Below are 57064 nucleotides of genomic sequence, written 5' to 3'. Positions count from 1 at the left end.
AGCTCAGCGGGCCGATATGGGCATCCGGGGGCAGGCGCCCGCCGCTGGGGTCGGGCAGGAAGGCGCCGAACACCGCGTGATAGCCGAGGGTGCCCAGCGCCAGGGCGGCGAGCAGGCCGAGCAGGCCGTCCGGTATGCGGCGTTCGACGAAGTCGCGGGTGACGCAGAAGAAACAGAAGCGCGAACGCTGCAGCAGCAGGCCGAACAGCGTGCCGCTGGCCAGCGAGTAGCTGAAGGCGCGACCTTCGTTGCTGCCGTCGGCCAGCTGCCAGATGAAGGCGAGCAGGGCGATGGTGAGCAGGCCGGACGTAGCGATGGACAGCGTTGCGCGAGGAGTGGCGATACTGGCGGTCATAGGTTGTCCTTGCTGACCGTAATGACGAAAGCGGCCCCGGTGTTTAGGCCGGGGCCGTGTTGTGCGTGACTGACGTTTGTTTTGTAGGAGCGGCTGCGGCCGCGAAACTCGCGGATAAATCCGCTCCTACAGGAGGCATCAGCCTTCATAGCGATGGATCGGTGAGGCGTGATCCACCCTACGCCTGGATCGGTTCAAGACCTTACTTGCCGCCCCAGACGGTGCCCGCCACGTTCACCACCGGCACGCCTACGGCATTGCCGTATTCGGTCCAGGAGCCGTCGTAGTTGCGCACGTCGTAGCCGAGGATTTTCTTCAGGGCGAACCAGGTGTGGCTGGAGCGCTCGCCGATGCGGCAGTAGGTGATGATCGGCTTGCTGCCATCGATACCTACTGCGCTGTAGACCTTCTTCAGCTCTTCAGCCGACTTGAAGGTGCCGTCAGCAGCGACCGCCTGGCCCCAGGGCACGTTCACCGCGCCGGGCACGTGGCCGGCGCGCACGGCCAGCTCCTGCACGCCCTGCGGGGCGAAGACCTTGCCGTTGTATTCGTCCGGCGAGCGGATATCCACCAGTTGCACGTCGCTGCGCTTCTCCGCGGCGGCCAACACGTCTGGCAGGAAGGCGCGCAGATCCTTGTTGGCGGCCTGCACCGTGACGTTGCCAGCCTTCGGCGTGCTGGCGCGGCTGTCCAAAGTACGGCCTTCAGCTTCCCACTTGGCGCGACCGCCATCGAGCAGCTTGACGTTATCCACGCCGTACACGTCGAACACCCAGGCGCCCCAGGCGGCGAACCAGTTGTTGTTGTCGCCGTAGAGAATGGTGGTGCTGTCGTCGTTCACCCCGGCCTTGCGCAGCAGTTGCTGGAAGGCTTCCTGGCTGGCGATGTCGCGGCGTACCGGGTCGACCAGGTCGCTGTGCCAGGCGAAGTTCACCGCGCCGGGGATATGCCCGCGCTCGTAGACGCCGGGCACCACGCTCACTTCGATGATGCGTACCTTGGGATCTTTCAGGTTCTTTTCCAGCCAGTCGGTACTGACCAGATAGTCGCTGGCGGCCTGCGCCGTCAGCGTGTGCAGCAGGGTGGCGGCGGCCAGCAGGCCGGCGCCGAACAGGGTCTTGATAGTCATTGTCGACGACCTCTCTAAGGTTGGCAGATTTCAGGCTAGTCAGCCTTTATCGAAGCGAGATACCGCTTTTTTCTATGCATATTCCCGGTTGAACGCACCTCCCTCAGCCGTACAGCGACGGCTGCGGCCCCTGGCCGCTGAGCAGCCAGTGACCGAGGTCGCGCACCTTGTAGTCGATGGGGTCGTGCAGGCTGTGCACCCGCACGTTGCGCCAGAAGCGGTCGAAGCCGTAACGCGAGCTGGTGGCGCGGGCGCCCATGGCTTCGAAGATCTGGCTGGTGATCTCCAGTGCCGCGCGTACCGCCACCACCTTGGCCTCGCTGATGGCTAGCGCCACCTCGGCACGTTCGGCGGCGGTCAGCGCCGGTTTTTCCCAGGAGCTCTGCAGGCGCTGGGCGGCGTGCTCGGCTAGGGGCAGGGCGCTGCGGTAGCGCAGCCACAGTTCGCCGTAGCGTTGCTGGATAAACGGATCGTCACTGGCATTGGCCACGCCTGATGCCGGCCAGGCGCGGCTGTGCTCGCGGGTGTAGCGCAGCGCTGCATCCAGCGCGCCCTGGGCATTGCCCAGGTAGAGCTGGGTGAGGATCAGCTGTGACAGGCAGGCGCGCAGGGTGGTACGCGGGCTGGGGCCGACCGGGCCGAGCAGCTCGCTGGCGTCGACGAAGACCTGCTCGAACTGCACCGTGCCGCTGTCGGTCTGGCGCTGGCCGAAGCCGTCCCAGTCGCTGTTCACCGCCAACCCCTCGCGCTGGCTGGGCAGGACGATGAACACGCGATCCTCTGGGCTCTTGCCGCGCGGTGCGCTGATCACCAGCGCATCGGCGCCGAGCGCGCCGGAGCAGAACGACTTGCTGCCATTGAGCTCGTAATGCTCCTCACGCGGGCTGAGCTTTAGGCCGGTGTCGCGGCCATTGGTGGCGTTGCCCCAGAACCAGCGCTCCTGCACCGTACGCGTCAACCAGTGACGCTGCTGATCGGGGTTGCCGAATAGCACGATGGTCGCCACCTGCAGGTGCTGGAAGGCGAACAGGTGGGCCAGCGAGCTGTCCACCGCCGCCAGGTAGCGCACGATGCGGTAGATCTCCGGCCAGGCCACGCCCTGGCCGCCGTACTGCTGCGGCACGGCCAGGGTCAGCAGGCCGCTTTCACGAATCAACTCGCGTTCGGCCTGGGCGCTGCCGCCAGCACGATCACGCTCCACCGCGCTGGCCGCCAGGCGCCGGGCCAGGCGTTCGACCTTGGCCGTGCGGCTGCCGAAGTCCACGGGGAACAGGTGCGCGGCGAACAACGGTTCGTCGCGCAGGCTGGGATGCAGGCGGGCCTCGGCGCTCATTGCGGGCTCCAGATGCTCACTTCACGGGCATCCACTGAGGTCGGCAGCAGGCTGGCGCCGTAGAAGGCATCGGCGATCTTCTGCTGCTCGGCGAGGCTGTCTGGCTGTACCAGACGCACCTGGTAGCTGCGTTTGGCGTTGGCTTTCTCGACGATGGCCGGGTCGAGGTTGCCCCACAGCGGGCCGAGGATTTCAGCCGCCTGGCGCGGGTTGGCGCGCAGCCAGTCACCGGTCTTCACCAGCTCGGCGAACACGGTCTGCAGCACCTGCGGGTGGCTCTTGGCGAACTTGGCGCTGGTCAGGTAGTAGCGCTGGTAGTCGGCCAGGCCCTTGCCGTCGGCGAGGATGCGCGTCGGCAACTGCTGCTGCGCGCCGCTGAGGAAGGGCTCCCAGGTGACCCAGGCGTCCACTTTGCGGTTCTCGAAGGCGGCGCGGCCATCGGCCGGGGTCAGGTAGGCGGGTTCGATGTCGCTGAACTTCAGGCCAGCCTTGTTCAGCGCGGCGATCAGCAGGTAGTGCACGCCGGCTGCCTTGGTCACGGCGACCTTCTTGCCCTTGAGGTCGGCCAGGGTTTTGATCGGCGAATCCTCGCGCACGATGATCGCCTGCGCGCTGGGGGAGGGTGCTTCCTGGGCAAAATAGGCGAGGTCGGCACCGGCGGCCTGGGCGAATACCGGCACGGTGTCGGCGACATCGGCAGAGAGATCGATATTGCCGACGTTGAGCGCTTCCAGCAGCGGCTGACCGTTGGGGAATTCGTGCCAGCTGATGGTGATGTCCTGGTCGGCCAGTGCCTTCTCCAGGGTGCCCTGGCTCTTCAGCAGGCTGATCAGCGTGGAGGATTTCTGGTAGCCGATGCGCAGTTGCTCGGCAGCCTCGGTGAGCGGAGCGACGAGCAGACCGATGGCCAGCGAGGCGGCGATCAGTGTGCTGCGTTTGGAATGAGTGTTGGACATGGCGGCTCTCGATACGAACACGTGCCGGCCATGGGATTGCGGCGGATCACGCGTACTTCAGTGTTTAGAAAAAGAAGTCCGGTGATCCGGTGAAGAGAAGCTAGTCGATATAAAAAGCAGTTGTTAAATAATTTTTAGGAATTAGCTAAGGCCAGTTTGTCAGGCGCGGCGGGGGCTCTGTGCGGGCTGGCGAAGCAAGCCGTCAGAAGTGGCTCGCAGGATTCGCGGATGAATCGGCTCCTACGGACCGAATTGCATCGGGATCAGGCTTATATTCTTTTTAGTTACTACAAAGTGAAAAATAATTCTTTTTAGGGATTAGTGTGTATTCCGTAGATTAGCCACCAGCCGACAGCGGACCACCGCATCGGGCCCGAATCAGGGGCTCTTAGAACCTGTTCACGGTCTCGCGAGCTAGAGTCAGGCAAGGCGAAATCAGGCGAAAAAGCGCAGTTTACGAGCTGTAAATGAGCATTTTGAGCCTGGTTTCAACGCAGCATGGCCGACGCGCAGCAGATCGTGACCAGGTTCGTATGCCAATCCGCCGAGACCAGCGCCATGTCCGCTGTCCTGCCGAGCCCCTGTGCAGTGCCAACCCCAGAACAGCACACAAAGCACTTGGAGCATCGAGCATGAAAAAATCCACCCTGGCCTTGGCCGTCACGCTGGCCGCCATCGCCAACCAGGCCACCGCCGCCGGTTTCATCGAAGACAGCAAGGCCAGCATCGGCCTGCGCAATTTCTATTACGACCTGAACAACAAGAACACCGCCAACAACAACGGCGAGGCGCAAGAGTGGGGTCAGGGTTTCATCTTCAACTACAGCTCCGGTTTCACCCAGGGCACCGTCGGTTTCGGCCTCGACGCCATCGGCCTGCTTGGCGTGAAGCTGGACTCCGGCGGCACCGCAAGCAAGGCCGGCCGTGATCGCACCCCAGGCCAGCTGTTCCCGCTCGACAGCGACGGCAGCGCCGTGGACGACTACAGCAAGGCCGGCGTGACCGCCAAGGTGCGCCTGTCCAAGACCGAGGCGCGCCTCGGCACCCTGCTGCCGAAGCTGCCGGTGGTGACCTTCAACGACGGCCGCCTGCTGCCGCAGACCTTCGAGGGCGGGCAGATCACCTCCAACGAGATCGACGGCCTGACCCTGACCGCCGGCCAGTTGGAAAGCACCAAGACTCGTAGCTCCACCGACGACATCTCTCTGCGTATCGCCGGCGCCACCGGTGACGCCGACACCAACAAGTTCTACTTCGCCGGTGGTGACTACAAGCTGACCAAGGACCTGACGCTGCAGTACTACTACGGCAACCTTGAAGACTTCTACAAACAGCACTTCCTCGGCCTGGTGCACAACTGGGCGATCGGCCCGGGTTCGCTTAAGACCGATCTGCGCTACTTCGACAGTGGCTCCGACGGCAAGAACGGCAGCGCCTCCGGCCGTGCCGATGGCTACCGCAGCGCCGGCTACTGGCGTGCTGGCGACAGCAGCACCGGCGAGGTCGACAACCAGACCTGGAGCGCGCTGTTCACCTACACCCTGGGCAGCCACTTCGCCAGCCTGGGCTACCAGCAGGTCGAAGGCGACAGCGCCTTCCCCTTCCTCAACCAGGGCGGCGGCAGCTCGTCCTACCTGATCACCGACCGCCAGATCGGCAAGTTCCAGAACGCCGGCGAGCGCACCTGGCTGGCCGAGTACGGCTATGACTTCACCAAACTCGGCGTCCCGGGCCTGAAGGCCAGCGTCGCTTACCTCAAGGGTGACAACGTCGACTCCGCCAACGGTGACCTGAAAGAGTGGGAGCGCGACTTCCGCCTCGACTACACCCTGCAGGACGGCCCGCTGAAAGGCCTCGGCGTGTCCTGGCGCAACGCGACCCAGCGCGGCAACGTCACCACCGACGCCGACGAAAACCGCCTGATCCTGAGTTACACCCTGACCCTGCTGTAACCCAAGTTGTGACATCTCCTGACCGGCCCGCCAACGGGCCGGAAGGCCATATATCCACGAGGAGATGACCATGAAGAAGAATGCCTTGCGTGTTGGCCTGGCGGCGCTGTTCGCCGCCTGGTTGCCAGCCGCCGTACATGCCGCACCACCGAAAGAAGTCCGCCTGGACTACGCCTACTACGCCCCCACCAGCCTGGTGCTCAAGCAGCAGGGCTTGTTGGAAAAAGCCCTCGCGCCGCAGGGCATCGCCGTCAAATGGACATTCAGCCAGGGCAGCAACCGCTCGCTGGAATACCTCAACGGAGGTAGCACCGATTTCGCCTCCACTGCCGGCCTGGCCGCCGTGCTCAGCCGCGCCAACGGCGCGCCGATCAACACCGTCTACGTCGCCAGCCGCCCGGAGTGGACAGCGCTGGTGGTGCCCAAGGACTCGCCCGTCCAGTCGCTGGCCGACCTCAAGGGTAAAAAGGTCGCCGCCACCAAGGGCACCGACCCTTTCCTGTTCCTCCTGCAAAGCCTGCAGAAGGCCGGGCTGGACAAGAACGACGTGGAGATCGTCCACCTGCAACACCCGGACGGTCGCGTCGCCCTGGAGCGCGGCGACGTGCAGGCCTGGGCCGGGCTCGACCCGCTGATGGCGGCCAGCGAGCTGCAGGCTGGTTCGCGCCTGCTGTACCGCAATCGTGACTTCAACAGCTACAGCGTGCTCAGCGTCACCGAAAAGTTCGCCAAGGAGCAGCCCGAGCTGATCAAGCAGGTGATCGCCGCTTATGAGCAGGCGCGCCAGTGGGCCATCGCCAACCCCGATGCCCTGGCCCAGTTGCTCGCCGACGAAGCCAAACTGCCGCTGGAAGTGGCCAAGCTGCAACTGTCGCGCACCGACTTCAGCAACCCGCAGCCGGGCGCCGAACACATCAAGGCGCTGAAAGCCTCTGCACCCATCCTGCTCGACGAGCAACTGGTGCGTCCGGGCACCGACGTCGCTCAGGTGGTCGACCAACTGATCCAGCCGCAACTGGCCGCTCAGGTGATCGGCAGCAACGTGGCCAAGGCGGGGAACTGACCGATGGGCGCGCTCAACCTCGTCATCGGTCGCTGGGCCGAACGGCTTCCAGGCTGGCGGCCGGCACTGACCGACCTGCGTGGTTGGGTGGTGCCCCTGCTGATTCTGGCTCTGCTGGAAGCCCTGGTGCGCAGCGGCGTATTGCCCGCGCACCAGATGCCTGCGCCGAGCCAGGTGGCGCAAACCCTATACCTGCTGGCGCAGAGTGGCGAGCTGTGGCGGCATCTGAACGCCAGCCTGCTGCGCGTCGGCGCCGGTTTTGCCATCGGCGCCGCGCTGGCCATCGTCATCGGCACCTGGGTGGGCCTCAGTCGTCGCGCTGAGGCCTATCTGGAGCCGACCTTCCAGGCGCTGCGGGCCATCCCGAGCCTGGCCTGGGTGCCGCTGCTGCTGCTCTGGTTGGGCATCGACGAAACGCCGAAAATCGTGCTGATCGCCCTCGGCGCCTTCTTCCCGGTGTACCTGGCGCTGCTCGCCGGCATCCGCAACATCGACCGCAAGCTGGTGGAGGTGGGCCAGCTCTACGGCCTGTCGCCGATGGCGCTGGTGCGCCGCATTCTGCTGCCGGCTGCGCTGCCGAGCCTGTTCACCGGCTTGCGCGGGGCGCTCAGCCTGAGCTGGATGTTCCTCGTCGCCGCCGAACTGATCGCCGCCACCCGTGGCCTCGGCTACCTGCTCAGCGACGGTCGGGAAACCTCGCGGCCGGATCTGGTGATCGCCGCGATCCTGCTGCTGGCGCTGTTCGGCAAACTCAGCGACAGCCTGCTCAAGGCCTGGGAAACCCGCGCCCTGCGCTGGCGCGACAGTTACCAGGGTGGGGAGGGCGAAGCATGAGTGCGCTGCTGAAACTGCAGAATATCCACAAGGCCTTCGCTGACGTGCGCGTGCTCGAAGACGTCAGCCTGAGCCTGGCCGCCGGCGAAGTAGTGAGCCTGCTCGGCCCCTCCGGCTGCGGCAAGAGCACCCTGCTGCGCATCGCCGCCGGGCTGGATCAGGACTATCAGGGCGGGCTGGAACTCAACCCGCTGCTCAACTTCGGGCGTGGCAGCGGCATCGGCGTGGTGTTCCAGGAACCCCGGCTGATGCCCTGGCTCAGCGTGGCGCAGAACGTCGGCTTCGCCGATGGCTGGGTGGCGGATGATAAATGGGTGGAACAATTGCTCCGCGACGTCGGCTTGCACGGGCGTGGCGAGGCGTTGCCCAAACACCTATCCGGCGGTCAGGCACAACGCGTGGCCATTGCCCGTGCGCTGTACGGCAAACCGCAGGTGCTGCTGCTGGATGAGCCCTTCAGCGCGGTGGACGCCTTCACCCGCATGAAGCTGCAGGATCTGGTGGTGGAGCTGGCTGCCCGCTACGAAATCGCCGTGCTGCTGGTCACCCATGACCTCGACGAAGCCTTTTATCTAAGCGACCGCGTGCTGATCCTCGGCGGCACGCCAAGCCGCCTGCAACGCGAACTGGCCGTGCCCCTGGCCCGCCCCCGCGACCGCCGCTCGGCCGAACTGGCCTACCTGCGCGGCGAGGCCCTGACCGAGCTGTACCAGTCGCACGTGCTGTAAACGAACTCTTCAAGGTGGAGTACTTTTTCGGGCCGTAAGGCCCGATTTTTTTGCCCGCGCCGCACGCGCAGGCTTTTGTAGCCCGGATGAAATCCGGGGGCTTTATCAGGGCGAGGCTCAGAGGTTATGGCGGGTATGAAACCGAACGTGTCATTCGGCTGAAGGCGCTCTACCCAGGCTACATGCTGACGTAGGGCGGCCTCGCTCGCGAAGCGAGCAGCCCGCCAGGCCGTGCTGAGATTAGATCCTGCGCCCGACACATCATCGGCGTACTGCTTCCGAACGGCCGGCGTCCCGGTACGCCCTACGCGCTGACGTGTTGATTTCGCCCTGCCGGGCGAGTCACTTTTGTCTTGGCAAAAGTAACCAAAACCGCCCGCCCCGCCATCCGGCCCCGGCTTCGCCGGGGTTCGTTCGCTCCATCGTCGCTCCAGAGGCCCGCTGCGAAGGGCCATCCCTGGCCCATCGCAGCTCTCGCGGCATCCATGCCGCTCAACCTCTTCCGCGACGATTCCGCTCACCCTCCTGAAGGGGCTACTCGCGCGCATGATGCATCGGCGTTCTTATCCTAGGGTGCGCCATGCGCACCGAATTTTTTATGCTCTGTTGGTTGCAAGTGCAGTAAATAAATCTGTCCTCTTTGGGGCACTGCCTGGACTCCTTGCTATTAGGAGCTAAAGTATCTGCAATGCTTTAAATAACCCCCTATGAACAACGACCCTTTCATTATAATTTAATCTTGCTTCTCTGTTTTGATAGCGAAAAACATAACGTCCTCCGCGAGGGCTGTTTCCGATGACGCTGAATAGGAAAAGAATTTGTAGAACAAATTTTACGTTTCGCTCTTGGATGAATCCTTGTTCTACACGCTGTTGATATGCCTGCTCGAATTCCGGGATGGAAAAATTCCATTTTCTTAACTGTGAAATTGTGTCAAAGGTGTTGGAGATGTCAGGTAAGATAGCAAATAATTCATCAGTTAATTCTTGTCTCAAGTAGTTTGAGAAAGCTTTGTCGACGTATCTCACAACGGTTGGTCCAATCTGGACGTTTGATTCTATTGCATGCTGTGCGCAATTTTGGAGGTAAAGGACAAAGTCTCGTGGGCGTATTAAAGTACTTCGACAGATGAATTCAAAAGTGGATATCTTGCTTTTTTGTCTGTTCGATCCTACGCCAATTCGGCGCGCTCCAAATACTCGACCCCAAGCTGCATCAAATGGGAGAATGTTCTTGCAGTCTTGGTCAATTGCCCTTGATATACGAAAAGCAATGAGGCGTTTGATTTTTTCTACATCCCAGTTTAGGTCGACCCTGAAATCTCCCCATTTGTTTTTGTCAGAGTCCTTTACTAGGTCGTATATGTCGTCACGCAGGAACACAATCGGCAGGATTTTGGCGCCTCCTCCACCAAAAATACTCCTAATGTCTTGGACTGCTTTGAAAAGACTTGTTATTAATGCTGTGTATTGTTCGAACTGTTCTTCTGCAACAATGTCTCTGTAGTCTTCATCAAGTTCGTCAAAGAGGATGTAGTATTTGCTTTCGCTAACATGATTTAGCAATAGATCTTCTAGGTAGTCTACGTTCTTTATCCAGTTGGTTGGCTCGTGAGTGTCTTCGCTTCTGGTTATCTTTAATGATAATCCAAAAAGCGAAAAGCCAAAGTCTTTGCTTACCCAGCGCCCTATCCTACGGCTCAGTGGTGCCTTGTCATCATATATTTTAGATAGCTGCTCCCTGATTTCTAAATCAACGGAATTGTCTTTTAGCATCAGTCTGCAAATTGAGCTGTATATTAGGTATTTCCAGATGGTAATAAATTGATTTGGTTTGGTGTATTTTGCATTTTTATGGTCGTATAGCTCATTGAATGGGAAGTTTTTAAAGCTGAGCTTTTCAGAAAATACATCATGGCTCGATAACGCACTAAAGTGCTCGCATATGGCTGTTTTTCCTGAACCCTTTCTGCCGATTACGAAACATTTTTCTCCTTGGGAGATTTGATCTACTTCCCTGACATGCCAAAAATATCGAGTGTTGTCTTCGCTTTTTGCTTCCCTTTTCCAGCGAGATATTTCAGAAAGTAATGCGTTGTTGGCTGCGTCTGTGTCTAATTCTTCTATTTCTTCGGATTCTAAGGTTTCATCAGTTATTTGCTCTGAGTCTTGGAGTTGCTCATGGCTGTTGTTGTATGGAACTCTTGATGAGCCGTTATCTTTCAGTGGGGGGTAGTGAGGAGGCGCTATTAATTTCGCATTGACTGCTTGTCTTTTCTTTTCGCTGGTATCTATTTCGAACTCTACTTGGCATCCAGCGCTGAGCTCCAAAGGATTTGTAGCGTGAGTGATATGTAAAAATATATCTGAAGAGTCGTCAGGTATTTTAATGAACCCGTACGCTTTTTTGTTTAGCCAACCTTTAAAAATTCCTTGAGTGCTCATTTGGGCTTTCCTGTATGTTTGCGTAAAGGTTCTTTGAAAACGAGGTGGTTACGGTTTTATGGTGGCGCTTTCTAGAAAGTGCTTCAAGTTTTAGTAATAACTAACTGTCAACAATAATTATTTTGCGATCCCAGGAACTGTGTCTGCCTGAAGGGAAAGACCTGCGGCCTGAGAATTTCCGAGTTGTGATACTTAGGTTAGTGATCCGATCTAATTCAAATCGACGCCATTCGGGCAGTGGGCCTCCGGATCTGCTGGAACCACCTATTTGGTAACCAAGCAATTGGAGAGAGCCCCCGTTTACACCTAGTATATGAGGCTCCACATGGCGAGAGTGCCCGCCGTAGTTAAAAGTCACTACAGATTTTTCACGGATGGCACGTTCAATAATTTGCTGATTCATAAAAGTTCCTTCTTTGTCTAGTGTTTCCTAACGATTAATTAGGAGACATAAAGCAGCATTCCCTGCGAAACCTGTTACACAACCTTCTTGTCGTCCCGCAGACCCTTGTTTCGCTTGGTGGTGGCCGCAGTACCAAGGTAGAAAACAACAGTAATGGCAACAAGCCTAATCCGCTGGATCGCATCACCAGCAGAACCAAGCCAGAACCTAGTCCATCCATCGGCACACTGTCCATGTTCCGTTGGCAAAATGCCATGCCAGTGGTTTGCCGTTGGAGAAACGGCGATCCAGACCTTCCCAAACCCACCCACAAATTCTGTGAACACCACTGTGGATAACCTTTGCAAAAAGCGCTTCGCGCCTAGCATCCAAGCGGGTCACGGCAGGCCGTTCAATTTTTGTCCAATGACGTTGTACTGGCGTTATCGCCAGGCGGAATATCGCTTTTAATCAATCACTTGGCTCGGGTTTTCAACTGCTGAGCTGGGCGGGGGCGTGTTGCCGGGTGTCGTGCACAAAATCTGGGGAAAGTGCTGTGGATAAGATGCGGGAAAACTCTTCCAGCCCAGGTGGGGTAAGGGCTGCCTGGAGCTGGTGATTTTTCGTTCGGGGTCACGCGGTTGTCATGTTTCGCAGCTATAGTGGCCGGTCGATTTCAGTTGCTGGAGCCCTTCGATGTCCGAGTCCCCCGAGCGTCCCGCCCCGGTCAGTTTGCTGCAGGCGTTCTGGTTCTGGCTGAAGCTGGGGTTGATCAGCTTCGGCGGGCCGGCCGGGCAGATTTCAATCATGCATCAGGAGTTGGTGGAGAAGCGCCGCTGGTTGTCCGAGCGGCGCTTTCTGCATGCGCTGAACTACTGCATGTTGCTGCCCGGGCCGGAGGCGCAGCAGTTGGCGACTTATATCGGCTGGTTGATGCACCGCACCTGGGGCGGGGTGATCGCCGGGGCGCTGTTCGTGCTGCCGTCGCTGTTGATCCTGATCGCGCTGTCCTGGGTCTATCTTGTGTTCGGCGATGTGCCGCTGGTGGCGGGGATCTTCTATGGCATCAAGCCGGCGGTGACGGCCATCGTGCTGCAGGCGGCCTGGCGCATCGGCGGTCGGGTGTTGAAGAACATCTGGCTGTGGGCCATCGCGGCGGCGGCCTTCGTGGCCATCTTCGCCCTGCAGCTGCCGTTCCCGCTGATCGTGCTGGGCGCCGCGCTGGTGGGCTACATCGGTGGGCGACTGGCGCCGCAGCACTTCGCGGTCGGTGGTGGCCATGGCGAGAAGGTCGGGGCGCATGCGCCGGCATTGATCGATGACGAGACGCGCCTGGCGCACACGCACCTTCGCTCCAGCCGCCTGGCGCTGATCCTGCTGGTCGGCGCGCTGCTCTGGCTGTTGCCGATGGGCCTGCTAACCCTGGCGTTCGGCTGGCAGGGCACACTGACGCAGATGGGCTGGTTCTTCACCAAGGCGGCGTTGCTGACCTTCGGCGGCGCCTATGCGGTATTGCCCTATGTGTATCAGGGCGCAGTGGGTCACTACGGCTGGCTGACGCCGACGCAGATGATCGATGGCCTGGCGCTGGGTGAAACCACGCCGGGGCCGCTGATCATGGTGGTGGCTTTCGTCGCCTTCGTTGGTGCCTTTGGCCAGCCGGTGTTCGGTGGCGATTCGGCCTTCGCCAGTGGCGCGTTGGCGGCGGTGCTGGTCACCTGGTTCACCTTTCTGCCGTCGTTTCTGTTCATCCTCGCCGGCGGGCCGCTGGTGGAGTCGACCCACGGTCAGTTGAAGTTCACAGCGCCGCTGACCGGGATCACCGCTGCGGTGGTCGGGGTGATCCTCAACCTGGCGCTGTTCTTCGGTTATCACGTGCTCTGGCCAGAGGGCTTCGCCGGTACGTTCGATTGGGTGTCGGCGTTGATTACCCTCGGTGCGGGCGTGGCGTTGCTGGGCTTCAAGCGTGGGGTGATTGAGACGCTGGTGGCCTGTGCACTGGTGGGCTTGGCGGTTCGGTTGTTGGGTTGAGTGGTTGGGCTTGCGAGCGCTTGGTGGGTTACGCGGCGCTTGAGGTGGGTGCGCGGCTGTTTGAGCGGTGTTTTGCGCCGCTAACCCACCCTACGGGAGCGCGCTGCCAGGGCTTTTGTGGGAGGGGCTTTAGCCGCGACAGCCGCTAGGCCTGGACAAGTCGCCGCTGAAGCGCCTTCCACAGGGCTGATCCCACTGCATCAATACGATTTCTTTACGCCCCGGCGGCGGGGTGCCAATCGAATTTTTACGGCCAGCCTTTCGACAATGCTCGCGAGCGGATTCCCCGCATCGTGGAGCTTTGCACATGAACGCAATCGATGGTGTGTCGCTGATCCTGGTGGTCGGCCTCTTCGCCTACCTGCTGTCGGCGCTGCTGACCGCCGGGCGTGGTTGAGGAGACGGCCATGCACGACTACGACTGGCTGCTGCTGGCGGCCTTCCTCCTGCTGGTGCTGGCACCGGCACCTTTTCTCGGGCGCTACTTCTACCGCGTGATGGAGGGCCAGCGCACCTGGCTCAGCCCGTTGCTGCAGCCGGTGGAGCGCCTGTGCTACCGCGTGGCCGGCGTCGACCCGGAGCGTGAGCAGAGCTGGCGCGGCTACGCCCTGGCGCTGCTGGCCTTCACCCTGGTCTGCCTGCTGGCGCTGATGAGCATTCTGTTGCTACAGGGCGCCTTGCCGCTCAACCCGCAGCAGCTCGCCGGACTGAGCCTGCCACTGGCGTTCAACACGGCGGTGAGCTTCGTCACCAATACCAACTGGCAGGCCTACAGCGGCGAGGCGCAGCTCAGTTACTTCAGTCAGATGATTGGGCTCGGTGTGCAGAACTTCGTCAGCCCGGCGGTGGGTTTGGCGGTGTTGGTGGTGCTGTGCCGTGGCTTGGCGCGGCAGTCCAACGACTGCCTGGGCAATTTCTGGGTGGATATCACCCGCGCCGTGCTCTACGGCCTGTTGCCGCTGTGCCTGGTGCTGGCTGTGCTGCTGGTGTGGCAGGGCGTGCCGCAGAACTTCAGCGACTACGTCTCGGCCACCACCCTGCAGGGCAGCGAGCAGACCCTGCCGATGGGGCCGGCGGCCAGCCAGATCGCCATCAAGCAACTGGGCACCAACGGCGGCGGCTTCTTCGGCGTCAACTCGGCGCATCCATTCGAGAACCCCACGGCGCTGAGCAACCTGCTGGAGCTGGCGTCGATCCTGCTGATCCCGGCGGCGCTGGTGTTCACCTTCGGCCATTACGTGCGTGACCTGCGCCAGAGCCGGGCGATCCTGGCCAGCATGCTGCTGCTGTTCGTCATCGGCCTGGGTGTTTGCGCCTGGGCGGAGTTGCAGCCGAACCCGGCGCTGGCGGGGCTGCCCATCGAGCAGGTCGGCTCGTTGGAGGGCAAGGAGGCGCGCTTCGGCAGCTTCGCTTCGGCGCTTTGGGCGACCACCACCACGGCGGCGTCCAACGGCTCGGTGAACGCCATGCACGACAGCTTCAGTGCCCTCGGCGGGCTGGTGCCGCTGGTCAATATGCTGCTCGGCGAGATCGTCTTCGGCGGCGTCGGCGCGGGCCTCTACGGCATGCTGCTGTTCGTGCTGATTGCGGTATTCCTCGCCGGCCTGATGATCGGTCGCACGCCGGCCTATCTGGGCAAGAAGCTGGAGGCCCGCGAGGTACGGCTGATGGTCGCCACGCTGCTGGTGATGCCGGTCGGCGTGCTGGTGTTTGGCGCCCTGGCGGCGAGTTTCGCCGGGCCGGCGGCGTCCATCGGCAACCCCGGCCCGCACGGCTTCAGCCAGGCGCTGTATGCCTACGGCTCGGCCACCGGCAACAACGGCTCGGCTTTCGCCGGCTTCACCGCCGACACCCCCTACCACAACCTGATGCTCGGCCTGGCCATGCTGCTCGGGCGCTTCGGCTACATCCTGCCGGTGCTGGCGATTGCCGGCAGCCTGGCGGCCAAGCGCGCCGCGCCGCAGGGGCAGAACAGCTTCCCGACCCATGGGCCGCTGTTCGTCGTGCTGCTGACCTTGACCATCCTCCTGGTGGGTGGCCTGACCTTCATGCCGGCGCTGGCCCTGGGCCCGCTGGCCGAACACCTGGCGTTCTGAAGGAGAAACCGTGATGAATGCCCCCGTAACGGCGCAACGCAGCGCCAAATCGTCCAGCAGCCAGCCGCAGACCGGCCTCGGCGCGCTGTGGCGCCCGGCCCTCAAGCAGGCCTTCGTCAAGCTCGACCCGCGCCAGTTGGTGCGCTCGCCAGTGATGCTGGTGGTGGAGCTGACGGCGCTGGTCACCAGCGTGCTGTGCTTTGTCCCCAGCCCTGCCGTGAGCACCGCCCTGGGCGTGCAGATTGCCCTGTGGCTGTGGTTCACCGTGCTCTTCGCCAACTTCGCCGAGGCCCTGGCCGAGGGCCGTGGCAAGGCCCGCGCCGACAGCCTGAAGTCCGGCAGCCAGGGGCTGATGGCGCGCAAGCAGGTCGGTGCGCAGTTCCAGTCCGTACCGGCCAGCAGCCTGCGCAAGGGCGATGTGGTGCGGGTCGTGGCCGGTGAATTGATCCCCGGCGACGGCGAGGTGATTGAAGGCGTCGCGGCGGTCAACGAAGCGGCGATTACCGGCGAGTCCGCGCCGGTGATCCGCGAGTCCGGCGGCGACCGCTCGGCGGTGACCGGCAACACCCGACTGGTGTCGGACTGGTTGCTGGTGCGGATCAGCGCCAACCCCGGCGAGTCCACCCTCGACCGCATGATCGCCCTGGTCGAAGGCGCGCGCCGGCAGAAGACGCCCAACGAAGTGGCGCTGGATATCCTGCTGATCGGCCTGACCCTGATCTTCCTGCTGGTGGTGGCCACGCTGCAGCCGTTCGCCCGTTTTGCCGGTGGCGACCTGCCGCTGATCTACCTGGCGGCGCTGCTGGTGACGCTGATCCCGACCACCATCGGCGGCTTGCTCTCGGCCATCGGCATCGCCGGCATGGATCGCCTGGTGCGCCTCAACGTCATCGCCAAGTCCGGCCGCGCCGTGGAGGCGGCGGGCGACGTGCACACCCTGCTGCTGGACAAGACCGGCACCATCACCTTTGGCAACCGCCGCTGCAGCGCCATGGTCAAGGCGCCGGGGGTGTCTACGCCGGAGTTGGCCGAGGCGGCGCTGCTGGCCTCGCAGGGCGACGACACGCCCGAGGGCAAGTCCATCGTCGAGTACCTGGCAGCGCTGCACCCGATGGAGGTGCCCGAGCGTAGCGGCATGACGCTGATCGCCTTCAGCGCCGAGACGCGCCTGTCCGGTGCTGATGTGGGTGGCGTGGCTTATCGTAAAGGCGCGGTGGATGCGGTGCTGGCCTACCTCGGCCTGGGCCGTAGTGATCTGCCGGCGCCCCTGGCGCGCGAGGTGGAGAAGATCGCCCAGAGTGGCGGCACGCCGCTGCTGGTGGCCGGGGACGGGCGCCTGCTCGGCGCCATCCACCTCAAGGATGTGGTCAAGCCAGACATCCGCGAGCGCTTCGCCGAGTTGCGTGCCATGGGTATCCGCACCGTGATGGTCACCGGCGACAACCCGCTGACCGCCGCTGCCATCGCCGCCGAGGCGGGTGTCGACGACGTGATTGCCGAGGCCACGCCGGAGAAGAAGCTCTCGCGCATCCGCGCCGAGCAGGCCGAAGGCAAGCTGGTGGCGATGTGCGGCGACGGCGCCAACGACGCCCCGGCGCTGGCCCAGGCCGACGTCGGCCTGGCGATGAACGACGGCACCCAGGCCGCGCGCGAGGCCGCCAACCTGGTGGATCTGGACAGCGACCCGACCAAGCTGATCGACGTGGTGCAAGTGGGCAAGGAGCTGCTGGTGACGCGCGGCGCGCTGACCACCTTCTCGGTGGCCAACGACGTGGCCAAGTACTTCGCCATCCTCCCGGCGCTGTTCGCCGGCATCTACCCGCAGCTCGGCGCGCTCAACCTGATGCAGCTGCACAGCCCGCAAAGCGCGATCCTCTCGGCCATCGTGTTCAACGCGCTGATCATCGTCGCGCTGATCCCGCTGGCGCTGCGCGGCGTGCGCGTCCAGGCGCTGGACGCCGGCCAACTGCTACGGCGCAACCTGCTGATCTACGGCCTCGGCGGGCTCCTCGCGCCCTTTGTCGGAATCAAGCTGCTCGACCTGCTGCTGGTGGGGTTGGGCTGGGTGTAAGTGCGTTGTTTGAACGTTCTGTAGGAGCGGATTTATCCGCGAAATGGCTGGCAAGCAGGCAAGGCCATCGCGAATGAATTCGCTCCTACACAAGCAAAGAATCGATATCGGAGATTCATCATGCTTAACTCTATTCGCCCCGCCATCACCACACTGGCCTTCATGACCCTGCTCACCGGCGTGGCTTATCCGTTGGCAGTCACCGGCGTGGCCCAGGTGGCCTTTCCCGATCAGGCCGCCGGCAGCCTGGTGCGTGACGACGCCGGCCAGGTGCGCGGTAGCCGCCTGATCGCCCAGGCCTTCGACGGCGATCAATGGTTCCAGCCGCGCCCCTCGGCAGGTAGCTACGCCACCGTTGCCAGCGGCGCCAGCAACCTGTCGGCTGGCAATCCGAAGCTGTTTGCCCGCATCGAGCAGACCAGCGCCGGCCTTGCCGGTGACACGCCAGTGCCGATGCAACTGGTGACCACCTCGGGCAGCGGCCTCGACCCGCAGCTGTCGCCCGAGGCCGCCGCCTGGCAGATTCCGCGCATCGCCCAGGCCCGTGGCCTGGCTGAGGCCGAGCTGCTGCGCCTGGTCGAGGCATACACCGAGCGCCCGCTGTTCGGCCCGGCGGTGGTCAATGTGCTGGCTCTGAACCTGGCGCTAGTCGACAATCCCTCCACTTCTTCCCAGTGACGAGTGCTCGATGAACGACAGCCTGCGCGCCGAAGCGCTGCTCGCCGACCTGCCCCGCGAAGGCCGTGGCCGGCTCAAGGTGTTTCTCGGCGCGGCGCCGGGCGTGGGCAAGACCTACGCCATGCTCCAGGCCGCCCATGCGCAACTGCGCCAGGGCGTGGCGCTGCGCGCCGGGGTGGTGGAAAGCCACGGCCGCAGCGAGACCGAGGCGCTGCTGCTGGGCCTGCCGCAACAGCCGCCATTGCGCCTGCCGTATCGCGGCCTGGAGCTGAGCGAGATGGATCTCGACGGCCTGCTGGCCGACCCACCCAAGCTGGCGCTGGTGGATGAGCTGGCGCACAGCAATGCGCCCGGCAGTCGCCACGCCAAGCGCTGGCAGGACGTGCAGGAGCTGCTTGCTGCCGGCATCGACGTCTACACCACGGTCAACGTGCAGCACCTGGAAAGCCTCAACGACCGCGTCCGCGATATCACCGGCGTGCAGGTGCGTGAAACGGTGCCGGACTGGGTGCTGCAGGAAGCCGACGAGATCCAGCTGGTCGACCTGCCGCCGCGTGAGCTGCTCGAGCGTCTACGTGACGGCAAGGTGTACATGCCCGAGCAGGCGCGGGCGGCCATCGACGCCTTCTTCTCGCCGACCAACCTCACCGCGCTGCGCGAACTGGCCATGCAGACTGCCGCCGCGCGGGTCGATGCCGACCTCGACCAACGCTACCGCCAGCTCGGCCAGGCCGCGCCCAGCGTGCTCGGGCGCCTGCTGGTGGGAGTGGACGGCGACGGCGAGGCCGAGCGCCTGGTGCGCCACGCCTGCGCGGTGGCCGAGCGGCGTCATCTGCCCTGGTCGGTGGTGCACGTGGACAGCCGCCGGGCCATGGACGAGGACCAGCGTGGGCGTCTGCAAGCGGCGCTGCGCCTGGCAGAGCGCCTCGGTGGCGAGGTGGTGACGCTGCACGGCGACTCGGTGGCGCGCACGCTGCTCGACCACGCCCGCGAGCGCCGCGCCAGCCTGATCCTGGTCGGCAGCAGCACACGGCGCCTGCGTCGGCGCTGGTTCGGTCGTGGCCTCGGCGAACGTCTGTTGGCCGCCGGGGCCGGGCTGGAGGTGAGCGTGCTGGATGCAGCAGGAGATCAGCCACGGGCTGGCCGGCGCACGCGCATCGCCCCGCGCTGGCGCGACTACCTGCTGGCCGCACTGGCGACTGCCTGCGCCACGCTGATCTCCCTCGGCCTGGCGCGGGTGCTGGAGTTGCCGAACATCTCTCTGGTGTTTCTCGCCGCCGTGCTGCTGGTGGCGGTGCGCAGCAGCCTGGGACCGGCGCTGGCGTGCTCGGGATTGTCGTTCCTGGCCTACAACTTCCTGTTCATTCCGCCGACCCTGACCATGCAGATCCAGCGTCAGGAGGACGTGCTGACCCTGCTGTTCTTCCTGCTCATGGCCGGGCTGACCGGCAACCTGGCCAGCCGCCAGCGGCGCCAGGTGCAGGCGCTGCGTCAGGCGCAGAGTGAAACCACGGCGCTGCTGGAGCTGTCGCGCAAGCTCACCGTCGCCGCCGACCGCCAGGCCGTGCTGGCGGTGGCCGAGCAGCAACTGGGCGGCTGGGCCGAGATGCAGCTGACCCTGTTGTCGCGTTCGGCGGATGGTCAGTGGCAGCATGAGGGCGGTCTGCACGCCGAGTTGCCCGATGCCGAGCGCGCCGCCGCCGACTGGGCCTGGCAGCACGAGCAGCCAGCGGGACTTGGCACCGACACCCTGCCCAGCAGCCGCTGGTGGTGGTGGCCGCTGTGCGGCGAGGAGGGGCCGCTACTGTTGATCGGCCTGCAGCGTGTCGACGGCGCGCCGCTGGCGGACGGGCGCCGACGCCTGGTGGCTGCCCTGGGCCAGCCGCTGGCGCAGGCCCTGGCCCGTGCGCAATTGGCCGAGGAGCTGGAAGCGGCGCGCCTGCACGGGCAGACCGAGGAACTGCGCAGCGCGCTGCTGGCTTCGGTGTCGCACGACCTGCGCACGCCGCTGACGGCCATGCGCGGCTCCATCGACAGTCTGCTGGCGCTGGGCGATGCGATCCCCGCGGCGGATCGCAACGAGCTGCTGGAGGGCACCCGCGACGAGGCCGAGCGCCTCGACCGCTACATTCAGAACCTGCTCGACATGACCCGCCTCGGCCATGGCGGGCTCAAACTGGCGCGCGACTGGGTGGCGCCCAGCGACATCGTCGCCAGCGCCCTGCAACGCCTGCGCGCGGTACTCGCGCCGCTGCAGGTCGAATGCGTACTGCCGCCGGAACCACCGCTGCTGTACGTACACGCGGCGCTGATCGAGCAGGCACTGATCAATGTGCTGGAGAATGCCGCGCGCTTCTCGCCGCCCGGTGGCCGTCTGCGCGTGGCGCTGGAGTACGACGAACAGGCGCTGCGCTTCGTCGTCGCCGACCAGGGCCCTGGCATTCCCGAGGCGGAACGGGCGAAGATCTTCGACATGTTCTACACCGCAGCGCGGGGTGATCGCGGCGGCCAGGGCACGGGCCTGGGCCTGGCGATCTGCCAGGGCATGGTGGGTGCCCATGGCGGCCGCGTCACGGTCGGCGAGGGGCTCGACGGCCGTGGCGCCAGCCTGACCCTGCACCTGCCATTGACCGCGCAACCGCAAGCCGCCGAGGAAGACTGATGAGCCAAGGGCCGAACATTCTGCTGATCGACGACGAGGCGCAGATTCGCAAGTTCCTGCGCATCGCCCTCAGTGCCCAGGGCTACCGGGTACTGGAGGCGGCGAACGGCGAAGACGGCCTGGCCCAGGCGGCGCTGCATAACCCCGATCTCATCGTGCTCGACCTCGGCCTGCCCGACCTCGATGGCCAGCAGGTGCTGCGCGGCCTGCGCGAATGGAGCCAGGTGCCGGTGCTGGTGCTCTCGGTGCGTGCCAGCGAGGGTGAGAAGGTGCTGGCGCTGGACGGCGGCGCCAACGACTACGTGACCAAGCCGTTCGGCATCCAGGAGTTCCTCGCCCGCGTACGCGTGTTGCTGCGCCAGGGGCAGGGCCGAGAAGCGCTGCCGGCGAGCATCGTCTGTGGTGCGCTGAGCATCGACCTGGCCTATCGTCGGGTCAGCCTCGACGGCGCCGAAATCGCCCTGACGCCCAAGGAATACGCGGTGCTGGCGCTGCTCGCCCAGTACCTTGGCCGTGTGGTGACCCAGCAGCAACTGCTGCGCGATGTCTGGGGGCCGAGCCACGTCGGTGACAGCCATTACCTACGCGTGGTGGTCGGCCACCTGCGGCAGAAACTCGGCGACGACCCGGCCGCGCCGCGCTACCTGATCACCGAGGCCGGTGTGGGTTATCGCCTGCGCGAGCCCGCCTAAAGTACCAAGGCTAGGCGCAAACGATCTCGATGCTGCAGGCCGTTCTCGAACAGCGGCTCGGGGTAGTGCTGCGGGAAATAATCCGGCTCAACCGCCACCACGCGAAAACCGGCGCGCTGGTAGAAGGTCAGCTGGTGACCGAATGTGCCGGTGCCCAGCTCCAGGCGCTGCGCCCCGAGCTGCCGGGCCTGGTCGATGGCGTGACGTAGCAGCAGGGCGCCGATACCCTGACCCTGGTGTTCGGGCGCCACGGCGATGTTCATCAGTTCCCAGGTATCGGCGGTCATGGCCTTGATCACGTAGACGCCGATGATCGCGTCGTCCAGGCATGCGACCACGCAATGACCCTCCTGCAGATAGCGGGCGATGACGCTGGGGCTGGGGTCGGCCTCCAGCAGCAGCGCCATCGGTACCTGTTCGCTGGGAACCTTGTGCAGGCTTGGGGTGGACATGACGAACCTTCCTCGAATAACTTTTTGGTTATAAATAAATCATTATTTATTCTTTTTATTTCGATTGGTTCCTGAGCATAGTGAGCGCCACGCAAGCTACTGCCAAGGAGCACGATCATGACCATCCGTCTGGGCGACATCGCCCCTGACTTCGAACAGGATTCCAGCGAAGGCCGCATTCGATTCCACGAGTGGCTGGGCGACAGCTGGGGCATCCTCTTCTCCCACCCGGCTGACTTCACGCCGGTGTGCACCACCGAACTGGGCTTCACCGCCAAGCTCAAGGATGAGTTCGCCAAGCGTGGCGTCAAGGCCATCGCCCTGTCGGTCGACCCGGTGGATTCGCACATCAAATGGATCGATGACATCAACGAGACGCAGAACACCGCGGTCAACTTCCCGATCATCGCCGATGCCGACCGCAAGGTGTCCGACCTCTACGACCTGATCCACCCGAACGCCAACGACACCCTGACCGTGCGTTCGCTGTTCGTCATCGACCCGAACAAAAAGGTGCGCCTGACCATCACCTATCCGGCTAGTACCGGGCGCAACTTCAATGAAATCCTGCGCGTCGTCGATTCGCTGCAACTGACCGACAACTACAAGGTGGCCACGCCGGCCAACTGGCAGGACGGTGAAGAGGTGGTGATCGTGCCGTCGTTGAAGGACGAGGCCGAGATCGCCGAGCGCTTCCCGAAAGGCTATCGCGCGGTCAAACCCTATCTGCGCCTGACGCCGCAGCCGAACCGCTAAGGAGCGATCTGCTGCGCGTCGGCCTTACTGCGTTAAAACCGGGCTCGGACTGCTCATTTGCAGCTCGTAAAGTCGAGCGCGACTCCGACCTCTCCTCGTACGGTTTTGCCTTGTATGGCTCTAGCTCGCGAGATCGCAAGAACGTTTAAGGAATCACCATGCATGTCGTGTTGCTCTCCGGCAGCCCTGCGGTGCGTTCGCGCACCGAGGTACTGCTGGATTACGTCCGCCAGCGCCTGGAGGCGCAGCAGGTGGAAGTCAGCCTGCTGCGGGTGCGGGATTTCCCCGCCGAGGACCTGCTGCATGCCCGCTTCGACAGCCCGGCGGTGCAGCAGTTGCAGGCTGTGGTGGCCAGCGCCGATGGCCTGGTGGTCGGTACGCCGGTGTACAAGGCGTCGTTCACCGGTGCCTTGAAGGTGCTGCTGGATCTGCTGCCCGAGCGCGCCCTGGCGCACAAGGTGGTGCTGCCCCTGGCCAGTGGTGGCAGCCCGGCGCATCTGCTGGCTGTGGACTACGCGCTCAAGCCGGTGCTGGCCGCGCTGAAGGCGCAGGAAATGCTCTCCGGCGTGTTCGCCGTAGACAAGCAGATCGCCTACCCGGAAGGGGACAGGCCCGCGCAGATCGACGACGAGTTGCGCGAACGTCTCGATGAGGCTCTGGAACAACTGGGCGCAGCCCTGGCGCGACGGCCGAAGCCGATCGACCCGAACCTGCTCAACGACCGGCTGGTGAACGCCCGCTGGAGTATCTGATCCATCTGTAACACCCCGCCTTACTCGCCCGCCAACGGGCAAGCAGGTAGCCAACCAAGACATCACAGCAAAGGGAGAGCGCCATGCGCACCATTACTTTGCGTCGAAGCCTGGTCGCCCTGTTTGCCGCGGCCATTTCCTTCGGCGCCATCACTCATGCACAAGCCGAGACATTGCGTATCGGCTATCAGAAATACGGCACCCTGGTGCTGCTCAAGGCCAAGGGCACCCTGGAAAAACGCTTGGCCGAGCAGGGCGTGGAGGTCAAGTGGACGGAGTTCCCGGGCGGTCCGCAACTGCTCGAGGGTCTCAACGTCGGCTCCGTGGATTTCGGTGTCACCGGTGAAACCCCACCGGTGTTCGCTCAGGCAGCTGGCGCTGACCTGCTCTACGTCGCCCATGAGCCGCCGGCCCCAACCGGCGAGGCGATCCTCGTGCCGAAAGATTCGCCGATCAAATCGGTGGCCGAACTCAAGGGCAAGAAGGTCGCCCTGAACAAGGGCTCCAACGTGCATTACCTGCTGGTGCGCGCGCTGGAAGACGCCGGCCTCAAGTACGGCGACATCACCCCGGTCTACCTGCCGCCCGCCGATGCCCGCGCCGCCTTCGAGCGTGGCAGCGTCGATGCCTGGGTGATCTGGGACCCGTTCCAGTCCGCCGCCGAGAAGCAATTGCAGGCCCGCACCCTGCGTGACGGTAGCGGTCTGGTGGACAACCACCAGTTCTACCTGGCGACCCGCACCTATGCCGAGAAGAACCCGCAGGTGGTCGGCACGCTGGTCGAGGAAATCCGCGGCGTCGGCGAGTGGGTCAAGGGCAACCTCGACGAAGCCACCAGCCAGGTCGCGCCGCTGATCGGCCTGTCCCCGGAAATCACCCGCCAGGCCGTCGAGCGCCAGGGTTACGGCGCGCAGTTCATCAGCCCGGAGGTGGTCGAGGCGCAGCAGAAGATCGCCGATACCTTCACTGAGCTGAAGCTGATCCCCAAGCAGCTGACCATCAAGGACGTGATCTGGAATCCGCCGGCCAAGGTCGCGCAGAACCAGTAACCCGTAGCCCGGATGCAATCCGGGGCAGCCACACGGTATTTCCCGGATTGCATCCGGGCTACGTCAACGCTTTCGTGAAAGGAGACAACTCCATGAGCCTCAACATCTTCTGGTTCCTGCCTACCCATGGCGATGGCAAGTACCTGGGCACCGCCGAAGGCGCGCGCGCCGTCGACCACGGCTACCTGGCCCAGGTCGCCCAGGCGGCTGACCGCCTCGGTTATGGCGGCGTGCTGATTCCCACCGGGCGTTCCTGCGAGGACTCCTGGCTGGTGGCCGCCTCGCTGATCCCGCTCACGCAGAATCTGAAGTTTCTCGTTGCCCTGCGCCCGGGGATCATTTCGCCGACCGTGGCTGCGCGCCAGGCGGCGACCCTGGATCGCCTGTCGAACGGCCGTGCGCTGTTCAATCTGGTGACCGGGGGCGATCCGGACGAGCTGGCCGGCGATGGTCTGCACCTGTCGCACGCCGAGCGCTATGAGGCTTCCGTCGAATTCACCCGTATCTGGCGCCGCGTTCTGGAAGGCGAAACCGTCGACTACGACGGCAAGCATATCCAGGTGAAGGGCGCCAAGCTGCTCTACCCGCCGATCCAGCAGCCGCGTCCGCCGCTGTATTTCGGTGGGTCGTCCGACGCGGCGCAGGATCTGGCCGCCGAGCAGGTCGAGCTGTACCTGACCTGGGGCGAGCCGCCGGCTGCGGTGGCCGAGAAGATCGCTCAGGTGCGCGAGAAGGCTGCTGCGCAGGGCCGCGAAGTGCGCTTCGGCATTCGCCTGCACGTGATCGTGCGCGAGACCAATGAGGAAGCCTGGGCGGCGGCGGATCGCCTGATCAGCCACCTGGATCAGGACACCATCGACCGTGCCCAGGCGTCGCTGGCGCGCTTCGACTCCGTTGGCCAACAGCGCATGGCCGCTTTGCACGGTGGCAAGACCGACAACCTGGAAGTGTCGCCGAACCTCTGGGCCGGTGTCGGCCTGGTGCGCGGCGGCGCTGGCACTGCGCTGGTCGGCGATGGCCCGACCGTGGCAGCTCGGGTCAAGGAGTATGCGGAGCTGGGCATCGACACCTTCATCTTCTCCGGCTACCCGCATCTGGAAGAGTCGTACCGGGTCGCCGAACTGCTGTTCCCGCATCTGGACGTAGCCCAGCCGCAGCGTCCGGAAAGTCGCGGTTATGTCAGCCCGTTCGGCGAAATGATCTCCAGCGACATTTTGCCGAAGGCGGCTTCGGCGAGTTGAGGTTGGTGCAGTCACTGGTTGCCCCGGATTGCATCCGGGCTACGGACTGAAAAGCACCCTCTCCCCCAGCCCCTCTCCCGCAAGCGGGAGAGGGTTGGGGAGAGGGCCGATGTGGCCCGAATGCAATCCGGGGACAGAGATACAGAATTTTTCGAGGCAACCATGAGCAACACGACTCTTCACAAACTGGCTCTTCGCGCTGCGCCCTGGGCCTTGCCGCTGGGGCTGCTGGCCGCCTGGCAACTGGCGGTGGCCAGCGGTTGGCTGTCCAGCCGCATCCTGCCGGCGCCCAGCGCCGTGCTCGCCGCCGGCTGGGCGCTGCTGGCCTCCGGCGAAATCTGGCAGCACCTGGCGATCAGTGGCCAGCGCGCCGGTATCGGCTTCGCCATTGGCGGCGGCATCGGCTTGCTGCTGGGCTTTATCACCGGCCTTTCGAAATGGGGCGAGCGCTTTCTCGACAGTTCGGTGCAGATGATTCGCAACGTGCCGCACCTGGCGCTGATCCCGCTGGTGATCCTCTGGTTCGGCATCGACGAGGCGGCCAAGGTGTTCCTGGTCGCGCTCGGCACGCTGTTCCCGATCTACCTCAACACCTACCACGGCATCCGCAACGTCGATCCGGCGCTGGTGGAGATGGCGCGCAGCTATGGCTTGTCCGGCTTCTCGCTGTTCCGTCAGGTGATCCTGCCGGGTGCGTTGCCGTCGATCCTGGTTGGCGTGCGTTTCGCTCTGGGCTTCATGTGGCTGACGCTGATCGTCGCGGAGACCATCTCTGCCAGCAGTGGCATTGGCTACCTGGCGATGAACGCCCGCGAATTCCTGCAGACCGATGTGGTGGTGCTGGCGATTCTGCTCTACGCGGTGCTCGGCAAGCTGGCCGACGTCGCCGCCCGTGGTCTTGAGCGCATCTGGCTGCGCTGGCATCCGGCCTATCAGGTCAAGGCAGGTGGGCAATGACAGCGCTGCATAACATTCGTCAGGGCATTCCCCTGGCGATCGAGAAGATCGAGAAATCCTTCGGCGAGCGCCAGGTGCTCAAGGGCATCGACCTGCATATCCCGGCCGGCCAGTTCGTCGCCGTGGTCGGCCGCAGCGGCTGTGGCAAGAGCACGCTGCTGCGCCTGCTGGCCGGTCTGGATCAGCCCAGCGGTGGCCAGTTGCTGGCCGGCAATGGCTCGCTCAACGCGGTGCGTGAAGACATTCGCCTGATGTTCCAGGACTCGCGTCTGCTGCCCTGGAAGCGGGTGATCGACAACGTCGGCCTGGGTCTTTCCGGCAACTGGCGCAAGCAGGCCGAGGAAGCCCTGGCGGCGGTCGGCCTGGCGGATCGTGCCAATGAGTGGCCGGCGGCACTGTCCGGCGGGCAGAAGCAGCGCGTGGCCCTGGCCCGTGCATTGATCCATCGGCCGCGCCTGCTGCTGCTCGATGAGCCGCTGGGCGCGCTGGATGCGCTGACCCGCATCGAGATGCAGCAACTGATCGAACGTCTGTGGCAGCAGCATGGCTTCACCGTGCTGCTGGTCACCCACGACGTCGCCGAAGCGGTGGCCGTAGCGGACCGGGTAATTCTCATCGAGGACGGTCAGATCGGCCTCGACCTCGATGTGCAACTGCTGCGCCCGCGTCCGCATGGCTCGCCGCTGCTGGCTGCGTTGGAAGCGCGGGTGCTCGACCGGGTGCTGGCACAGCCGGAGTTGCCGACCCCACCAGACCCCGTATCACCTCTGCCCACGCAATTGCGTTGGGCGCTGTGAGACCGTAGCCCGGATGTAATCCGGGACGGCTCAAGAATTCCCCGGATTGCATCCGGGCTACATCAGTGGACCATCAGGAGAAACACCATGACCATCAAAGCCATCAACGTGCGTAACCAGTTCAAGGGCAGCATCAAGGAAATCGTCATCGGCGACGTGCTGTCGGAAATCGACGTGCAGACTGCCGCCGGCATCGTCACCTCGGTGATCACCACCCGCTCCGTGCGCGAACTGGAATTGCAGGTGGGCAGTGAAGTGATCGCTTTCGTGAAATCCACCGAAGTGTCCATCGCCAAGCTCTGATCGCTCTTGCGCCACCCTGGCCGCTCCTCGGGGCGGCCGGGGCAAGGTGCCACCGTTACTTCCCGCGCTCCTCCTTGTTCGCCACTTCCGGCTCCTTCCCGTATGCTTCCCCGTCTTTCCCTGGCCGCACCTATGCGGCGGGTTCGTCTGATGGCGTGGTTGATTTTTATCTGGTTATAAGCAGATAAGAAAATAGTATTTTTCGGATATATACCGTTGCGCCACAATCGCGCCATCAAAACGCCTGCTTGCAGGCTCTGCCAACGATAAGGAAGCCGCTCATGCTGAAGAAGATCCTCCTGGCCAGTGTGGCCAGTGCCACCCTGCTGACTGGCTCGCTGAGCCATGCTGCTGCCGACACGCCGTTCCACAACGCCTCCTACGACATCGCCCGCGAGCTGTTCGGCGAGATCAATCCGCTGTTCGTCGAGCACTGGAAGCAGCAGAGCGGCAAGGAAGTGAAGATCATCCAGTCCTTCGCCGGTACCTCGCGTCAGGCGCAGGACATCATCCAGGGCAAGAAGGTCGACGTCGTCACCTTTAACCAGGTAACCGATGTGGACATCCTGGCCAAGCGCGGTCTGCTGCGTGAAGACTGGGCCAAGCAGTTCCCCAACAACGCCTCGCCGTACTACAGCACCACCGCGTTCCTGGTGCGTGAAGGCAACCCGAAGAACATCAAGAGCTGGGATGACCTGATTCGCGACGACGTGAAGCTGGTATTCCCCAACCCGAAAACCTCCGGCAACGCCCGCTACAGTTACCTGGGCGCCTGGCTGTTCGCCAACGAGAAATTCAATGGCGACGAGGAGAAGGTAAAGGCCTTCGTCGGCAAGCTGCTGAAGAACGTCGAGAACTTCCCCACTGGCGGCCGTGGCGCCACCGTGGCCTTCGCCCAGAACGGCCAGGGCGACGTGCTGCTGACCTTCGAGTCGGAAGTGATCAACATCGCCAAGGGTGACGAGTTCAAGTCTGCCAACCTGGAAATCGTGGTGCCGGAAGTCAGCGTGCTGGCCGAGTTCCCGGTGGCCATCGTCGACAAGGTGGCCGACGAGCGCGGCACCCGCGAGCAGGCCAAGGCCTTCCTCGACTTCCAGTACAGCAAGGACATCCAGCAGCTGCTGACCCGCTACAACTACCGCGTGCACAACCTGGAAGTGGTCGAGGCGACCAAGGCGCAGTTCGCACCGGTACGCCTGATCAACCCGAACGAGATCCTCGGTAGCTGGGATGACATCACCGCCAAGCACTTCGACAACGGTGGTATCCTTGACCAGCTTCTCGCGACTGGGCGCTGAGCGCGCCGGTCTGGCGTAGCAGGCTGTTGAAAAACGTAGGCGAGGCAGGCAAGACAAGGCAAAAACGGCCGAAAAAGCGCAGTTTACGTGCTGTAAATGAGCATTTTGAGGCCATTTTTAACGCAGTATTGCCAACGTAGGTAGTTTTTCAACGGCCTGTTAGGGCGGGTGTAACCCGCCAGCCATGAGTGGCGGGTTACACCCGCCCTACGCGAGCATCGTAATGGTCAGTTGGCCGCCTTATTGGCGGCCAACTGCATTTGTAGAGCCGAGCTTTTCGTGAGTAAACCGACGCTGTTCTTCCTGCAGACTCCGCTGCTGCCTGGCTTCGGCCTGAGCTTCGGCGTCAGCGTGCTGTACCTGTCGCTGGTGATCCTGTTGCCGCTGTCGGCGCTGCTGTTGTACGTCAGCGACATGACCTGGGCGCAGTACTGGTTCGCGATCAGCGATCCGCGTGTGGTGCAGACCTACAAGGTGACCATCTCGGCGGCCTTCTACTCGACGCTGGCGGTGCTGGTGCTGGGTCTGCTGCTGGCCTGGGTCATCACCCGCTACGACTTCCCTGGTCGGCGCATCGTCGATGCGCTGGTCGACCTGCCGTTTGCCCTGCCGACCTCGGTCGCCGGCCTGACCCTCGCCGCGCTGCTGGTACCCAACGGCTGGATCGGCCAGTGGCTGGGCTTCAAGGTGGCCTACGCCTACGCCGGTATCGTGGTGGCGATGGTCTTTACCAGCATTCCCTTCGTGGTGCGTACCGTGCAGCCGGTGCTGCAGGATCTTGGCTCGGAATACGAGGAGGCCGCGCGCACCCTGGGCGCCAGCCGCGTGCAGACCTTTCGCAAGGTGATCCTGCCGACTCTGACCCCGGCGCTGGTCACCGGTGGCTCGCAGGCCTTCGTGCGCAGCCTCGGCGAGTTCGGCGCGGTGATCATGATCGCCGGCAACATTCCCTACCAGACGGAGGTCAGCTCGCTGATGATTTTCGTCCGTCTGCAGGAGTTCAATTACCCGGCGGCGGCGGCCATTGCTTCGGTGATCCTGCTTGCCTCGCTGACTCTTCTGTTCCTCCTGCAGGTCGTGCAGGGACGTCTGTTCGCATGGCAACGGCAAGGTCGATGAAAAAGCCCCAAGATTGGCGCCAGTGGGCGCTGGTAATCCTCGGTCTGATGGTGGTGGCGCTGATTCTGCTGGTGCCGCTGGCGCTGATCTTCACCAAGGCGCTGGCTGGTGGGCTTGACCTGCTGTGGAGCAACCTCGGCGAGGACTACATGCTCCACGCCATCGGGTTGACCCTGCTGGTGGCCGCCATCACCGTGCCGCTGAACCTGTGCTTCGGCATTTGCCTGGCCTGGTGCGTGACGCACTACGATTTTCGCGGGCGCAAACTGCTGACCACGCTGGTCGACATTCCCTATGCGGTATCGCCGGTGGTCGCCGGCCTCTGTTATCTGGTGGTCTACGGCCTGGAGAGCTTCATCGGCCGCTGGTTCTACGATAACGGCATGCAGTTGATGTTCGCCTGGCCGGGCATCGTCATGGTCACCGTATTCGTCACCGCGCCCTATGTGGCGCGCATTCTGATTCCGGTGATGCAGGCCCAGGGCCAGGACGAAGAAGCCGCTGCCATGTGCCTGGGTGCCAGCGGCTGGCAGATCTTCCGCCGCATTAGCCTGCCGAAGATCAAATGGGCGCTGCTGTACGGCGTGGTGGTGACCAATGCGCGCGCGGTCGGTGAGTTCGGCGCGGTATCGGTGGTCTCCGGCACCATCATCAACCAGACCCTGACCTTGCCGCTGTTGGTCGACCAGCTCAACAACGACTACAAGCCCGCGGCGGCCTTCACTGCCGCCGGCCTGCTGGCGTGCATGGCGCTGCTCACTCTGTTCCTGAAAACCTTCATGGAGTGGCGTCAGCGCCAGCTGATGCAACGCGCCGAGGCCTGATCAGGGTGAACGCTTATGGTGGATGTGAAGAGTGGCATCCCTAGGGGCTTCATTTCCTATCGCGGCTGAACCCGCTCCTACGGAGCGTGGTGCTGGTGTAGGAGCGGCTTCAGCCGCGATGCTCTTCCGACGCCGCCACCTGCACCTGATTGCGACCACCATGCTTGGCCGCATACAGCGCCTTGTCGGCGCGCTCGCGCAGTTGCTCGGCTTCACTGTGCACATCGGTGCCGGCGATACCAGCACTCAGGGTGCAGGAGAATTCGCCGCCATCGGCGATGAAGCGCAACTCGGCGAAGCGTTCGCGAATCTCGTCGACGATCTGCTTGGCCTGTTGCGGGGTGCAGTCCGGCAGTACCGCGAGAAACTCCTCGCCGCCATAGCGCCCCAGACTGTCGACCCGACGCAGGCGCTGGCGCAGCAGGTTGGCCAGGGCGCGGATGACGTTGTCGCCGGCGGCGTGACCATGTTCGTCGTTGACCCGTTTGAAGTGATCGATATCCAGCATCACCACACTGGCGCGGTCGCCGCTGCGTAGCGCGCGCTCCAGCTCGATGGCCACCTGCTCCTTGATATCGCCATGCTTGAGCAGGCCGGTGAGGCTGTCGCGCGCCAGGGCGTTGGACAGCAGACGTGCGCGCTGAGCGCGGGAGAACACGGTGGCGACCAGGGCGTTGTCGGAAATCGGCTTGGTGACGAAGTCGTCGCCGGCCTTGATCAGCGCATTCATCTGCTTGCCGATATCGGTTTCCGCCGACAGGTAGATGATCGGGATGCGCAGCCAGTCGTCGTTGCAACGGATGATCTGCGCCAGCTCAGGGCCGGTACAGTCCGGCATGTTGACGTCGAGCAGCACCACCTCGGGATTGAAGTCGCGCAGATGCTCGAAGATCTGCGCCGGGTCCTGAAGAAATTCCACCAGCATGCCGGCATCGCGCAGCACCAGGCTGTAGCGGCTGGCCAGATCGCGGTCGTCGTCGACGATCAACACCCGGTAAGGCTCGCCGCTCTGCTGGGCGAAGCAGCGTTCCAGGCGGCTTTCCAGCTGCGGAATGTCCACCGGTTTGGCGAAGAAACCTAATGCACCGGCACGCACCGCCTGCAACTGGGTGGCGAAGTCATCCTGGTGGGTCAGCACCAGCAGCGGCAGGGGCACCTCCAGGCGCTGCTGCAAGCTCGCAGCGTAGTCCAGGCCGCTGCAGTCTTCGTTGGCCAGGTTGACGTCGACGATCAGCGCGTCCGGTATCTGCTGCTCCAGGGCCGCATCGAGACCGGCGATGGAATTGAAGTGCTCGGCCTGATAGCCGAAGTTGTTCAGGGTCAGGCGCATGTTTTCGCCTACGGCTATTTCATCCTCGAGGATGTAGATGAGCCGGGACTCGGTGTCTCCACGTAGCGCCTGTGGTATCTGCTGCTGCACTGCGCCGGGTGCCGCGTTGCTGGAGGTCTGGTTGCCCAGGCGTTGCAGCGCCGCGATGAATTCGCCGAGTTCGTGCTGCAGGCGTTGCTGATGTTCCAGCCAGCGCTCGGCCTGTTGTTCCAGCTCCCGCGCTTGCTGGCCAAGCTGGTCGAAACCGAAGGTGCCGGCACTGCCGGCCAGGCGATGCAGCTGGTCGCGTAGCGCCTGCAACAGATGCCTGCGCTGCTCGTCGCCGGCCTCGAGCAGTTGCTCGCCCTGCTGCGTCAGTTGCGGAAGCTCCTGGCGCAGGCGTTCGGCGAATTGCTGGCCGAGCTGCTGCAGGCGCTCCTGCAGGGTCTGAGGAATGGCGTGGCCGTCGTGTTTATCCATGGCGTCGGCTCCAGATCTGCCGGATCTGGGCGGCAAGCTGCATGGGATCGAAGGGTTTCACGATCACGTCGAGCGCGCCCAGGCTGCGGTAATGGGCCACTTCACCGGGCTGGACCTTGGCCGTCATGAAGGCTACTGGCACCTCACCGATATCCACCAGTTCGCGCAGCCTCTCCAGCGTTTGCGGGCCGTCCATGCCTGGCATCATCACGTCGAGCAGGATGAAGTCGGGCGCGAAGCCTTGTACCTGATCGAGCGCTTCCTGGCCGCTGGCGCAGCTCAGCACCTGGAAGCCGCCGACGGCTTCCAGAGCGACCTTGGCCACGGCCTGGATCGAGGGGTCGTCCTCGACGTGAAGGATGCGCTTGAGCTCAGTCATGGCGGGTCTCCTTGGCGGGTAACAGGCGGTTGAGCATGTGCAGGAAGTGTTGTCCATCATTGCGTGATTTGGCCAGTGCCGCGCTCACCCCGGCCAATTCATGGCCATCCATCTCGCTGGCCGAGAGCACGGCCACCGGTAGCCCTGGCCGCTGGTTCTGCAGTTCGTCGAGCAGCTCCAGGCCGTTGCCGTCGGGCAGACCGAGATCGAGCAGAACCAGGTCGAAAGGCTGCTCGGCGAGCAGGCGACGCGCTTCGGCGAGGCTGTCGGCGGGAACGAACTCGGCCAGCTCGCGGCCCTGTTCGGCGACCACCATACGCAGATCGTGATCGTCCTCCACGTGTAGCACGCGCGGACTCTGCGGCAAGTGCTGCAGGGCCTGGGCGAGGCTGCCGAGCAGGCGCTGCGGGTCGATCGGCTTGCTCAGCCAGTCCAGCGCGGGCACTCCATCGAGGGCCAGGCGGCCTTCTTCGCAGGCGGCCGAGACAACCAGAATCGGCAGCTCGCGATAGCGCGCGTCGGCGCGCAGTTCTTGTACCAGTTGCATGCCGTCGCCGTCCGGCAGGCGCAGGTCGAGGCTGATGGCGGCGGGTATTTCCTCGCGCAGGCGGGCGCGTGCTTCATCCAGGCTGTAAGCCAGACGCACGCGATAACCGGCATTTTCCAGCAACTGGCGCAGCAGGTTGGCGATGTCCGGTTCGTCCTCGACCACCAGCAGGTTGCGCCGGCCATCGCCCGAGGCGTGCAGGGCGGCATCGGCCAGCATCGGCAGCTCGAACCAGAAGCAGGTACCCTGGCCTTCGACCGAGTCGAAGCCGATCTGCCCGCCCATGCGCTCGATCAGTTCCTTGCTGATCGCCAGGCCCAGGCCGGTGCCGCCCTTGCTGCGGCTGTCACTGGCGTCGGCCTGGGAGAACTTGCTGAAGATGCGCTGGCGAAATTCGGCGGCGATGCCTGGGCCCTGGTCGCTGACCTCGACGCGCACGCGAGCGCCGCGACCTTCGGCGCGCAGGCATACCTCGGCGCCGGGCGGCGAGTACTTCACGGCGTTGGAGATGAAGTTGGCCAGCACTTGTTGCAGGCGCATGGCATCGACCCGTACGCGGGCCGGCACGCAGTCGAGCAGGTGCAGCTTGACCTGGTGGCGGTCGGCATAGGCCTGGTTGCTGTCCAGCGCTTCCTGGAGCTGGGCGGCAAGCGCGCAGGGTTGCAGGTCGAACTGCATCTTGCCGGCTTCCAGTTTGTCCATGTCCAGCAGATCGTTGATCAGGTGGCTGAGGCGCTGGCTGTTGGCCTGGGCGATGCTCAGCATGGTGCGCATGCTCTCCGGTACCGTGCCCAGTGCGCCGCCATTGATCAGGCCCAGCGAGCCGGCGATGGCGGTCAGCGGTGTGCGCAGCTCGTGACTGACGGTGGAGACGAACTCGCTCTTGAGGCGCTCGATACGCTTGGCTTCGCTCTGGTCCATGGTGGTGCCGGTGATGCGCAGCGGGTGGCCTTTGTCGTCGCGCTGGATGTAGCCGCGCAGCAGCACCGGCAGGTCGCTGCCGTCGACACGCAGCAGGCGACAGTCGATGGTGAAGTTGCTGGCGCCTGTGGACAGCGCATGTTTCAGACGAGCGCGCGTTGCGGGCAGATCGTCCGGGTGCACCAGGTTTTCCCAGGCCCAGGGGTCATCGGCAAAACCCGGCGGGCCCTGCTCCGGATAGCCGAGCATCTGCCAGCCGTGGGCCGAGGCGAAGAAGCTGCCGGCCTTGACCTCGATATCCCACCAACCGTCATTGCCGCCCTTGAGTGCCAGTGCCAGGCGCTCTTCGCTGCGGTGCAGCTGTTCGGTGATGCGCTCGGCCAACTGCTGTATCTGCTCGCGGCGCAGGCTCAGGCTGCTGATCAGGAAGAACAGCAGCAGGCTGATGCAGACGCCCAATGCCAGCAGTGAGCCCTCGCCGCGATGGGCGGCATCGAGAAAGCCTGGGGCGTAGTGAAAGTTCAGGTACCAGCGCTGGCCGAACAGTTCCAGCTCTCGCTGGGTGTCGGCAGGCGTATCGATGGCGTTGCCAGCGCTGCTGTAAAGCAGGTCGGCGGCAACCGTATCGGGGCCGGCATAGAGCTCGAACTCCAGGTCGCGTTGGCGTGCACCGAGGATGCCGTGCATCAGGTCGTGCGCACGGTAGGGGCTGTAGGCAAAGCCACGCAGCGCGGCCAGGCGCTGCTCGGGAGTGTCCAGCGGTTGGCCGTGCCGGTACACCGGGGTGTACAGCAGCAAACCCGGTTGGACCTTGCCGTGGGTTTCCTGCACCAGCGTGACACGGCCGGACAGCCGGCTCTGGCCGCTGCGTGCGGCGTTCAGCATGGCGGCCTGGCGCACGGGTTCGGACAGCATGTCGAAGCCGAAGGCGACCAGATTACGTCCGGCGAAAGGCTCGATATAGCGAATGGCGCTGTACAGCGTACGCTTGCCAAGCGGGCGCACGCGGAAGTTGGGGTAGCCCTCGGCACGCATTTCGGTTTCGAAGGCGTGCAGCTGTTCGGCGGGCAATACCTGGCTGAACCCCAGGCCCTGGATACCTGGGTAGCGTTCTTCCAGGTTCAGGCGACGCGCGTAGGTGCGCCAATCGTCGCGACTGACCTCTTTATTGGCATCGAGCAGGGCGGCGGCGCCGAGCAGGATGCTTTCCTGGTTATGCATGCGCTGGATGATGGCTTCGCTGATTTCGTCGGCAAGAAGCTCGAGCTGGCGTGAGGCGGACGCGCTCTGGCTCTGGCGCAAGCTGTCCCAGGCCAGCAGCGTCGTGCCGAGCGCCAGCGCCAGCACGCCCCAGGCCAGCAGATTGTTGCGGCTGAACAGCTGCCCGAGCAGTTGCAGGCGCAGCGTGATGTTGTCGTTCATGGCTGCACCCCGACTTGCGGCAGGTCCAGCCAGAAGGTGCTGCCTTGCCCCTCCACGGAGTCGAAGCCGATACGGCCACCCATGTGTTCGATGATCTCCTTGCTGATCGCCAGGCCCAGGCCTGTGCCACCCTGGCGGCGGGTGTCGCCGGCATCGGCCTGAGCAAATTTGCTGAAGATGCGCGGCTTGAAGTCTTGCGCGATGCCCTGGCCCTGGTCACGCACGCTGATGCGTACCCAGCCGTCCGTGGGCACGGCTGATAGCTCCACGCTCTGTCCGGCGGCAGAAAACTTGGCGGCATTGGCCAGCAGGTTGGCCAGCACCTGCTCCAGGCGCTGGGCATCGGCACATACCTGGCAATCGATGCCCGGCAGTAGCAGCAGTTGCACCCGGTGGTGCTCGGCATAGGGCTGGTTGCTGAGCAGCGCCTGCTCCAGCAGCGGGCGCAGGGCCAACGGCTGCAGATCGAAGCGCATCTTGCCGGCGACCAGCTTGTCGATGTCCAGCAGGTCGTCGATCAGCTTGCGCAGGCGCTGGCTGTTGCTCTGGGCGATTTCCAGCATCTGCTGCATCTGCTCCGGCACCGCGCCAAGGGCGCCGCCGTTGATCAGGCCGAGTGAGCCGGCGATGGCGGTCAGCGGCGTGCGCAGCTCATGGCTGACGGTGGAGACGAACTCGTTCTGCAATTGCTCGCCGCGCTTGCGTTCGCTGATGTCGCTGATGAAGCCGTGCCAGAGCGTTTCGCCGCCGTGCAGGCGCTGCGGTGCGGCACGCCCCTCGACCCAGAGCGGACCGTGCAGTGGATGCAGGACGCGGTATTCCTGATGCCAGGTGCTCAGGTTCGCGGCCGAGCGGGCGATGGCGGCGTGCACCTGTGGCGCGTCATCCGGATGCAGGCGGGCGTGGAGTGGGCCGGCATCCTCGCTGACTTCTTCTGGCGTGCAGCCGTAAACGTCGCGGATTCCGGCGCTGGCATAGGGGAAGCAACTGCTGCCATCGGCGCGCAGCAGATACTGGTAGACCATGCCCGGCAGCTGTGCGGCGATGCGCTGCAGGCGCAGGCGCGCCTCTTCGCGCTGGCTGAGATCGTTGGCCACCAGCAGGTAGCCTTGGAGCGGCTGGCCTTCGGCGCGGATCGGCGAGAGATTCAGGCGCACCGGCAGGTGCTGTCCGCTGCGTGCGCGCAGCTGCCCCTCGGTGCTCTGCGGCCCGCTGCTGCAGGCGGTGCACAGGCGTTCGTACTGGCCTGGTTCGAGCAGTAGCTGCGGCAGGTACTTATCCTCCAGCTCAGCGGGCGAATAGCCCAGCAGCTGCTGCGCTTCATGGTTGCTGCGCAGTACACGGCCCTGTGGGTCAAGCACCAGCACTGCACTACCGGCGTTGTCCAGCATGGCCTGGTGCATGGCGCTCTGTTCGGCCTGGCGGCGCGCCTGCAGGCGCAGCTCGAACAACTCCCCGGTCAGCTGTGCCAAGTGCTGCAACTGAGCACGCTGGTGGCTGTCGAGGTGGCGCGGTTGGCGGTCGATCACACACAGGGTGCCGAGCGCCAGGCCCCGGCCGTCGTGCAGCGGCATGCCGGCGTAAAAGCGGATATGCGGGTCGGAAGTGACCAGCGGGTTGTCGAGAAAACGCGCGTCATCCAGGGCATTGTCCACTTCCAGGGGCGCGTCGTCGGCCACCGCATGGGCGCAGAAGGCCAGCTCGCGCGCGGTTTGCTCGGCATCCAGGCCAACCCGGCTCTTGAACCACTGGCGTTGGGCATCGACCAGCGAAATCAGGGCGATAGGGGTGTCGCAGATCTGCGCAGCCAGCGCGGTGATGTGGTCGAACATCGCTTCGGCCGGGCTGTCGAGCAGTTCCAGGGCGCGCAGGGCGGCCAGGCGCTCCTGCTCGTTGGCGGGGATCGGGGCTTGGCTCATGACGCGCTCCCTGTGATCGGTAGTTCGAACCAGAAGCTAGCACCTTGGCCTGGGGACGAGTCGAAGCCGATATGGCCGCCCATGCGTTCGATGATTTCCTTGCAGATGGCCAGCCCCAGCCCGGTGCCGCCCTGTTGCCGGGTGTCACCGGAGTCGGCCTGGGAGAACTTGCTGAAGATGCGCGGTTTGAAGGCTTCCGGTATGCCGGGGCCGCTGTCCGCTACGCTGACGCGCAAGACCTCGCCGCACTGCTGCAGGCGCACCTCGACGCTGGCGCCCGCTGGCGAGAACTTGGCGGCGTTGGACAGCAGGTTGGCCATCACCTGGGCCAGGCGCTGAGCGTCGACCCGCACCTGGGCATCGCCCTCGACCTGCAGGCGCAATTCGACCTGATGCTGCTCGGCATAGGGCTGGTTGTGCAGCAGCGCCTGTTCCAGCAGTGGCTGCAGTGCGCGTGTCTGCAGGTCGAAATGCATCTTGCCGGCCACCAGCTTGTCCATGTCCAGCAGGTCGTTGATCAGGGCGCTGAGACGCTGGCTGTTGCTGTGGGCGATGCTCAGCATCTGGCGCATGCTTTCCGGTACGGTGCCGAGGGCGCCGCCATTGATCAGGCCGAGCGAACCGGCGATTGCGGTGAGCGGGGTGCGCAGTTCGTGGCTGACAGTGGAGACGAATTCGTTCTTCATCTGTTCGGTGCGCTTGCGCTCGGCGATGTCGCGGATCACCGCGATAAAGCGGCGCTGCCCCTGGTGGCTGATCTGTGACATCGCCAGCTCCATGGGGAAGCATTCGCCATCCTGACGCAGGCCTTCCATTTCGCCGATCTGGTTGATGGCGCAGCCTTGCCGCAGTAAGTCGCCCGCCAGGTGCGGAACCAGTTGGGTGATGCTCTGACCGGCGACCTCGGGCTGGCGATAGCCGAATATCGCTTCGGCCGCATGGTTGAAGGTCTCGATGCGGCCCTGCTCATCGATGGTGACGATGGCGTCGACCACGTTGTCGAGCAAGGTACTGAGGTAATGTTCGCGCTCGCGCACCGCGCGCTCGGCAGCGACACGATCACTGAAATCCTGAATCTGCGAGACGAAATGCACGGGCCGCCCCTCGCCGTCACGTACCAGCGACACGCTGAGCAACACCCACAGCGTGCGCCCTTGCTTGTCCAGGTAGCGTTTCTCCATCTGATAGGCGTTGATCCGCCCAGCCAGCAGATCGGAGACGTTCTGCCGATCGGCATCGACATCGTCCGGATGGGTGACCTGCTGGTAGGTGCAGGCCAGCAGCTCCTCGCGTTCGTAACCGAGCATGCGGCACAGCTCATCGTTGACCTCCAGCCAGCGGCCGTCCGGGCCGACCAGCGCCATGCCCTGTGGAGCGGTATTGAAGGCATTGAGAAAACGCTGTTGGCTCAGGCGCAGTTCGTCCTCCATGGCCTGGCGCTCGCTGATGTCCCAGATGAAACCGTCGACCCACAGCAGATGGCCGTGGCTATCGTATTCGCCACGGCCTTTCTCGCGTACCCAGACGTTATGGCCATCGGCATGGCGCAGGCGGTAGGTGAGCTCGAAGCTTTCCTGGCGCGAGATGGCCTCGCCGATGCGGTAGGTGATGGCCAGGTCATCGGGGTGCACGATACTGGAAAAGCTGCGTACCTGGTTGTCGATGAAGTCGCTGGCCGGGTAACCGCTGAGGTTGGCAATTTCATCGCTGATGTAGCGCATGCTCCAGTCGGCGTCGTTGGCGCAGCGATACACCACGCCAGGCAGGTTGGCTACCAGGCCGCGGAAGCGACTCTCGCTCTTCTGTAACGCGCGGGTGGTCTGTTGCAACTCGCTGATATCGCTGGCGATGCCGAGAAAGCCGGTGATCTGGCCGCTCTCGTCGAACATGGTGCTGACGGTGAGGTTGACCTGGCGCAGGCTGCCGTCCTTGTGGCGATAGGTCCACTGTCGGGTTTCCGGGTCGCCGCCGCGGGTGTTGTGTACTAAGACCTCGAAGTCCACCAGCGGGGCGCCGGCGACCTCGCTCAGCTCGGCGGCGCGGGTCTGGATTTCGTCCGCGAGATGAAACATCGCCGGAGTCTGGCGTCCGATCATCTCCTCGGCGCTGAATCCTAGCAGGCGTTCGGCGCCGGAATTGAACAGGCTGATGGTGCCGCTGGTATCGGTGGCGATGATCGATACCCCGGTGGCCGAGTCCAGCACCGCTTGCAGATAGGCGCGTGCCGCGCGCACGGCGCGTTCCTGCTGCTGGCGTTCCAGAATGGCGCCAACCCAGCGGGCGAACAAGCCGAGGAAGTCACGGTCGGCGTCATCGAATGGCTGCCTGCGTCGCTCGGGGTTGGCGAAGGCCAGGGTACCGAAAGGCTTGCCGCCCACGCGCACGGCGGTGCCGATATAGCTTTCCAGGGCGAACTGGCGATAACAGGGGTGGCGCCTATGCGGCGAGTTGGCCATATGGGGGATGGCCAGTACATCGTTCTGCTGCAAGGCCAGGCTGCAATAGGTGTCACCCAGTTCGAACTGCTGGCCGTCGGCGAGGGCGCCGTCGGGAGATACCTGCACCAGCACCTGGTACTGCTCGCCTTCGATACGGCTGATGATGCCCAGCGGCATGCCGAAATGTTCCGCGCCCAGGCGCAGCGCCTGGCGCAGTTGCTCGGTGCGGCTCAGGTTGGGCAGCGCGGCGATTTCGTTGAGCGCACGCAGCGCCGCCTGCTGGCGCTGCATCAGGCGCTGCGTGCTGCGCCGGGTGCTGCGTAGCAGAACCAGCAGCAGGGCCTCGGCGCCGCACCAGGCGAGCAGCCACTTGACTACCAGCCAGCGCTTGTCGCTGCGGTGCAGATTGAACTGATCGCTGACGTCGTGCCAGATCAGTGCGACCGCCAGTGGCTCTGCGCTGGGGTCGTGACGTTGCCGGTAGCTGCTCAGCGCCACCTGATTGACCAGATAATGGCGTTCGCCATTGTCCAGCAGGCGCACGCTATCGCCCTCGCTCGGGGCGGGCAATCGCTGTTGCTGTTGCCAGGCCAGCACTTGGGGCCGCGAATGATCCATCAACTGCCAGCGCTGGCTATCGCCGGCCAGGCCGCGAAGTTCTTCGCCGCTGTCCGAACTCAGCAGCAGGTCTTCGCGCAGCAGCAGGGCCACACCGCTGTCGAACTCGCGGTCCAGCTGGGCAAGATCCTCGAGCACCCCCATGGCCACTTCGATGGCACCGACCTGTTGGGACCCGTTGTTGCCCTCGGCCAGCAATGGGGCGATGGCGCGCATGCCGACGCTGCCGCGGGTCAGGCCCAGGCCGGCTTGGCTTCTGGCGCTGTGCAGCGCTTCCAGTACCATTGGGCGCCAGCCAATCTGCAGGTCGCCAAAGTGCTCGGGCTCGTGCACGCGCAGCAGCACCTTCACGTCTGGCGCCAGGTGCACGTAGAGACGAAACGGCTGGTGCGCCTGCAGGTTGCGCCAGCGCGGCGCCAGGCGGGTGTAGAGCTGGCTGCGGATGCTGGCCAGGCTTTGCTGATCGCTCGCCGGCAGGGCGTGAGCCTGGCGCACCAGCTCCGTCACCCAGGCGTCAGCAGCGATGGTTTCCGCCAGCAGCTGCGCGCGTTCCTGCAGCCCATGCTGGGTGCTGTTCAGGGCCATACGCTGGATGTCTGCCTGTTTGCTGATCTGCAGTTGCCAGAGCGCTTCGCGCTCGTTCAGCGCCTGGCGCCCGAGAAAGGCGAAGAACAGCGCCAGGCACAGGCTGCCTCCGATGACTATCCAGCGGCCGGCGTCCCGGCGGCCGGCGTCGCGGTCACTGGCGTCGCGGCCACTGGCGTTGAATTGACCGAACCAGCGATTACCCAGCCTCGGCTTACTCATCAGGCGCGCCTCAGCTCAGCCCGGCCAGGCGGCGCAGGCGTTGTACTTCCTGACTGTCGGCGTTGTGCAATTCGACGCTGGCCAGGCGCATGAGAATCGGCTCGCGGCGCGTGTTACCGGGAGCCAGGCCGTAACAGGCGCCGATCAGTTCACGTAGCCCGATGGGCAAACGCCAATCTGCCTTGAGGCGGCTGGCCAGTTCGCCGCTGTATTGGCGCAGCGCTTGTTGCACTTGTTCCTCGCTCAACGGCAGACCGCGGTTGCGCCAGATCTGCGCCTGTTGCAGCACGGCCAGCTCGCCCATGCGTTGTAGCAGGGCGGCGCTGTGCAGGGGTGTCGGGTCCAGCTGGCAGGCTTTGGCCAGTGCATCGACCCTGTGCTGCAGGTCCAACTGCGCTTGCAGCAGGTTCTGGCCCAGGGTTCTCAGGTCGGCGTCCTGCAGGCTGGCTGCCGGGCGTAGCGCCAGGCCCTGAATCAGATTCAGGGCGGTGGCCGAGCCCAGTCGGCGCACGGCATCGGGCAGGCTGACGCAAGGCTGTCCGGTGCTGTTGTAGAGGCTGCTGTTGGCTGCAGCGATCAGTCGCGCCTGTACGGCTGGGTCCTGCTGCCAGTGTTCGCCGAGTTGCTCCAAGGTGCTGGGTGCTGCCGTGGTGTCGCGCAGTTGCTGAAAGAGTTCGTCGCGCAGTGGCAGATCGATCTCCTCGTCGGGCAAGGCACCGAGATGGTGAAGAAAGTTCTCGTCGTTGGCTGCCGCCACGTGAGGCTCATCATCTTCGGGTAACAGGCTGCGCAGGCAGTCCAGAACCTTGGGCACCTGGAAGGGTTTGCTGATAAAGGCGTTGATGCCCAGGGGGCGCACCTCGAGCACGCTGTTGCGATCGGCGCGCGCGGTGATCATCACCAGCGCCACGTCACGGTCCTGGCTGCGTACCGCCTGCAATAGAAGAGTGCCGCTGCCGTCCGGCAGGTTCCAGTCGGCGATCACCAGTCGCGCCGGTTCGCGCTGCCAGGCCGAGATGGCGTCTGCCACGCGCACCTGGCAGTCGACGCGAGCACCGGGGCGCAGGCTCAGTACGATCTGCTTGAGCAGATCGGCGATCCAGGGATCGTCTTCGAGAATCAGCACGCGCATGTTCAGCTCCTGGTGCTGGACTGACTATCCTTCGCTTCGCTCAGTGCAGTGGCGTCGACGGCTCTGGCTACAGGTTGCGGACGGCCGAAGTGGTAGCCCTGGCCATAATTGCAGCCTAGCTCGCGCAGAAAGGCGGCTTGAGCGGGTTGTTCGATACCTTCGGCGAGAACCTTGAGGCCCAGGCTCTTGCCCAGGGCGATCACTGCGCGGGCGATGGCGGCATCCTCCGGGTCGTCAGGCAGGCCGCGCACGAAGCTCTGGTCGAGCTTGAGCTTGTCCACTGGTAGACGCTTGAGGCGCGCCAGGGAGCTGTAGCCGGTGCCGAAGTCGTCAATGGCCAGGCGCACGCCCAGGGCGCGCAGGCTGATGAGCAGTTTCTGCGCTGCATCCGGGTCTTCCATGATCGCGCTTTCGGTAACTTCCAGCTCCAGCTGCTCGGGCGGCAGGCCTGTTTCTGCCAGTACCTGCGCCACTTTCATATCGAGTTCGCCGCGGCTGAACAGGCGGCTGGAGACGTTCACCGCAACGAAACTCAGCCCACAACCTTCGGCGTTCCAGCGCACCATCTGGCGGCAGGCCTGTTCCAGTACCCAGGTATCGATGGCGCCGATCATGCCGTTGTCCTCGGCAATCGGAATGAATTCGCCAGGCGCAATCAGCCCTCGTTGCGGGTGCTGCCAGCGCACCAGTGCCTCCATGCCCACCTGGCTACCGTCACCCAGGTCATGCAGCGGCTGGTAGTAGACGCGCAGCTCATGGTTGTCCAGGGCATGGCGCAGGCTGCTGGCCAGTTCCACGCGCTGGCGGGCGTAGTCGGTCAGCTCCTGCACATAGAAGGCGTAGCCCTCGCGGCCGCTGCTCTTGGCCTTGAACAGCGCCGAGTCGGCGTTGCGCAGGATCTGTTCGACGCTATCGGCGTCTTCGGGGAACAGGCTGATGCCGATGCTGGCGCCGATGTAGAGCTCGTGGTCGTCGAGGCGAAAGAACGTTTCCAGGCTGCGCAGCAGGCGTTGTGCAAGCTCGGCTGCCTGAGCAGCGTCGGCGCAGTTTTCGCTGAGCAGACCGAACTCATCGCCGCCCAGCCGGGCCAGCGTGCAGCCACTGGGCAGGCCCTGCTGCAGGCGCTCACCAACACCCTTGAGCAGCAGGTCGCCGACGTTGTGGCCGAGGCTCTCGTTGATGTGCTTGAAATGGTCCAGGTCGATCAACAGCACTGCGCCGCGCAGTTCCTCGATCTTGCCGCGCTCCAGTGCATGGGCGACGCGCTCGGTGAACAGCAGGCGATTGGGCAGGTTGCTCAGTGGGTCGTGGTGGGCCAGGTAATCCAGCTCACGCTGCGAACGCTTGAGCGCAGTGATGTCGGAGAACACCGCCACGTAATGGCTGACGCGCCCCTGCTCGTCGTGGATGACGCGGATGCATTGCCATTGCGGGTAGATTTCGCCGCTCTTGCGCCGGTTCCACACTTCACCGCTCCAGGCGCCGCGGTTCTGCAGGGCGTGCCACAGGCTCTGGTAGAACGCGGTGTCATGGCGGCCGGATTTGAGCAGGTTGGGGTGCTGGCCGAGGATTTCCTCGCTGCTGTAACCGGTGATGCGGCTGAAGGCAGGGTTGACGTGCACGATGCTTTGCTCGGCATCGGTAACCAATACCCCTTCCTGGGTGGCATCGAACACCGCTGCGGCCTGGCGCAGGCTGTCGTCGGTGGCGCGTTGCTGGGTGATGTCGCTGGCGATGCCGATGAAGCGCTGCGGTTGGCCGTTTTCGTCACGCAGCAGGCGGCCGCGCGAGTGAATCCAGCGATAGCTGCCATCGGCATGGCGCAGGCGATAGATGTTTTCGTAGTGTTGTTCGCTCAGCTCGGCGTTGAGTGCATGCAGCGCGCGCTCCATGTCATCCGGATGCAGGCGCGCGGCCCAGTCTTCGCGGGTATCGCCCAGGGTTTGTGGCGTGAGGCCGAGAAGCCTGGCGTAGCCTTCGGAGAAGAACACGCGGCGTCTGGACACGTCCCAGTCCCACAGGCCATCGCGCGTGGCATCCAGCGCCAGGCGCAGACGCTCCTCGTTACTGGCCAGTTCCAGGCGGGCGCGGCGGTACTGCAGGGCATGGCGGTGCAGCACCAAGTAGAGCAGTGAGCTGGTGAGCGCGACGAAGAACAGACCCTTGAGGGACTGCACGCGCTCCTGCTGCGCCACGGACAGGCCCAGGGCGGTCAACAGATGGTCGCTGAGAAGTATCCACAGAGCGGCGAGCAGGAGGTAGACCAGGGTCAGACGCAAGGCGGCGATGTCGATACGCATGGGCAAGCGGCAGCGCTCCCTGTAAATTCTGGCCAGTATAGATGCTTCACTGCTGAAACATTCTCATCTAAAAGACCAACTGGTTTTCTGGCATGGGTCAGGGATAATGTGATCAGGTTCGTCCTTGTAGGACAAGCCGCGTTCCCCCTTCAAGAGGCAACAGCGCCCATGTGGTACAACGGTTTACTCGACCTGTCGGTCTGGCAGCTGGTGGCTGCGACTTTGCTGATGACACACGTGACCATCGTCAGCGTGACTGTCTATCTGCACCGCTACTCTGCGCACCGTGCACTGGAACTGCACCCCGCGCTCAAGCATTTCTTCCGTTTCTGGCTGTGGTTGACCACGGGTCAGAACACTCGCGAGTGGACCGCGATTCACCGCAAGCATCACGCCAAGTGCGAAACCGTGGATGACCCGCACAGTCCGGTCATCAAGGGGCTGAGCACCGTGCTGCGCAAAGGTGCCGAACTCTATCAGGAAGAGGCGAAGAACCAGGAAACCCTGCGTATCTACGGCAAGAACTGCCCGGATGACTGGATCGAGCGCAATGTCTACAGCCGCTACCCGATTGGCGGCGTGACGCTGATGGCGATCATCGATCTGGCGCTGTTCGGCGTGCTTGGCATGACCGTCTGGGCGATCCAGATGATGTGGATTCCGGTATGGGCCGCAGGTGTCATCAACGGTCTTGGTCACGCTGTCGGCTATCGCAACTTCGAATGCCGCGACGCCGCCACCAACCTGGTGCCCTGGGGCATCCTGATCGGCGGTGAGGAACTGCACAACAACCACCACACCTATCCCAACAGCGCCAAGCTGTCGGTGAAGAAGTGGGAGTTCGACATGGGTTGGGCCTGGATCAAGCTGTTCAGCTTCTTCGGTCTGGCTCAGGTGCAGCGTGTTGCTCCCATCGCCCATCGGGTCGAGGGCAAAGCCAGTCTGGACATGGACACTGCCATGGCCATCCTCAACAACCGTTTCCAGATCATGGCGCAGTACCGCAAGTTGGTGATAGTGCCGTTGGTCAAGCAGGAAGTGGCCAAGGCCGACGAGTCCGTTCGTCACCTTTTCCGCCGTGCAAAACGCCTGCTGTCACGTGAACCGAGCCTGCTGGAAGAGCAGCATCACGCGCATATCGCCGACATGTTGGCGCAAAGTCAGGCACTCAAGGTGATCTACGAGAAGCGCCTGGCGCTGCAGCAGATCTGGGTCAAGACCAGCAGCAACGGCCACGACATGCTCGAAGCCATGAAACAGTGGGTACACGAGGCCGAGGCCAGCGGTATCCAGTCGCTGCGTGAGTTTGCCGAGCAGCTCAAGACCTATTCGCTGCGACCATCCAGCGCGACTGCCTGACCTCCGTTCGATACAAGCAAAGGCCCGCCGAACTGGCGGGCCTTTGTATTTGTCCAACAGCTCGCACTATGCTCATTTCAATGCGAGGCGAAGGACGGATGGCTGCTGTAATGGACGATCAAGGCAACGCTGTTTCCGAGTTGGAAGAACTGACCTTGGCTCTACTGCACAGCCGTGCCGAAGTAGAGCGCCTGGGTGCGCGCGAACAACTGTTCAGTAGCCTGCTTGGTAGCGTCAATGCCGTGCTCTGGGCTTTCGATTGGAACGAGCAGCGGATGATTTATGTCAGCCCTGCCTATGAGCGCATCTTCGGTCGTTCCGCCGCGCTGCTTTTGGCCGATTATGGCGAGTGGCGCAACAGCATCTATCCGGACGATATCGACTACGCCGCCGAAAGCCTGGCCAAGGTGCTGGAAACCGGCGCGATGGAGTCTCGCGAGTACCGCATCATTCGCGCTGATGGCCAATTGCGCTGGCTCAGCGACAAGTGTTTCGTCAGCCCCCGGCTGGGCACTGAGCCCGGCAGTGTGATCGTCGGTATCGCTGAAGACATCACCGAGAAGAAGCGCCTGGAGGGCGAGCTGCATCGCCTGGCTACCACCGATGTACTGACTCAGAGCAGCAACCGGCGGCACTTCTTCGAGTGTGCCCGTCGCGAGTTCGAACATGCGCGCAAGTTTGGCAGCCCGCTGGCCTTCCTGTTGCTCGATCTCGATGACTTCAAGAAGATCAATGACCAGTACGGCCACCAGGTCGGCGATGAAGTGTTGCGGCGTCTGGCGCATTGCGGCAGCAATGCCCTCAGGCGCGGCGATCTGTTCGGGCGTATAGGTGGTGAGGAGTTCGCGGCGCTGTTCCCCGGCTGTGAGCAGGATGTGGCTTTGCAGGTGGCTGAACGACTGCAGCGTGAGGTGCAACGCCTCAGCTTTCAGCACGAGGGCGCCAGCTTCGGTATTACCGTCAGTCAAGGCCTGACCAGTCTGCTGGCCACTGATGTCAGCCTCGATGCGCTTTATGCACGTGCCGATGCAGCGATGTACATGGCCAAGCGCCGAGGCAAGAATCAGATCGTCCTGGGCTGAGGTCCTGGCGATTTTCCGCCTGGGAACAGGTTCTCATAAGCGGAAATTTGCCTATCTTAATTGTCATTACATGGTCACTGCGCGGCAGGAAAAATGTAACCTGTTGTTCTAGAGGCCTTACAGGTCTGCTATAAGGAACTGGCGCGTTATCTGCATAGGCATCCGGCAGATGCCGGCCAGGATGTCGGCGCAAAATAACAACGACGAGAGAGCATTCACCATGCACCACTCTGCCCGCCTTGTTTCGGCCGCCGCACTGCGTTCGCCGTTGTTCTGTTCTTCCTGAGTTTTTCGCGTATCCATTCGAGCCTGGTTCATACCCTGTCCCGGCTTGCGGGTGCGTATGCCTCATTCGTGCCGGCCTGCCTCTTCGTGCCGAAGTCTGCGCCGGACGATGCGTCACCTTAAACACACTGGAGAGAAACATAATGAGAAAGACCTCCCTGGCACTGGCCGTAGCCGCCAGCACCCTGGGCCTGAGCCAAGTCGCCTTCGCCGACCTGGTCGGCGATACCAAAGTCAGCCTGGAAGCACGTAACTTCTATTTCAACCGTGATTTTCGTGAGGGCGCAGGTCAGTCCAAGCAAGAAGAATGGGCGCAGGGTTTCATTCTGCGCATGAACTCTGGCTTCACTGAAGGCACCGTTGGCTTTGGTGCTGATGCCATTGGTATGTATGGCTTCAAACTGGACTCTGGTGATGGCACCGCAGGCAGTGGTCTGCTGGTCCCTGACCGTTCTTCAGGTGGTTCTCAGGACAATTACTCTGGTCTGGCTGTAGCGGCCAAGGCCAAGGTTTCCAACAGCACTCTGCGTGTTGGTCACATGCAGTTCAAGAACGCTGCAATCGCGTCCAGCGATAGTCGTCTGCTGCCGCAAATCTTCCGTGGTGGTCACCTGGTTTCTCAGGAAATTGAAGGTCTTACTCTGGATGCGGGTTACCTGGATGAGGTAAATAACCGCAACTCGCAAGACTATGAAGACATGATGCTGAACACTTACTCGTTCAGTGGCATTCAATTCAGGGGTTTGAATCAGAGCAACGAGTTCATCTTTGCCGGTGGTAACTACAAGCTGACCAATGATCTGACGGCTGGTTACTACTATTCCAACTTGGAGGATATGTACAAGCAGCATTCCTTCAATCTGGTGCATGTGCTGCCCCTGGGCGATAAGCAGAGCCTGAAGACTGATCTGCGTTACGCTCGCTCCACTGATGACGGCCAAAGCAATGTCGATAACAAAGCCTTCGGCGCCATGGTTACCTATGCGCTGAGTGGCCACTCCTTCGGTATTGGCTATCAGCAAATGGATGGTGACACCGGCTTTGCCTATGTCGGTGGTACTGATCCGTTCCTGGTCAACTACGTTCAGATCGGTAACTTCGCTGCCAAAGACGAGAAGTCTTGGCAGGCGCGTTACGATTTCAACTTCGCTTCCATCGGCATCCCTGGTCTGACCTTCATGACCCGCTACCTGACCGGTGACAACATCGATCGTGGTGCTGGCGTTTCCGAAGGCCGTGAATGGGAACGCAACACTGACATCGCCTATGTCTTCCAGGAAGGTGCACTGAAGAACCTGGGTCTTCGCTGGCGCAACGCTACTATGCGCAACAACTTCAGTCGCAACATCGACGAAAATCGTCTGATCGTCAGCTACACCCTGCCGCTGATGTAAGACCAGAGGTTTTCGGGAGGCTTGCTAAGGCCTGATGTCCCGAAAAACTGAACGAAAAATGCCCGCTTCCTTTGGAGGCGGGCATTTTTTAGGTTCTTCGCGGACTCTGGGGGAAGAGCGAGTTGACAGACAGGGAAGTGGGTAAATTGGCAGTCGCCAAACACACCAACACCCACACTCTGCTGTCGCCGTGCATCCTATTGATCTTGCCGCTTTCTGGCCAGGCTACGAAGTCGTCGCCTCTCGCTCCGTTGCTGAAAACACCCTGCTGATTGAGCTGGAACCCCAGGCCGCACGACTGCCCCGGTGCGGACGCTGTCAGCAGCCCAGTCCATTGATTCATGAGCGGCGTCTGCGCCAAGTGCGTGATCGTGATCTGTTGGATCAGCGCGTGTTGCTCCAACTGCCCGTACGTCGCGTTGACTGCCTGCGCTGTGGCCGAGTGACCGAGCGGATCGACTGGCTTGAGCCGTCCTCTCGCCTGACTCAGCGTTTACGGGTCTGGCTCGAGGGCTTGCTGCGGATATTGCCCATCAGCCACGTCAGCCAACTCACTGGATTGCACTGGCACACCCTCAAGACACTCGACAAACGCCGCCTGGAGGCCGAGGTGGGGGATTTCGAGCCAGGCACTGTACGTCGCCTGGTGATGGATGAGTTCGCTCTACACAAAGGCCATCGCTATGCCACGGTGATCATGGACGCCGAGCGAACGCGGGTACTGTGGGTCGGTCACGGCAATAGCCGTGAGGCCATTCGTCCGTTCTTCGAATTGCTCGGTGAGCGCTGCCAGCAAATCGAGGCGGTTGCCATGGACATGAACACCGCCTTCGATCTGGAGGTAAAGCAGCATTGCCCTCAAGCCGAAGTGGTGTACGACCTGTTCCATGTGGTGGCGCGCTACGGGCGTGAGGTGATTGACCGCATCCGCGTCGACCAGGCCAACCTGTTGCGCGATGACAAACCGGCACGCAAGGTGGTCAAGCGCAGCCGCTGGCTGCTACTGCGCAATGCAGAAAACCTCAAGGACAGCCAAGCCGTTCAGCTACAGGAGTTGCTTGCTGCCAACCAGCCATTGGCCACGGTTTATGTGCTCAAGGACGCGCTGAAGGAAGTTTGGTACGCCCCGAGCGTATGGGAGGGCTGGCAACGCTGGCGGGCCTGGCTACGGCAGGCCCGTGACAGCGGTTTGGCACCGCTACAGCGCTTCGCCAAAAACCTTAGACGCTATATTCGCGGCATCCTCGCCAGCGCCAATTTCCCTATGCATACCAGCCTGTTGGAGGGTGTGAACAACCGTATCAAGGTGATCAAGCGCATGGCCTATGGCTTCCGGGACTCAGACTACTTCTTCCTGAAAATCAAGGCCGCCTTCCCCGGGAAAGCGCGATGAACCATTTTTTATGGGCGACTGGTGATGGCTCAGCGTAGGTTGTCAGCTGGCGCTGCCGAAGTGGCGAGAATGGCGCTGGCCAGAGCCATATCGTCGGCATCCTGCAGTTGCGGGTTGGCGCTGCGCAGTTGCTGCATTGCCGCTTCCAGATGCGGGCCGCGGATTTCGCCGTTACTGGCGACGAAGCTGCTGGCATCCTCTTCGGCCGCCGCAACCAGCTTGCGATCCTTGAAGGTCAGATAGGTCGAGGCGGTGGTTGCGCCCGAAGAAAGAATGTCGCGCAGCAGGCCATCGGCTGCTGCGGTCTGGGCGATCAGGCAGGCACTGAACGCCAGTGCGGCACGGCTCGTTACACGCATGAGGCAACTCCTTAAGGGTGGTTCCTCTCCTAAGAGTTGCACAAGTCGCTGGTGGTTCCTTGATGGCGATGGCCGGTTGCCAGGCCGATCAGTTGCTGAGCTTGCGCGCCCGCTGCTGATGACGCCACCAAAGCAGCGCCGAGAGCATTGCCAATGCGCCGAACAGCAGAAACTGCCAGACCCAGGGCAGGTCCGGGAACAGGTAGGTCAGTGCACCGACAGCGACGGCCACCAGGCCGATCCACAGCAGGTAGCCTCCGGCGCCGAACACCTCAAGAATCAGCAGCAGGGTGGCCAGGGCCAACCAATCCCAGAACGACAAGTTTTGTAGGTAGGTGATCATGGGAAGACGCGGTTACCCATACTCAGACTGTTTGCTGATCGCGCTTCGGTGTGCATCGCATAGACTCCATTGCCAGATCAATCAATCTAAGCACAGTCGCCTGGGCTCTGCCGCCGACCCCTTCGCAAGGCTGGCAGATGGCAGGCCATCCGTGGGGCCAGGGCATGTTTGCGCGTTCGTTGATGGCGTTCTTGCTTACCGCCCTGTTGTTGCCAGGGCAGGGCGCCGTGGCCGATGAGCTGCTGAATGCCCTGCACCGTGCAGCGCCGCAGTTGGAAATGCGAGCGTTGCAAGGTGCGCTACAGGCGCTGCGATGTGCCGAGCGTGAAGGCGCGGGCGGGGCCAGGCGGTTGGCGGTGATCGATTATTCGCACTCCTCGCTGGAGCGGCGCCTATGGGTTTTCGATCTGACGCACAGGCGTCTGCTGCAGCGTGAGTTCGTGGCCCATGGTCGCCAGTCCGGCGAGCTGTTCGCCGAGCGCTTTTCCAATCTGCCCGGTAGCCATCAGTCCAGCCTGGGTCTGTTTCGCGGTGGTGAAAGCTACAGCGGCCGGCATGGCCATTCGCTGCGCCTCGATGGCCTGGAGCCCGGCTTCAATGACCAAGCGCGTGCCCGGGCGCTGGTAATCCATGGGGCTGATTACGTGGCGCCGACATGGGCGCAGAAATATGGCCGCATGGGGCGCAGCCTGGGCTGTCCGGCTGTGCAGCAGGAGGTGATTCGGGTGCTGGTGGATCAGCTCAGAGATGGCCAGTACCTGTTTGCCTGGCACCCGCAGTTGGCTGGCGACCGCTATCGCGACTGCGCGAGCATCAGCGTTGCTCGCTCTGCGGAGTGACGCGCAGCACTTCCTCGATGGTGGTCAGTCCTGCCGCGACCTTTTGCGCGCCGGACAGGCGCAGGCTGCGCATGCCGTCCTTGAAGGCGGCGCGGCGTAAAGCCGTCAGGTCGGTGTCGGCGTTGATCAGCGGCTTGATGGCATCGTTGATCAGCATGATTTCGTAGACGCCGGCGCGGCCGCGGTAGCCGGTTTCACGGCACTCCAGGCAGCCGACGGCGTGGTGCGCCTGGGTCGGCAATGGTGAGCTCCAGGGCCGGGTCAGGCCGTTCCAGGTGTCTTCGTCCAGTTGCACGGGCGCCTTGCAGTGCGGGCACAGGGTACGCACCAGGCGCTGGGCCATGACGCCGAGAATGGTGGCCTTGAGCAGGTAGTGCGGCACGCCCAGTTCGAGCAGGCGGGTGATGGCGCTGGGCGCGTCGTTGGTGTGCAGGGTGGACAGCACCAGGTGGCCGGTCAGCGCTGCCTGGATGGCCATCTCCGCGGTTTCCAGGTCGCGGATCTCACCGACCATGATGATGTCCGGGTCCTGACGCATCAGCGCGCGCACACCACTGGCGAAGTTCAGGTCGATGTTGTGCTGCACCTGCATCTGGTTGAAGGCGCCTTCGATCATCTCGATGGGGTCTTCGATGGTGCAGACGTTCACCTCCTCGGTCGCCAGCTGCTTGAGCGTGGTGTAGAGCGTGGTGGTCTTGCCCGAGCCGGTAGGGCCGGTGACCAGGATGATGCCGTTAGGCTGGCTGGTCATGCTGGCCCAGCGGCGCAGGTCCTCGGGGGAAAACCCGAGCTGATCCGGGTTTTTCAGCAGTACTTCCGGGTCGAAGATACGCATCACCATCTTCTCGCCGAAGGCGGTCGGCAGGGTGGACAGGCGCAACTCCACTTCGTTGCCATCCGGGGTCTTGGTCTTGACCCGGCCATCCTGCGGTTTGCGCTTCTCGGCGATGTTCATGCGGCCGAGGTTCTTCAGGCGGCTGACCACCGCCATGGTGACCTGGGCGGGGAACTGGTAGACGGTGTGCAGCACGCCGTCTATGCGAAAGCGCACGGTGCCCTGTTCGCGGCGCGGTTCGATGTGGATATCGCTGGCGCGTTGCTGGAAGGCGTACTGGAACAGCCAGTCGACGATATTGACGATGTGCGCATCGTTGGCGTCCGGTTCCTGATCTTGGGCGCCGAGGCTGAGCAGTTGTTCGAAGTTGCCAACGCCGCTGATCTTCTGGTCGGTGGCATTGGCGCCGCTGACCGAGCGGGCCAGTCGATAGAACTCGGTAGTGAAGCGCTGAATATCGCTGGGGTTGGCCACCACGCGTTTGATCGGGCGCTTGAGCACGTGCACCAGATTGGCTTCCCAGCTATGCACCAGCGGCTGGCTGCTGGCGATGGTGACGCTCTCGCTGTCCACGGCCACGGCGAGAATCTTATGGCGCTGGGCGAAGGCGTAGGACATCAGCGGGGTGATGGATGGTACATCGATCTTCAGCGGGTCGATGCGCAAGTAAGGTTGCCCGGCGAAGTTGGCCAGCCAGGTGGTGAGAGTTTCCAGATCGAGTTTCTTGCCCGGCCTTTTCTGATCGTCCACCTGCTGTGCGGCGAGAAACTCCAGCGGGTGCTGGGTATTGTTCAGCGAGCTGCGACGGATCGCCAGGCACTGCTCAGCCACATTCTGATCGACCCGGCCCTGGGCTACCAGCTCGCGCAGTAGGTCGCCAAGATCCAGTACACGGTCAGGGGCGGTAGCGGTGAAGGCGGACATGCGGGCTCCTCGGGTCGGCCTGAACAAGGTTAGCCGAACTAGGATGCCCGAAAAGCTGCATCAGGGCGAAGGCCCATGCGTGATCGAGTAGCCGCTTCAGGCCACCTCCGTCACCAGGCTGTGATCCAGGTGTTGCCAGGTCACCTCCCATACGCACACCAGGCCGCGCAGTTTCTGCGCCAGCACCCCGGCTCGATGCAGCGAGATGCCGGGCAGGTGCAGGCTGATATGCAGGTCATCCTGCAGGCGTTCCATGTGCAAGGCTTCGGGTAGCAGCTGCAATTGGGCGAACAGACCGAGCAGTCGGCACAGCACGTCGGCTTCGGCGTCGGTGCGCAGTTGGTATTCGACGTAGGCATCAGGACGATCCTGCCAGGGATCGCGGCGGTTCTGGGCGGAGGGAAACGCAGTGGTATCAGGCATGGCAGCAGCTCGGGCAGGTTTTGCCTAAGTTTCCACCTTCTTCCGGCAAAAGTTCTGCCTGGATTTCTGTGTTTATGAGGGTTTAATGGATAGAATTTCCTCGGTTAGTCGCTAATGGGGATTTTTTATGTCCGTCACGCTGGATGCCTACGATCAACGCATTCTTGCTCTGCTACAGGAAGACGCGGGTCTCTCCACGGCGGAGATCGCCGAGCGTATCGGTCTGTCGCAGTCGCCCTGTTGGCGACGTATCCAGCGGCTTAAGGACGAGGGGGTGATCCGCAAACAGGTCACCCTGCTCGATCGCAAGCGCATCGGCCTGCATACGCAGGTGTTCGCTCAGGTCAAGCTCAACGCCCATGGGCGCTCCAACCTGACCGAGTTCGCCGAGGCCATGCGCGAGTTTCCCGAGGTGCTGGAGTGTCACGTGCTGATGGGCGCGGTGGACTTCATGCTGCGCATCGTCACCCGCGATATCGAGGCCTATGAGCGCTTCTTCTTCGAGAAGCTGTCACTGGTGCCCGGTATCCAAGAGGTGAACTCCATCGTTGCGTTATCGGAGATCAAATCCACCACCAGCTTGCCGCTCGCCTAGCAGGCCGTTGAAAAACGTAGGCGAGGCAGCCAGTGCAAGGCAAGAACAGCCGAAAAACGACCGGGGTCGCGCCCGACTTTACGTGTTGTAAATGAGCATTTTGAGGCTGTTTTTAACGCAGCAATGGCAACGCAGGTAGTTTTTCAACGACCTGCTAAGGCTTGATCACCACGGGTTTGGTCTGCTCCACGTTACGTTTGCCGGGTGGCGTGAGGCCCATGGATACGTAAATGCTGGTCAGCTGATCCACACCCATGTCGGCGGGGCGTATCCATGTCTCCGGTACGTAGAGCAGGCCGCCACCGACTGGAATCGGCGCGGTGGGAATGAGGATGGCGCAGTAGGCGCGGCCTTCCAGCTCCACTGTTTCGGAGCTCGGGCGCAGGGCGAGCACCGCAGCGCCGTCGCCGCCGAAGAAGCACCAGACCGGGGCCATGGTGGTGATATCCGGGTTCTTGCTCTTGTCCAGCAGGCCAACGAAGCGATCGGCCAGGTTGTAGAAATTACCGATCAGCGGGGTACGTCGCAGGGTGCGATCGATCAACCAGGACAGCGGACGGCGCAGGCCCAGTTGCACGGCCAGACCCAGTGGGTAGAGGCTGGCCAGCAGCACCAGACTGCCCAGCAGATAAGCCATATAACCGTTGCTGGAGAAAGGCTGGCCGAGGGCGGCGAACACCTGACCGATAAGGGTCGAGGGGCCGACAAGTCGATTGAGCAGGCTGAATATCCAGGCAAGCAGCGCCAGGGTCAGCGCCAGTGGCAGTAGCGCGAGTAGACCGGTCAGCCAGGTGGTAACGACGGATTTCAGGCTGCGTCTGAGCATGTAACGATTTCCTTGGCGATCGTGGCGGTGACTTTACGCCAGGCACGGCAATTCTGTGCAGCCATGTGTGTGCTGGGTTGGCGAAATGGCTACAGCACTTTTCGTCAGATTGTTTCGTGCAAAAAAAGCCCGGCACTAAGGCCGGGCGGAGTGGGTACACGAGGTACCGAAGTAGCATCGTTCGGTTGAACCCTTACATGCCGAGCAGGTTCGGCAGCGCCATGGAAACGGCCGGGATGTAGGTAATCACCATCAGGAAGCTGATCAGCAGCATCAGCCATGGCAGCGCGGCACGGATCACTGCCGTCAGTGGCATGCCCGTCACCGCCGAGGTGACGAACAGGTTCAGCCCCACCGGTGGTGTGATCAGGCCGATCTCCATGTTCACCACCATGATGATGCCCAGGTGGATCGGGTCGATGCCCAGCTGCATGGCGATCGGGAAGAGGATTGGCGCGAGGATCAGGATGATCGCCGACGGCTCCATGAAGGCACCGGCGATCAGCAGCACGATGTTCACCACCAGCAGGAACTGCCACGGCTGCAGGCCCAGATCCACCACCCAGGCGGTGATCTGCTGGGGGATCTGCTCGGTGGTCAGCACGTGGGCGAAGAGCATGGCGTTGGCAATGATGAACATCAGCATGATGGTCAGCTTGCCGGACTCCAGCAGCACCTTCGGGCACTCGCGAATGGTCAGGTCCTTGTACACGAACAGGGCGACGAAGCCGGCGTACACCGCGGCCACGGCCGCGGCCTCGGTCGGGGTGAACATGCCGGTGTAGATACCGCCGAGGATGATCACCATCAGCAGCAGGCCCCAGAACGCTTCACGGGCGGAACGCAGCCACTCGCGGAAGCTGGCACGTGGCAGGGCCGGCAGCTTCTTGATACGGGCGACGATGTAGATCGCGATCATCAGCACCAGGCCGAGCATCACGCCCGGGATCACCCCGGCCATGAACAGCTTGCCCACCGACTGCTCGGTGGCGGCGGCGTACACCACCATCACGATCGACGGCGGAATCAGAATGCCCAGGGTACCGGCGTTACAGACGATGCCGGCGCCAAACGCCTGCGGGTAACCGGAGCGCACCATGCCGGCGATGGCGATGGAGCCCACTGCGGCCACGGTCGCCGGCGAGGAGCCGGACAGCGCGGCGAACAGCATGCACGCCAGC

The 57064-nt window shown here is 63.2% G+C and carries 48 protein-coding genes (2 of these 48 cut by a window edge); 27 read left to right on the top strand and 21 right to left on the bottom strand.

Translation table 11 applies throughout. The features are described from left to right. The 4 genes from BLT86_RS17825 to BLT86_RS17810 form a co-directional block, all read right to left on the bottom strand. Nucleotides 1-355: the beginning of a YeeE/YedE thiosulfate transporter family protein gene (locus BLT86_RS17825; protein WP_055985334.1), read on the bottom strand. Its footprint begins 830 nt before the window's first position; only the first 355 of its 1185 coding nucleotides appear in the window; the start codon lies at nt 353-355; its stop codon lies off the left edge, out of view. Between the two features lie 202 nt (nt 356-557). Next, nucleotides 558-1484 carry a sulfurtransferase gene (locus BLT86_RS17820; protein WP_055985329.1) on the bottom strand — a complete coding sequence of 309 codons (927 nt, stop codon included), beginning with the start codon at nt 1482-1484 and terminating at the stop codon, nt 558-560. Between the two features lie 103 nt (nt 1485-1587). Then, nucleotides 1588-2817 carry an acyl-CoA dehydrogenase family protein gene (locus tag BLT86_RS17815; RefSeq protein WP_055985326.1) on the bottom strand — a complete coding sequence of 410 codons (1230 nt, stop codon included), beginning with the start codon at nt 2815-2817 and terminating at the stop codon, nt 1588-1590. Beyond that, on the bottom strand, nt 2814-3773 hold the full coding sequence (locus BLT86_RS17810; RefSeq protein ID WP_045735781.1) for an aliphatic sulfonate ABC transporter substrate-binding protein: 960 nt from the start codon (nt 3771-3773) through the stop codon (nt 2814-2816). The genes BLT86_RS17815 and BLT86_RS17810 overlap by 4 nt, the downstream gene beginning before the upstream one ends. Before the next feature lie 632 nt (nt 3774-4405). On the opposite strand from BLT86_RS17810, the gene BLT86_RS17805 reads away from it, so the two are divergent. The 4 genes from BLT86_RS17805 (at nt 4406) to BLT86_RS17790 (ending at nt 8350) form a co-directional block, all read left to right on the top strand. Beyond that, a complete protein-coding gene (locus tag BLT86_RS17805; protein WP_055985319.1) occupies nt 4406-5725 on the top strand; it encodes an OprD family porin in 1320 nt (439 codons plus the stop codon). Nucleotides 5726-5795: 70 nt separating this feature from the next. Further along, nucleotides 5796-6788 carry an aliphatic sulfonate ABC transporter substrate-binding protein gene (locus BLT86_RS17800; protein WP_055985316.1) on the top strand — a complete coding sequence of 331 codons (993 nt, stop codon included), beginning with the start codon at nt 5796-5798 and terminating at the stop codon, nt 6786-6788. Between the two features lie 3 nt (nt 6789-6791). Then, a complete protein-coding gene (locus BLT86_RS17795) occupies nt 6792-7622 on the top strand; it encodes an ABC transporter permease (RefSeq protein WP_055985313.1) in 831 nt (276 codons plus the stop codon). Further along, nucleotides 7619-8350, top strand: coding sequence for an ABC transporter ATP-binding protein (locus BLT86_RS17790; protein WP_055985310.1), 732 nt, complete (start codon nt 7619-7621; stop codon nt 8348-8350). The genes BLT86_RS17795 and BLT86_RS17790 overlap by 4 nt, the downstream gene beginning before the upstream one ends. A 674-nt stretch (nt 8351-9024) precedes the next feature. Here BLT86_RS17790 and BLT86_RS17785 read toward each other — a convergent pair. Next, on the bottom strand, nt 9025-10794 hold the full coding sequence (locus tag BLT86_RS17785) for a cold-shock protein (protein WP_092378607.1): 1770 nt from the start codon (nt 10792-10794) through the stop codon (nt 9025-9027). Between the two features lie 100 nt (nt 10795-10894). Beyond that, on the bottom strand, nt 10895-11197 hold the full coding sequence (locus BLT86_RS26475; protein ID WP_082469371.1) for a WYL domain-containing protein: 303 nt from the start codon (nt 11195-11197) through the stop codon (nt 10895-10897). 675 nt (nt 11198-11872) lie between these two features. Here BLT86_RS26475 and chrA point away from each other — a divergent pair. From chrA to BLT86_RS17745, 7 genes are all read left to right on the top strand, one after another. Beyond that, complete coding sequence (gene chrA, locus BLT86_RS17775) at nt 11873-13207, top strand: chromate efflux transporter (protein WP_055985306.1); 1335 nt, start codon at nt 11873-11875, stop codon at nt 13205-13207. Nucleotides 13208-13514: 307 nt separating this feature from the next. Next, the gene (locus tag BLT86_RS17770; protein ID WP_021490657.1) at nt 13515-13604 is read left to right on the top strand and encodes a hypothetical protein; all 90 of its coding nucleotides are present in this window, start codon (nt 13515-13517) and stop codon (nt 13602-13604) included. A 10-nt stretch (nt 13605-13614) separates the two neighbouring features. Continuing rightward, a complete protein-coding gene (gene kdpA / locus BLT86_RS17765; protein ID WP_003464470.1) occupies nt 13615-15303 on the top strand; it encodes a potassium-transporting ATPase subunit KdpA in 1689 nt (562 codons plus the stop codon). A 13-nt stretch (nt 15304-15316) separates the two neighbouring features. Beyond that, complete coding sequence (kdpB, locus tag BLT86_RS17760) at nt 15317-17374, top strand: potassium-transporting ATPase subunit KdpB (RefSeq protein WP_092378604.1); 2058 nt, start codon at nt 15317-15319, stop codon at nt 17372-17374. A 120-nt stretch (nt 17375-17494) separates the two neighbouring features. After that, nucleotides 17495-18052: a potassium-transporting ATPase subunit KdpC gene (kdpC, locus tag BLT86_RS17755; protein WP_092378601.1), complete on the top strand. Its 558-nt coding sequence runs from the start codon at nt 17495-17497 to the stop codon at nt 18050-18052. A 10-nt stretch (nt 18053-18062) separates the two neighbouring features. Further along, nucleotides 18063-20714, top strand: a complete 2652-nt coding sequence (locus BLT86_RS17750; protein WP_092378598.1) for a sensor histidine kinase — start codon at nt 18063-18065, stop codon at nt 20712-20714. Then, complete coding sequence (locus BLT86_RS17745) at nt 20714-21406, top strand: response regulator (RefSeq protein WP_092378595.1); 693 nt, start codon at nt 20714-20716, stop codon at nt 21404-21406. The genes BLT86_RS17750 and BLT86_RS17745 overlap by 1 nt, the downstream gene beginning before the upstream one ends. Here the strand turns inward: BLT86_RS17745 and BLT86_RS17740 are convergent. Then, nucleotides 21403-21858, bottom strand: a complete 456-nt coding sequence (locus BLT86_RS17740) for a GNAT family N-acetyltransferase (RefSeq protein WP_017676006.1) — start codon at nt 21856-21858, stop codon at nt 21403-21405. The genes BLT86_RS17745 and BLT86_RS17740 overlap by 4 nt on opposite strands. A 117-nt stretch (nt 21859-21975) precedes the next feature. Between BLT86_RS17740 and BLT86_RS17735 the strand changes: the two genes are divergently transcribed. From BLT86_RS17735 to cysW, 10 genes are all read left to right on the top strand, one after another. Continuing rightward, the gene (locus BLT86_RS17735) at nt 21976-22614 is read left to right on the top strand and encodes a peroxiredoxin (protein ID WP_003464457.1); all 639 of its coding nucleotides are present in this window, start codon (nt 21976-21978) and stop codon (nt 22612-22614) included. 158 nt (nt 22615-22772) lie between these two features. After that, nucleotides 22773-23366 (top strand): NADPH-dependent FMN reductase, encoded by a 594-nt coding sequence (ssuE, locus tag BLT86_RS17730; RefSeq protein ID WP_003464452.1) that lies wholly within the window; start codon nt 22773-22775, stop codon nt 23364-23366. Nucleotides 23367-23449: 83 nt separating this feature from the next. After that, nucleotides 23450-24415 (top strand): sulfonate ABC transporter substrate-binding protein, encoded by a 966-nt coding sequence (locus BLT86_RS17725; protein WP_003464450.1) that lies wholly within the window; start codon nt 23450-23452, stop codon nt 24413-24415. 92 nt (nt 24416-24507) lie between these two features. Next, entirely contained in the window at nt 24508-25656 is a 1149-nt protein-coding gene (gene ssuD / locus BLT86_RS17720; RefSeq protein ID WP_003464431.1) for an FMNH2-dependent alkanesulfonate monooxygenase, read from the top strand. 162 nt (nt 25657-25818) lie between these two features. Continuing rightward, nucleotides 25819-26613 carry an aliphatic sulfonate ABC transporter permease SsuC gene (ssuC, locus tag BLT86_RS17715; RefSeq protein ID WP_003464428.1) on the top strand — a complete coding sequence of 265 codons (795 nt, stop codon included), beginning with the start codon at nt 25819-25821 and terminating at the stop codon, nt 26611-26613. Then, the gene (ssuB, locus tag BLT86_RS17710) at nt 26610-27410 is read left to right on the top strand and encodes an aliphatic sulfonates ABC transporter ATP-binding protein (RefSeq protein WP_003464426.1); all 801 of its coding nucleotides are present in this window, start codon (nt 26610-26612) and stop codon (nt 27408-27410) included. Before ssuC ends, ssuB begins: the two co-directional genes overlap by 4 nt. Before the next feature lie 87 nt (nt 27411-27497). Next, nucleotides 27498-27713 (top strand): TOBE domain-containing protein, encoded by a 216-nt coding sequence (locus tag BLT86_RS17705; protein WP_003242436.1) that lies wholly within the window; start codon nt 27498-27500, stop codon nt 27711-27713. A gap of 281 nt (nt 27714-27994) precedes the next feature. Beyond that, complete coding sequence (gene cysP / locus BLT86_RS17700; protein WP_017676000.1) at nt 27995-29011, top strand: thiosulfate ABC transporter substrate-binding protein CysP; 1017 nt, start codon at nt 27995-27997, stop codon at nt 29009-29011. A 279-nt stretch (nt 29012-29290) separates the two neighbouring features. Next, on the top strand, nt 29291-30130 hold the full coding sequence (gene cysT / locus BLT86_RS17695) for a sulfate ABC transporter permease subunit CysT (RefSeq protein WP_090337167.1): 840 nt from the start codon (nt 29291-29293) through the stop codon (nt 30128-30130). Further along, nucleotides 30127-30954 (top strand): sulfate ABC transporter permease subunit CysW, encoded by an 828-nt coding sequence (gene cysW / locus BLT86_RS17690; RefSeq protein WP_021490647.1) that lies wholly within the window; start codon nt 30127-30129, stop codon nt 30952-30954. The genes cysT and cysW overlap by 4 nt, the downstream gene beginning before the upstream one ends. A 109-nt stretch (nt 30955-31063) precedes the next feature. On the opposite strand, the gene BLT86_RS17685 is transcribed toward cysW, so the two are convergent. The 7 genes from BLT86_RS17685 to BLT86_RS17655 are packed head-to-tail and all read right to left on the bottom strand — an operon-like array spanning nt 31064 to nt 45226. Next, nucleotides 31064-32743 (bottom strand): diguanylate cyclase, encoded by a 1680-nt coding sequence (locus BLT86_RS17685; RefSeq protein ID WP_092378592.1) that lies wholly within the window; start codon nt 32741-32743, stop codon nt 31064-31066. Beyond that, on the bottom strand, nt 32736-33122 hold the full coding sequence (locus tag BLT86_RS17680) for a response regulator (RefSeq protein ID WP_017675996.1): 387 nt from the start codon (nt 33120-33122) through the stop codon (nt 32736-32738). Before BLT86_RS17680 ends, BLT86_RS17685 begins: the two co-directional genes overlap by 8 nt. Further along, on the bottom strand, nt 33115-36012 hold the full coding sequence (locus tag BLT86_RS17675; RefSeq protein ID WP_092378588.1) for a CHASE domain-containing protein: 2898 nt from the start codon (nt 36010-36012) through the stop codon (nt 33115-33117). The genes BLT86_RS17680 and BLT86_RS17675 overlap by 8 nt, the downstream gene beginning before the upstream one ends. Continuing rightward, nucleotides 36009-37931 (bottom strand): ATP-binding protein, encoded by a 1923-nt coding sequence (locus tag BLT86_RS17670; RefSeq protein ID WP_092378585.1) that lies wholly within the window; start codon nt 37929-37931, stop codon nt 36009-36011. The genes BLT86_RS17675 and BLT86_RS17670 overlap by 4 nt, the downstream gene beginning before the upstream one ends. Further along, nucleotides 37928-41794, bottom strand: coding sequence for a PAS domain S-box protein (locus tag BLT86_RS26300; RefSeq protein WP_092378582.1), 3867 nt, complete (start codon nt 41792-41794; stop codon nt 37928-37930). The genes BLT86_RS17670 and BLT86_RS26300 overlap by 4 nt, the downstream gene beginning before the upstream one ends. 10 nt (nt 41795-41804) lie before the next feature. Beyond that, nucleotides 41805-42926: an HDOD domain-containing protein gene (locus BLT86_RS17660; protein WP_092378579.1), complete on the bottom strand. Its 1122-nt coding sequence runs from the start codon at nt 42924-42926 to the stop codon at nt 41805-41807. A 2-nt stretch (nt 42927-42928) separates the two neighbouring features. Further along, nucleotides 42929-45226 carry a putative bifunctional diguanylate cyclase/phosphodiesterase gene (locus BLT86_RS17655; RefSeq protein ID WP_092378576.1) on the bottom strand — a complete coding sequence of 766 codons (2298 nt, stop codon included), beginning with the start codon at nt 45224-45226 and terminating at the stop codon, nt 42929-42931. Between the two features lie 168 nt (nt 45227-45394). On the opposite strand from BLT86_RS17655, the gene desA reads away from it, so the two are divergent. Next, the gene (gene desA / locus BLT86_RS17650) at nt 45395-46585 is read left to right on the top strand and encodes a delta-9 fatty acid desaturase DesA (RefSeq protein ID WP_045735759.1); all 1191 of its coding nucleotides are present in this window, start codon (nt 45395-45397) and stop codon (nt 46583-46585) included. A 110-nt stretch (nt 46586-46695) separates the two neighbouring features. After that, the gene (locus BLT86_RS17645; protein ID WP_092378573.1) at nt 46696-47667 is read left to right on the top strand and encodes a GGDEF domain-containing protein; all 972 of its coding nucleotides are present in this window, start codon (nt 46696-46698) and stop codon (nt 47665-47667) included. 117 nt (nt 47668-47784) lie between these two features. Here BLT86_RS17645 and BLT86_RS17640 read toward each other — a convergent pair whose 3' ends face one another. Then, complete coding sequence (locus tag BLT86_RS17640) at nt 47785-47985, bottom strand: hypothetical protein (protein WP_092378570.1); 201 nt, start codon at nt 47983-47985, stop codon at nt 47785-47787. 110 nt (nt 47986-48095) lie between these two features. Between BLT86_RS17640 and BLT86_RS17635 the strand changes: the two genes are divergently transcribed. Both BLT86_RS17635 and BLT86_RS17625 read left to right on the top strand, forming a co-directional pair. After that, complete coding sequence (locus BLT86_RS17635) at nt 48096-49346, top strand: OprD family porin (protein ID WP_092378567.1); 1251 nt, start codon at nt 48096-48098, stop codon at nt 49344-49346. Nucleotides 49347-49536: 190 nt separating this feature from the next. Then, nucleotides 49537-50739, top strand: a complete 1203-nt coding sequence (locus BLT86_RS17625) for an ISL3 family transposase (RefSeq protein WP_026088446.1) — start codon at nt 49537-49539, stop codon at nt 50737-50739. Between the two features lie 29 nt (nt 50740-50768). Here the strand turns inward: BLT86_RS17625 and BLT86_RS17620 are convergent, their stop codons facing one another. Beyond that, nucleotides 50769-51098, bottom strand: coding sequence for a DUF2388 domain-containing protein (locus tag BLT86_RS17620; protein ID WP_017675986.1), 330 nt, complete (start codon nt 51096-51098; stop codon nt 50769-50771). Nucleotides 51099-51186: 88 nt separating this feature from the next. Further along, complete coding sequence (locus BLT86_RS17615) at nt 51187-51441, bottom strand: NfeD family protein (RefSeq protein WP_017675985.1); 255 nt, start codon at nt 51439-51441, stop codon at nt 51187-51189. Nucleotides 51442-51605: 164 nt separating this feature from the next. Between BLT86_RS17615 and BLT86_RS17610 the strand changes: the two genes are divergently transcribed. Further along, nucleotides 51606-52280 carry a murein L,D-transpeptidase catalytic domain family protein gene (locus BLT86_RS17610; RefSeq protein WP_092380453.1) on the top strand — a complete coding sequence of 225 codons (675 nt, stop codon included), beginning with the start codon at nt 51606-51608 and terminating at the stop codon, nt 52278-52280. On the opposite strand, the gene BLT86_RS17605 is transcribed toward BLT86_RS17610, so the two are convergent. Continuing rightward, on the bottom strand, nt 52255-54039 hold the full coding sequence (locus BLT86_RS17605; protein ID WP_092378563.1) for a GspE/PulE family protein: 1785 nt from the start codon (nt 54037-54039) through the stop codon (nt 52255-52257). The genes BLT86_RS17610 and BLT86_RS17605 overlap by 26 nt on opposite strands. 96 nt (nt 54040-54135) lie before the next feature. Beyond that, the gene (locus BLT86_RS17600; protein ID WP_017675982.1) at nt 54136-54462 is read right to left on the bottom strand and encodes a hypothetical protein; all 327 of its coding nucleotides are present in this window, start codon (nt 54460-54462) and stop codon (nt 54136-54138) included. Between the two features lie 127 nt (nt 54463-54589). Here BLT86_RS17600 and BLT86_RS17595 point away from each other — a divergent pair, with 127 nt between their 5' ends. After that, nucleotides 54590-55057: an Lrp/AsnC family transcriptional regulator gene (locus BLT86_RS17595; RefSeq protein ID WP_017675981.1), complete on the top strand. Its 468-nt coding sequence runs from the start codon at nt 54590-54592 to the stop codon at nt 55055-55057. A 154-nt stretch (nt 55058-55211) separates the two neighbouring features. On the opposite strand, the gene BLT86_RS17590 is transcribed toward BLT86_RS17595, so the two are convergent. Together BLT86_RS17590 and dctM are read right to left on the bottom strand one after the other, a co-directional pair. After that, nucleotides 55212-55883 (bottom strand): DUF502 domain-containing protein, encoded by a 672-nt coding sequence (locus BLT86_RS17590; protein ID WP_092378560.1) that lies wholly within the window; start codon nt 55881-55883, stop codon nt 55212-55214. 193 nt (nt 55884-56076) lie between these two features. Next, nucleotides 56077-57064, bottom strand: partial view of a C4-dicarboxylate TRAP transporter large permease protein DctM gene (gene dctM, locus BLT86_RS17585; RefSeq protein WP_017675979.1) — the 3' portion only. The gene runs 293 nt beyond the window's last position; 988 of the gene's 1281 nt are visible here — the last part of the coding sequence; its start codon lies off the right edge, out of view; it ends in the stop codon at nt 56077-56079.

The organism is Pseudomonas sihuiensis (assembly GCF_900106015.1).
Lineage (GTDB): Bacteria > Pseudomonadota > Gammaproteobacteria > Pseudomonadales > Pseudomonadaceae > Aquipseudomonas > Aquipseudomonas sihuiensis.
The sequence above is the reverse complement of the archived record's forward strand: the minus strand, read 5'-3'. Positions and strand labels throughout refer to the sequence as shown.

Bases quoted from the DNA above. Each gene is read 5' to 3' on its own strand.
- BLT86_RS17745 (WP_092378595.1), top strand. From the start codon at position 20,714: ATGAGCCAAGGGCCGAACATTCTGCTGATCGACGACGAGGCGCAGATT.
- BLT86_RS17600 (WP_017675982.1), bottom strand. From the start codon at position 54,462: ATGCCTGATACCACTGCGTTTCCCTCCGCCCAGAACCGCCGCGATCCC.
- BLT86_RS17615 (WP_017675985.1), bottom strand. From the start codon at position 51,441: ATGATCACCTACCTACAAAACTTGTCGTTCTGGGATTGGTTGGCCCTG.
- BLT86_RS17820 (WP_055985329.1), bottom strand. From the start codon at position 1,484: ATGACTATCAAGACCCTGTTCGGCGCCGGCCTGCTGGCCGCCGCCACC.
- chrA (WP_055985306.1), top strand. From the start codon at position 11,873: ATGTCCGAGTCCCCCGAGCGTCCCGCCCCGGTCAGTTTGCTGCAGGCG.
- BLT86_RS26475 (WP_082469371.1), bottom strand. From the start codon at position 11,197: ATGAATCAGCAAATTATTGAACGTGCCATCCGTGAAAAATCTGTAGTG.
- BLT86_RS17705 (WP_003242436.1), top strand. From the start codon at position 27,498: ATGACCATCAAAGCCATCAACGTGCGTAACCAGTTCAAGGGCAGCATC.
- BLT86_RS17800 (WP_055985316.1), top strand. From the start codon at position 5,796: ATGAAGAAGAATGCCTTGCGTGTTGGCCTGGCGGCGCTGTTCGCCGCC.
- BLT86_RS17805 (WP_055985319.1), top strand. From the start codon at position 4,406: ATGAAAAAATCCACCCTGGCCTTGGCCGTCACGCTGGCCGCCATCGCC.
- BLT86_RS17655 (WP_092378576.1), bottom strand. From the start codon at position 45,226: ATGCGTATCGACATCGCCGCCTTGCGTCTGACCCTGGTCTACCTCCTG.
- kdpA (WP_003464470.1), top strand. From the start codon at position 13,615: ATGCACGACTACGACTGGCTGCTGCTGGCGGCCTTCCTCCTGCTGGTG.
- desA (WP_045735759.1), top strand. From the start codon at position 45,395: ATGTGGTACAACGGTTTACTCGACCTGTCGGTCTGGCAGCTGGTGGCT.
- BLT86_RS17620 (WP_017675986.1), bottom strand. From the start codon at position 51,098: ATGCGTGTAACGAGCCGTGCCGCACTGGCGTTCAGTGCCTGCCTGATC.
- BLT86_RS17595 (WP_017675981.1), top strand. From the start codon at position 54,590: ATGTCCGTCACGCTGGATGCCTACGATCAACGCATTCTTGCTCTGCTA.
- BLT86_RS17675 (WP_092378588.1), bottom strand. From the start codon at position 36,012: ATGAACGACAACATCACGCTGCGCCTGCAACTGCTCGGGCAGCTGTTC.
- cysW (WP_021490647.1), top strand. From the start codon at position 30,127: ATGAAAAAGCCCCAAGATTGGCGCCAGTGGGCGCTGGTAATCCTCGGT.
- BLT86_RS17605 (WP_092378563.1), bottom strand. From the start codon at position 54,039: ATGTCCGCCTTCACCGCTACCGCCCCTGACCGTGTACTGGATCTTGGC.
- ssuD (WP_003464431.1), top strand. From the start codon at position 24,508: ATGAGCCTCAACATCTTCTGGTTCCTGCCTACCCATGGCGATGGCAAG.
- BLT86_RS17610 (WP_092380453.1), top strand. From the start codon at position 51,606: ATGTTTGCGCGTTCGTTGATGGCGTTCTTGCTTACCGCCCTGTTGTTG.
- ssuC (WP_003464428.1), top strand. From the start codon at position 25,819: ATGAGCAACACGACTCTTCACAAACTGGCTCTTCGCGCTGCGCCCTGG.
- BLT86_RS17795 (WP_055985313.1), top strand. From the start codon at position 6,792: ATGGGCGCGCTCAACCTCGTCATCGGTCGCTGGGCCGAACGGCTTCCA.
- BLT86_RS17645 (WP_092378573.1), top strand. From the start codon at position 46,696: ATGGACGATCAAGGCAACGCTGTTTCCGAGTTGGAAGAACTGACCTTG.
- cysP (WP_017676000.1), top strand. From the start codon at position 27,995: ATGCTGAAGAAGATCCTCCTGGCCAGTGTGGCCAGTGCCACCCTGCTG.
- BLT86_RS26300 (WP_092378582.1), bottom strand. From the start codon at position 41,794: ATGAGTAAGCCGAGGCTGGGTAATCGCTGGTTCGGTCAATTCAACGCC.
- BLT86_RS17685 (WP_092378592.1), bottom strand. From the start codon at position 32,743: ATGGATAAACACGACGGCCACGCCATTCCTCAGACCCTGCAGGAGCGC.
- ssuB (WP_003464426.1), top strand. From the start codon at position 26,610: ATGACAGCGCTGCATAACATTCGTCAGGGCATTCCCCTGGCGATCGAG.
- BLT86_RS17640 (WP_092378570.1), bottom strand. From the start codon at position 47,985: ATGAACCAGGCTCGAATGGATACGCGAAAAACTCAGGAAGAACAGAAC.
- ssuE (WP_003464452.1), top strand. From the start codon at position 22,773: ATGCATGTCGTGTTGCTCTCCGGCAGCCCTGCGGTGCGTTCGCGCACC.
- BLT86_RS17635 (WP_092378567.1), top strand. From the start codon at position 48,096: ATGAGAAAGACCTCCCTGGCACTGGCCGTAGCCGCCAGCACCCTGGGC.
- kdpB (WP_092378604.1), top strand. From the start codon at position 15,317: ATGAATGCCCCCGTAACGGCGCAACGCAGCGCCAAATCGTCCAGCAGC.
- BLT86_RS17735 (WP_003464457.1), top strand. From the start codon at position 21,976: ATGACCATCCGTCTGGGCGACATCGCCCCTGACTTCGAACAGGATTCC.
- BLT86_RS17725 (WP_003464450.1), top strand. From the start codon at position 23,450: ATGCGCACCATTACTTTGCGTCGAAGCCTGGTCGCCCTGTTTGCCGCG.
- BLT86_RS17790 (WP_055985310.1), top strand. From the start codon at position 7,619: ATGAGTGCGCTGCTGAAACTGCAGAATATCCACAAGGCCTTCGCTGAC.
- BLT86_RS17770 (WP_021490657.1), top strand. From the start codon at position 13,515: ATGAACGCAATCGATGGTGTGTCGCTGATCCTGGTGGTCGGCCTCTTC.
- BLT86_RS17815 (WP_055985326.1), bottom strand. From the start codon at position 2,817: ATGAGCGCCGAGGCCCGCCTGCATCCCAGCCTGCGCGACGAACCGTTG.
- BLT86_RS17670 (WP_092378585.1), bottom strand. From the start codon at position 37,931: ATGAGCCAAGCCCCGATCCCCGCCAACGAGCAGGAGCGCCTGGCCGCC.
- BLT86_RS17660 (WP_092378579.1), bottom strand. From the start codon at position 42,926: ATGCGCGTGCTGATTCTCGAAGACGATCCCTGGATCGCCGATCTGCTC.
- kdpC (WP_092378601.1), top strand. From the start codon at position 17,495: ATGCTTAACTCTATTCGCCCCGCCATCACCACACTGGCCTTCATGACC.
- BLT86_RS17680 (WP_017675996.1), bottom strand. From the start codon at position 33,122: ATGACTGAGCTCAAGCGCATCCTTCACGTCGAGGACGACCCCTCGATC.
- BLT86_RS17590 (WP_092378560.1), bottom strand. From the start codon at position 55,883: ATGCTCAGACGCAGCCTGAAATCCGTCGTTACCACCTGGCTGACCGGT.
- BLT86_RS17740 (WP_017676006.1), bottom strand. From the start codon at position 21,858: ATGTCCACCCCAAGCCTGCACAAGGTTCCCAGCGAACAGGTACCGATG.
- BLT86_RS17750 (WP_092378598.1), top strand. From the start codon at position 18,063: ATGAACGACAGCCTGCGCGCCGAAGCGCTGCTCGCCGACCTGCCCCGC.
- BLT86_RS17810 (WP_045735781.1), bottom strand. From the start codon at position 3,773: ATGTCCAACACTCATTCCAAACGCAGCACACTGATCGCCGCCTCGCTG.
- BLT86_RS17785 (WP_092378607.1), bottom strand. From the start codon at position 10,794: ATGAGCACTCAAGGAATTTTTAAAGGTTGGCTAAACAAAAAAGCGTAC.